Genomic DNA, 57,671 nt, shown 5'->3' with positions numbered 1-57,671 from the left:
ATGATCTCCGCCCTCGAAGACTCCGGCTATATCGCTCGTATGGCATACATGCTGGACAAGATTTTCAAGATCTTTGGACTTCACGGTACATCCGTACTTCCCTTCATTGTTTCCGGCGGTATCGCTGGCGGTTGCGCAGTTCCCGGCGTCATGGCTACGAGGACACTCCGTAGCCAAAAAGAAAAGCTGGCCACTATTTTTGTCGCCCCTTACATGACCTGCGGCGCTAAAGTACCTGTCTTCCTGATGCTGACTGCCGCATTCTTCCCGACCAATGCAGCATCCGTGATGCTCATGATCACGCTGGGCGCCTGGGCCATGGCCCTTATCGTTGCCCGCATGCTGCGTTCAACAGTTATTAAAGGCGAGTCGACTCCCTTTGTCATGGAATTGCCTCCCTATCGCCTGCCAACATTGCGCGGCGTGCTGATTCACACCTGGGAACGCTCCTGGGAATACATCAAGAAAGCCGGAACCATCATTGTTGGTATCTCCATCCTCATCTGGGCCATGATGACGTTCCCCCAGATGCCTGAAGAGCGTGTGGCCGCGTATGAAGCGAAACGCGCTGCTGTAGAGGCTCAGATTGAAATTCTGGGAGAAAACGGTTCCGCAGAAGCCATCAGCCAACTTGAAGATGAGATCGCTACCATTGATAACGCTGAAGCTGAAGAAAGCATCCGTGGAACTGTCGCAGGTTCAATCGGCACAGCCTTGGAACCCATCTCACAGCTAGCCGGCTTCAACTGGAAAACAAACATTGCCCTGACAGGTGGATTTGCGGCCAAGGAAGTCATCGTATCCACTCTTGGCACTGCCTACTCAATGGGCGAGGTTGATCCTGAAGAAGTGGAACCTCTTTCCGAGCGCCTCATTGCCGACCCGGAATTCACAGTCGCATCTGCTGTCGCATTGATCTTGTTCACCATGCTTTATGCGCCCTGCTTTGTCACAGTCGTGGCAATGGCTCGCGAATCCAGTTGGAAGTGGGCAGCTTACTCCGTCACCGGCTCTACAGCCCTGGCATTCTTCATGGCAGTACTTGGTTACAACGTCACCAAACTGTTCATGTAACCCCATCAATCCTATCACTACAAAGAGGGAGGCCTATCAGGTCTCCCTCTTTCTTTTTCCCTGCTAATCCCCTATGTTCTGCCGTAGGAGAAATAGAATTTCATGAAACGATTAATCAAACTTGCCAGCGAAATACTCCGCGATGCCTTCTCTGCTTCCTTTGAACTTTTCAAGGTCATGATTCCAATCATCATCCTGGTAAAGGCATTACAGGAATTCGGATTGATTCAGTATCTGGCATGGCCTCTTGAGCCTATTATGAGCCTTGTCGGCCTCCCTGCTGAAATGGGGCTGGTCTGGGCCACAGCGCTCATCAATAATATCTACACCGGCATCATTGTCCTTTTATCCCTTAGCGGCGACATTCCACTGACCACAGCTCAAGCCACCGTCCTCGGCGTACTCATGCTGGTCGGACATGGCCTTCCTGTTGAATGTGCCATAGCGAGCAAGTCGGGCGCACGCTTTCTGTTTCAGGCCGCCCTACGCATGTTTGGTGCGTTTGTTTTTGCCGGCATTTTGAACCTCATCTACACGAAAACGGGCACGCTTCAGGAACCGGCCACCATGTTGTTCGATCCTGACACAGCAGTAACGAGTGACGGCTCGCTGATAGACTGGGCGCTTCACCAAGGTGAAAACCTTATCTCCATCTTTTTCATCATACTCGCGCTGCTCGTCCTCATGCGAATTCTGCATGCGATAAAAGTGATCGATTTAATAAATCGCATGCTTCGCCCCATACTTGATACAATTGGCATTGGCCCCAAAGCTTCGGCTATCACTGTCATAGGTCTGACAATGGGACTATCTTACGGAGGCGGCCTGATCATCAATGAAGCGAAAAACGGCAATGTCGACAAAAAGGATATTTTCTACTCCCTTTCTTTAATGGGACTCTCCCACTCACTCATCGAAGACACGCTGCTAATAATGCTGATAGGCGGACATTTGTCCGGCATATTCTGGGGGCGCCTCATCCTTTCCATCATCGCCATGATGGGAATAGTTCAGATTGTTCGGAGACTGCCCAAATCCACCCAGCAAAAATACTTATGGGTATAACCCGCCATCGAGGAGGAACATATGGCTATTGCAACTATTCACACTGACAAGGCTCCGGCAGCCGTCGGCCCGTATTCCCAGGCAGTCCAAAGCGGTAATATGATCTTTGTTTCTGGCCAGTTGGGACTTATCCCGGAAAAAGGAGCCTTGGCACCTGGATTCAAGGAGCAAACCCGACAAGCGCTGCAAAACATGCAGGCCATACTTGAGGCAGGAAACTCCTCTCTCAGTCAGGTCTTGTCGGTGGATGTCTTTGTGACGGACATGAGCCGTTTTGCGGACCTCAATGCAATCTATGAAGAATTCTTCTCTGACCACGCCCCAGCAAGGGCTGCCATAGAGGTGAAAGGACTTCCGTTAGGTGGATTGGTCGAATTTAAATGCATTGCTCTTGTTGATTAGTATTTACGAAGTAAACGTATTGTAACTTGACTTTTCGAGCAGCTCTCGGATAATTTAAAACAATGACACAGCAAGAATCCGCACGCTTCTTTTTCTTTTTTGGTTTCTTTTTTAGGGACGCCTGCGGTCTTGGTGTGCGATAGTCTTTAGCAAACAAGCAACAACCAAGAGGCCGCGGGCATAGTCCGCGGCCTCTTTTTATTTTCGGGACCAAGGACGCACGAGGTCAAAAACAAGGAGAGACATCATGCATTTGGGAAAAGCAATTCGGATGGAACGCATCATGAACAGGAACAACGGGCGAACCATTGTCGTTCCCCTGGACCACGGGACAACGGTTGGTCCCATTTACGGCTTGGTTGACCTGCGTGAAACGGTCAATCAGGTAGCGGAAGGAGGAGCCAACGCAACGCTCATGCATAAAGGGATTCCCCGCTGTTCACATAGAGCAGGCGGAAAAGATATCGGTCTCATTATTCATCTCTCGGCATCAACCTCCCTCTCGCCTTTTCCCAATGCCAAAACACTGGTCGGCACTGTTACCGATGCCCTGAAATTGGGAGCAGACGCAGTATCTATCCATGTAAATCTTGGTGACGAAACCGAACCACACATGTTGGCGGACCTCGGCGCACTGTGCTCCGAAGCCAATGAATGGGGAATGCCCGTCCTTGCAATGATGTATGCCCGCGGCCCCAAAATCACCGACGAATACGCCCCTGAAATCGTTGCCCACTGTGCTCGTGTCGGAGTTGAACTCGGTGCTGATATTGTCAAAGTGAACTACACCGGCGATCCGGATTCATTCTCCAAGGTGGTTGATGGATGCTGCGTCCCGGTTGTCATTGCAGGCGGTCCTCGGTTGGAGTCGGAAAGAGATCTGGTGCAAATGGTTTACGACTCCATTCAGGCCGGAGGTTCAGGACTTTCGGTTGGGCGCAACATATTCCAGCATCCAAACCCGAAAAAAATTGTCAGTGCACTTAATAAGGTTGTTCACGAAGACTGGGATGTCGAGGCAGCTATGGAAATGCTGAAGTCCTGAGGGGTTGGCAGAAGATTCCGAAACCCCTTCACTCTCGAAAGACGATGATGTATAATGTATTTACCTGGAAGACTCGTGGAAAGGAACGCGATCGGGAACGAACATATACAGAAGGTTGAAAGGGCTAGGCCCAATAAAACATGCGTTCTGGTCCACCGGACCACGGTCAACCGGCAGAAGAAACAAACAGCGGGTGGGGACTCAGTCTCCATCCGCTTATTTTTAAAAGCTACTCGTTTACAAACTCAACATGGACGTTTGCCAGATACCACTCAATTTTATTAATCAGCTGTTGGCATGACTTCTGATCTGCGTCCTTGGCCGCTTTTTCAAGCTTGCTACCAAGGTCTCCCAAGCCCCTGAAGCCATAGCCATACCCTGTTCCCTTGACTGTATGCCCCAGCCTTGAAAGATTTTCGTAGTCACGAGTTTCAAGGACAACCTGCATCTTCACTAAATCTTTGGCAAAATTAGAAAAAAAGCGATCCATCAATTCTGCAAGAGAGCTATCTATCTGCTCAACAACAGCCTCGCTCATTAAAGATACCCCTTCATACACTATGTGCCATTTACTTCATGCACTTGAATTTCCGGACAAAGCCCAATATCGTGTAAAACAAATACTGACGTATGCACATTTGTCAAGATGTGTGCGGTGTTGAATATTATGAAACACTTACTACTCCTCTGTCTCATTCCTATGATCTTTTCCTCCTGCTCGCGTTACGATGCAGTGAGTATCGTACGCGCTGCTGCCACTGGAAATCCCGCGGCAGCAGCAGAAGCGCTAGCCCGCGACAAAGCATGGGGTTATGCGGCCAATCCGCAAGCACTTGAAGGAGATATCAAACAATTCTCAGCTCTTGTGGAAGATTTCATTCAGACCATTTCGCAAGTATGGGGCGATGACAACATTCTGGTTCCAAAGCCAAAGAAATACGTCAAATACACCGAGAACTACCTCTCGCGCGCCAGTGTGGACTTCGACAACGGCATCATAACAGTGGAAACCGTTGACACGGATAACCCAAAAACAACCTTGGCCAACGCCATTGTCACCACCCTTCTCACCCCGGCTGATCCCCGATCCGTTGATCTGTACTCAGCACAGCCGGTTGCCATCGGAGATACACCATTTCTTATGGGAGAAGTTAAGGATCACGAAAATAAGGATATCCGGTGGGAGTGGCGTGCGCAGCGCTTTGCCAACCACCTTGTAGACACGCAATTGAAAAGCCGAAAGACGGGCAAAACCGTTGAGCACTATGTAACCATCCCCATGGTCCGTGACCATTTAGATGTACGAGCGCGAAAATACGCCGACCATGTTGTTGAGATGTCAAACAGATTCAACATCAGTCGCAACTTGATATACGCCATCATGAAAGTGGAGTCTGACTTCAACCCGTTCGCCGTCAGTTCAGCCAAGGCGATCGGACTCATGCAGGTTGTCCCCTCCACTGCGGGAAGCGATACATACGAGTATCTTAACAACCGCAAAGGTACACCATCCACCAAGAAGCTTTTCGTCCCCAGAACAAATATTCTATATGGGACCACGTACCTGCACTTGCTGGAGACACGGTATCTCTCCGCAATTTCCGATCCCCTATCCCGCGAGTACTGCATCATAGCTGCATACAATGGTGGGGCCGGAACGGTATTGCGCACTTTTGACAGCAATCGACAACAAGCGGCCTACGAGATCAACCAATTGCCACCCGGAGAAGTGTACAAGATTCTCCGCACTAAGGTCCCCTACAAGGAAACCAGACGGTATCTGGGCAAAGTTCTTGAAGCGAAAAAACACTTCGTCAACTTCTAATACGGACACTCCCTCGCATGACCGATTTTATAAACGCAATCAGCAACGGCCTGAAAGAATGGGTGCAAGCGCTTGCCCCGGATGTACCTGGGCAGCTTCTTGGGTATGGAGGGGCTGTCATACTCGGCGGACTGGCTCTCATACTTGTCATCATTGCACTCCGCCTGTTCCGCTCCAAGGGAGGTCGCACGTCCGCCAAGCGTGTGAACATTCCAAAAATCATTCAACAGGAAGGAAGTGTGGTTGATGTATCCACCAGTCAGGATACTGATGACATAAGTACGCGATGCGTTTTTACCAGTGTATCTTCCGGTAAAATCAAATGTGAGATTATTGACCGGCTAAAACCACTGGATGCAAAGAAAGGTGACCTGATCACTTGTATTTTTGCACCGAAAAAGACCGTATCCGACAAGGTAAATGCATTTGTTTCAACGGTTATCGAATCCGAAACTGATGGGAGAAAACCGGATAGAATCGTCCTGTCGGTCCCTCAAAAGTTTACCATGATGCCCCGGCGCAAACACGCCCGCAAGCGCGTGGCCGACCAACAGTTCATCCGAGTAAAGCTCTGGATCGATGATCCATTTTCATCGGATATTCCCTTCCAGGATGCGACACCTCATATCAGCGTCAACTCATTCAACTCCGAGAATTCCGTAAGCAATGCCAATGCTGTACTGAACATTTCCCACGGCGGCATCGGACTTTCCGTGCACAACACCAACCTCAACGAGAACTGTGCCGTAGGCGTGCCGGTTGCCATCAACCTGTTCATGTTCAACTTCAGGGAAAAGACCTTCAAACCGTATTGGTATGCAGGCGAGATTCGTACCATGCACGAGGGGCGCCCCGGCACGACTCGATTAGGGGTGAAGTTCACAGGCTACGGCGAACCCGAAGGCTCTTTGGTACGCTGGGAATTATTTGATTGATACCAGACCAAAATTAAATAAGAAAAGCCGCTCCGGATAATCCGGGGCGGCTTTGATTTCATTCACTGCTTTGAGATCAACTTTTCTTATTGATAAATCGCTGGCGGGCAAGACGCGGCATATTTCCGGCACCGAAACTGTATCCGGCAATTCGCTTGTTTTGCTTCCGCATGCTGAGCAGATCCTGCTTGAGAGAACTGTGCAGCTTCCGAGCTTCGTCTGTTATGTCATTTTGCAATGACCGCATTTCCACCAGCTTGTCAGAGAGTTGCTCCAAGTGAGCACGGTCCAGATCGTTTATCGCTTCATCAAGAATGCGCTCACGATCCTTGGCCAACTTTTCCGCTTCAAACACATCACCATCAGCAAGAAAACCGAGTTCCCTGCGACCAATGGACAATGCCTGATCGAGCATCTCACGACGGGCAGCCATGTCTACCTCTTCTTTGCTTCGCGAATGTCGTCGCGAATCTGCTTGATAACGCGCTTCCACTTTTCCACCGCCGGAAGGAATTCGTACTCGAGCAAGTCGGCCAGAAGAATCCAGTCCTCGTTCTCAAGTACGGTGGACATCTCAGTGAACATATCGTTCAACTCTTCCGCATTGCGCTCATACTCTTTGTGATCCTTGAGCGAATACTCGTCACGGAGCACACCGACCATGCGCAGGAAGTTTCTAATGACTTCAAGAAGGTCCTGATAGGTTTCAAGGGCCTCGGCGTCATCTGCTTGACGGAAGAGTTCGGCAACATGCTTGCCGCCTTCAGCCATGATGTTGACAACCTTGTAGAGCTCAAGAGTGATCTCGACAGCCATGTCGTCGGTTGCCATGGTCACGATTTCAACGGATTCAACTTCCGACATTTCGATATCTTCAGCCTGATGCGGATAAATTTCCGTGAACGGCTCTTCATTCACTTTCACGTCAGTAACAATACGATTTTCAAGATGGCCATCCTGGACCACCTGATCGAAAACCTGCTCAAGGTTCTCAAAATTTTGACCTGAGATGTCATACTGCTTTCCATCAATAAGGATCATGATGATCTCCTCCTCAATAGTGAGATGAATTTTTTCCGTTTAACTCGGTTTTGCTCTGCACATTCAATAATCGTGCCTACTGCTCAAATTCTGAACAGAGAGAGCCAACAAGTGCACGGTAACGCTCGATCATCTCCAGAAGCGAAGCCATATCATCACCACATTGCTGGGTTTGAAACATCCACAATGATCCAAGTATATTAAGCTCTTTAGTGTCACTCAGCACATTTTGCAGCCCCTGCCATGTGGCCAGAAACTTGGCCTTGGCCTGTGGTCTCGGATTTTTGAGCAACAGCATGCCCTGACGGGAAAGGAGGAACAACATATCGCGAGCACTCGTCAAAGTTTTGGACAGCTCTGCCGCTTTTTCCGAGGTCAGATTCTCGGCCAGTCCGGTGCTCCCTTCTAAAGCATTTCCATCGAGAAACGGAAGATAATGCGCACGCTGTAAGGCGATCCATAATGCCCGGTCACTCTGGTCGTGGCCGGAGAGCGATTCCAACCCCATGAAACCATCGTCCTCAAGGCGGGTAAGCCATACTCTGGCCCCGCTATGCTCACTAATGGAATCACCGTTCAACATAGCACCCAACGTCTGGTAGACAGTGGTCGGATCAACCGACTGCCGACAGGCATTATCAGTGGGACACTGCTTCCCGAATTCACAGGGGTGACACGGCAGGTCGGGTTCGAGGCATATATTGCCCGGACGATAAGGTCCCGTATCCCATGGTTGGGCTGTGGCGAGAAAAACAGCAGAGACAGGCACTCCCAGTCCGGCCGCAAGGTGCATTGTACCAGTGTCATTCGTCACTAACGCCTTGGACCTTAATAGCACAGCAGACAACTCCTGCAGACTTGTCTGTCCCATCAAATCCACGACCGGGAAATCATAGCCTTCCTTAAACCGTTTACCGAGCGGCTGCTCCTCTTTGGTTCCGAGCAGTACAGGAACATATCCATCCTGCTGCCAAACCATTTCGGCGACTCGACGAAAGTGATCCACGGGCCAGCGGCGTTTATCTTCACTGGCTCCCATCTGGAGCGCAACAATCCCTTTGCAGTCATATCCTTTTATAGGAGACAAGAGCGCATCGGCTCGTTCCAGTTGATCTGGGCCTGGATGGGAAAGCTCCAGAGAATTGCCCTCATTATTTAACCCTGCCGTTCGACGAAATATATCACATATATTAAATGGGCTGGCGGCTCGATTGCCTCCGGCCAGCTGCAAATAGGCAGCCCAGGCCGATGTGTCGGCATTGAATCCGAAATCATCAATACTGAATCCAGCCACAGAGCTGTCCTGGGGAGTCATGGCACGCGTTAGTAACCGAGAAGACACTGACGGGGTCAGATTAATCACAACATCCGGCTTGAAGGAGTCGAACACCGCAGCCTTGTATTCATCGACCCGTTTGACAGCCAATCGCCAGTCAGTATCCAGTCGCGAAAGAAGGTCAGCCCCGGGGAATGAAAAGACATGATCAACCCCATTCAACAGGGACGAGGCCGAAGCAAAATTCTGGAGGCATGCCAAAGCAACCTTGGCTCCTCTTTGTCTGTACCCCGAAATGACAGGTTGGGTTTGAATCAAGTCGCCGAAGCGAGTCAGATTGATTATGAGAACGTTCACAGGATTACCCCTCGGGAATGGTCACCGTCAAAAAACACTTCGAATTCAATATGATTTGCAAGAACGGAACCACTACAAACCAGCTCCTGCCTGCACAAGCCGAACAAGCTTCTCAACCGTTTGCACCGCTGACTTAAGCTGCATCTTTTCTTCTTTACTCAAACCAACTGGTTTAATGTAGTTATGTGGAGGGAGACCTTCCTTCAAACAATCCAAACCAATGGTCAGCCGTTTTCTCTGCAAATACTCCCAGGCCTGGAGCAACTGCTCACCATGTCGTGCAGTTATGTGTCCTTGAGCTATCAACAGACGCAACCTGTCACAGGTGTTCGCCGGGTGTAAATCATATTTAAGAGCCAGAATTCGCACACAATTCGTCAGGTGAGACAACACGGAATTCTTGATATTCAGAAAGCCGTGCCACGGTCCTTCCTTCTCTGTAATGAAAGCACCATAAAACGTAAGAGGCAGCCGATAATCTGTTAACTCCCGAACAAGGAGCGATAATGCGATAGGCTTGTTTCGGACATACTCCCACAGCCGCTGGCGCAACAATAGGACATCGCGCCCAGGACCGAATACTGAGCGAAAATCCAAAATGAGACCGGACTGCCAATGTCCTTTCTCCACCGGATTGGAGAGCCAGTTCATCAGCCGGTCAATCCATGTCTCGAAATCGCCCCGCCAATCGGCATTACTGACCATTACGCCGCCTTCACACAAAGGAAGGCCAGCTCCATCAAGGGCGATAACTATGGATTGAGTGACGTCTTCAAGTTCATCGGCATCCGGATCAACTTTAAGCAGCAGACCGTTGTCCTGATCAGACCCAAGAACCTGTTCCTCGCGCCCCCCTGATCCAAACTCCATGAACGAGCATTGCCGCAACCACGGGTGGACCTCGGCGTGGAATTCCAGCACCGCCAGTATGACGGCCTGATTAAAGGCAGAGAGGTGCTTACAAATGGATTCTGCGGAAAGCCCTAGATCTAACCAGTCCTCTACGAGGTCCATCCGGGTTCGCCGTATGCCGGCAAGTTTACCGTCACGAGCCATCTCCAACAACTCATGATTAATAGCTGTCGGCTGAGCATACTCCTCTTCATTTTGAGCCCCGGGAGAAGAAAAAACCGTTGATCGCTCGCTCAAAGTGCTCTCCCTGAAACAGGTTGCCACCGCTCACCGCACAAAATGCCCCGTTAACCGAAGCTGCCAACAAGCACCAACCCGCAATCTGTCGAGTTTGACCGTTGGCCGGAAATGCCATGCTTTCTCTTATTTCTTTACTGTAAAAGGACATCAACGGCAATGAAAGCAACCACAAACAAGGGGAGAGACCATGGAACGAATCGACGCAATACGTAAACGCCAACTCAAATTCGCGTTGGGAATAGGTATTCCCTACTTCGCCTTTGTTATTTCCATTTTTCTGGTCGTATACATGGCCAGCCAGTCCATCACTGATGTGGCAATCATGGGGTTTCCCCTCCACTACTGGCTTGTAGCCGTGGCCGTTTACCCTATCACCTGGGCACTGTTCATTTGGTACGTCGGCAAAGCCAATAGAATGGAAGATGAAATCGAAGCCGACATGGGAGGTAAATAATATGGAAGCTGGTTACCAAATACCAATCATGGCCCTCATCCTCATCGGGTGCATGCTGGCCTTCACCATCGTAACGACTTTCATGTTCCGCAGCCAGAAAACGTCTGCCGACTATTATCTGGCCGGACGCAAGGTCAATTCATTCATTAATGCTTCAGCAATTTCGTCGGACTACCTGTCTGCAGCATCGTTCCTGGGTGTTGCTGGTGTCGCCTTTCTTTTCGGGTTTGACGGCATCATTTACGCGCTCGGGTTCTTTGTAGGATACATCGCACTGCTGCTTTTCCTTGCCAGCCCGTTACGTAAATTTGGTCGATACACGGTCCCCGACTTCGTGTCAGAGCGATTCCACTCCAAATGGGCTCGTATTCTTGGCGTAATCGGCGTTCTCTTCATTTCACTTTTTTACATGGCGCCGCAGATGCTGGGAGCCGGAAAAGTCATGGGATTGCTCCTGAATCTTGACTACAAAACCTCCATCATCATCATTGCCTGTATCATCACCTTCTACGTGACTGTCGGTGGCATGAAAGCAACAACGGTCAACCAGCTCGTTCAGTTCTGGATTTTGTTCGGCGCAATGTTCTTGCTCGCTTTCATCCCCTTCATGCTCAAAGGATACACCTACACCGACGTCGTCAACTTCCTTGCCACATTCAAAGGACCGGACCCGATGACCGGCAAAATGTTCGACGGCGCAGCATACACCAGTCCGGCTTACTGGCTGACGAACTTCAAGGACACGATGTCTTTGTTGCTGGCACTGATGTTCGGTACAGCCGGGCTTCCGCACATTCTGGTTCGTTTCTATACGGCTCCAGATGGAAAGGCTGCCCGCAAAACGGTTATCTACGTCCTCCTGCTTATCGGCATGTTCTACATCCTGAGCCCATATGTCGGTCACGTTGTTCGATATACCTACCTGCAAGGAGAGGCGCTTGGTGTATCCCCGCATTTGATGAAATGGTTGGCTGCCAACGGTAAAAACCTTGCCGTACCCGTTGCCGGTTCACACTTCGGCGGACAAGTCCTTCTCGGTATCGTTGTGGCCGGAGCTTTTGCAGCCATTCTGTCCACAGTCGCAGGATTGATCATAGCTTGCTCCGGTGCCATCGGCCATGACCTCGTCGTCAATGTTTTCAAGCCGGACATGCCTGAACACTCTCGTGTCATGGTCGCCCGTTTCTCTTCGGTTCTCGTCGGGCTTCTTGGTATCCCTCTGGGATTCTGGGCTGAATCCATGCAGATCGCCGTCTTGGTCGGGCTTGCATTCGCCATTGCCGCATCCACCTTCTTCCCGGTACTGGTCATGGGAGTCTGGTGGCCGAGGATGACAAAAAATGGAGCCATTGCCGGCCTGGCGACAGGCATTATCGGATCATTCTTCATGATCCTCGGCAAAGACCTGCTTCCCACTTTCCTTCAGTTCAAAAACCCCGGCGGATTTGTCATGATCTTCTCCTTCATCGCCATCTATGCAGCATCAAAGATGGAGTTCAACCAAAAAGGTGAGGCGGCTATCCCCGCAGACACCAATGAAGTCATGGCCGTCCTTCACGGACCGGAAAAGGCATAACAGCACCCGATTCCCCCCACACTATATAGGGCGGGCCTGTTACCTACAGGTCCGCCCTTAACTTTGCTAACAACCACCGATGCACTTATTGTGTCCTGTAATAACAACGCACCTTGACAGCGCGCGTCACCATACCTACTTAATCACCCAACACAAATTTTAAGGAGACAAACCATGAGTCATGATATCAGACTGGTCAAACTCGTTTCCGGCGATATGGTCGTCGGCAAATTCAACGAAGAGGCAAAAGTAATCGAGGAGCCTGCATCCATTCAGGCAATGCCGACTCAGTCCGGCACACAGATGGTTCTGCTGCCCTTCGGCTACCCCTTTGACCAGGAAATGCATGGAGAAATCTCCATGGATAACGTCTTGTTTGAATACAAGACATGCCCTGAAGAATTGAAAACCAAATATATCGAAGCTGCCACCAATATCTCCATGACCAGTGGCGGTCTTGATCTTTCCGGCGGTGGCGAAAGCTCCGGCGGTGGCGGGCTGAACCTCGTCTAACCACCCGTTCAGAAAAACAAAGGGCCGGTTCGCGATGAACCGGCCCTTTTTCATTGATCATCCTGAGCTTCTTTGACTTGCTTTTTCACGCCTCCAACCAATCGTAACGTCACATAGTTGAGCAGACTCAACACAATGGCAATCTCATATTGGTTGAAGGCTACGGCTATACCGATTGCTCCAGTGTTCCATATGCTTGCTGCCGTTGCGGTTCCAATGACCGAGCCACCATCCTTGAGGATTGCGCCTCCGCCGAGAAAACCGATCCCGGTAACAATACCCTGAAACACTTTCGATTCAGCTTCGGTGGAATCCAGCACGGATATTCCTACCAGCATGAACCCACACGTAACAACCGCCACAAGTGGGAATGTTCGCATACCAAAACGCGTGTCACTCTGTTCTCGATTAAACCCAATTGGTAAGGCGAGAACATAGGCTACCAGCAAATGCCGCAAATGCCAGCCGACTCGTGTCCAGTCTATTTCAAACACTTGCAGGAAATCCATGCCGAAACTCCCTAAGCCCCGTCCATCAGGTAGACTGATTAATTGTCCAGTTTATCCTCGATCTTGTCACCAGCATCTTCTATGCTGTCACCAACATCTTCGACGGTCTGGTCAATGGTTTTCCCGGCTTTCTCGGCTGGACCTTCCTGCTCGCATCCCAAGCTGAATCCCAGCATAAGCGTCAAGCAGACTGCAACCAATACATATTTGAGCCAATTCATAATAAACTCCTTTTTTAAACCTACTATTGCTTCAACATACTATAACTTTGGACGACGTCGCCCAAATATTAACGATACGACAAAAGCAATTAAAAAGATAACGAACAGCACCTTTGCTGCACCTGTAGCTGCTGCTGATATACCGCCAAAGCCGAAGATACCTGCAACTATGGCTACGATAAAGAATACTACAGACCAATATAGCATATACACTCCTCTTTTGAGAAAAAAACTATATCTTTTGGCTAATTGTATTACACAATATGCATCCCAAGACAAGTAATAGTTCTCACTGTCGATTCTTTACAGTATGGTTTGGACCACGCAGCAGTAACCACCTACAACTACGCATCATTTATATGATTGTTTTTTTTGTAGACCAAACAGCATTTCCTTTTTAGATTCCCCGCATGAAAGAACTTCTGCCCATTCTCCCCCGTCCCTCCCGCTACCTCGGCAGCGAAAGGGGAACGACAACAAAGTCCCTGTCCGACGTGACAGTTCGATGCGCACTTGCATTCCCCGACATGTACGAAGTCGGCATGTCCTACCTCGGACAGAAAATCCTGTCTGAAGCAGTCAACGCTCATCCAAATTTCTGGGCTGAACGGGTGTTCACTCCATGTGCTGAAACGGCTGAGATCATTCGTGATCACAACCTCCCCTTGGCGACGCTTGAATCCGACACTCCGCTGGGAGATATGGATGCCATCGCATTCAGCATCACTCATGAGCTTTGTTATACAAACATTCTCTACATGCTTGATCTGGCACATATTCCCTTTCGAAGTGCCGACCGCAATGAAGACCACCCGCTGATCATTGGGGGTGGTGGTGCTGCATTCAATGCCGAACCTATGGCTCCTTTCTTTGATGCCTTGGTTCTTGGCGATGGAGAAGATGCGCTCCCGGCTGTCCTTGGGTGTATCGAAAAAGCCAAAGAGGAAGGGTTGGATCGCAAAGCGTTGCTCAAACGACTCATAGAAATACCTGGGATTTACATTCCGGAATTCTTTGAAGGTCAGGGGCCGGGCAAAGCCCTCAAACCTCTGGTTTCCGGATATGAAACAATTGAAAAGGCAGTCATCGATGACTTGAACAAGGCATGCTTCCCCAAGGGACAAGTCATAGCCTTTGACGCAGTACATGATCGCCTGACCATGGAGATAGCCAGGGGATGCACCCGTGGGTGTCGTTTCTGTCAGGCTGGCATGATCTACCGCCCTGTTCGCGAGCGTTCTCTTGAAACAATCGACGAGATACTGACGGATGGGCTGGATCAGACCGGCTACGAAGAGACATCCATGCTCTCGCTTTCCACAGGCGACTTCTCTGCGTTGGATTCCCTGTTCACACGCAGCTTTGATAAATGTGCTGCGGAACAGATTTCCATCTCCCTCCCCTCTCTCAGGGTTGGGTCGCTTTCATCACCGATAATGGAGCGTATTTCGTCCATTCGTCGTACAGGAGCAACTATTGCTCCCGAAGCCGGAAGCCAGCGCCTGCGGGACGTAATCAATAAAGGCGTGGATGAAGAAGGACTGATCGAACATGTCAGGATGCTCTTTGACAACGGCTGGCAGGGAGTAAAACTGTACTTCATGATCGGCCTCCCCACCGAGACAGACGAAGATCTGGACGCCATAGTCAACCTCTGCCTCAAGGTTCGTGATGCTGCGGGGCGTCATATCAAACGCCTGCAGGTTACAGCTGCCGTATCACCATTCGTTCCAAAGCCGCACACCCCGTTCCAGTGGGAACCACAGATTTCTTTTGATGAGATATATCGTCGAATCGGCTACCTGCGTGACCAATTCAAGCGCCACAAGCGAATCAACATGCGTTTCCATGAGCCGGAAATGACCTCACTTGAAGGTGTATTCTCTCGCGGCGACAGACGGCTCGCCGAAGTCGTTGAGCGCGCTTACTCCAAAGGAGCGTTGTTCTCCAGTTGGAAAGATCATCTCAAGCTTGAGCCATACAAAGAAGCAATGGACGAAGCCGGCTTGTCCTGGGATGAGTTTGTCGGACCAAGGGACCCCGAAGGCCCCTTGCCTTGGGACCACTTGTCATGTGGCCTCACGAAGCAGTTCCTCTTGAAGGAGCGTGACCGCGCCCTGTCCGGGAAAATAACCAGCGATTGCCGGTATGCGGCATGCCGCAATTGTGGCGTATGCGAATTCGATGGGCATACTTCCACCCTGGAGAAGCAAGCCAAAGAAAAAGAGATTCGCCCGAGAATGATATTCTCTGAACGGGATCAGGAATCGGAGCAGCCTCCCTACTCTGTTGAGAAGCCGGACCTGACGGTACGAGGTTCCCATTTCAGAATCTGGTACGAAAAGAATGGTCCGGCAGCGTACTTGAGTCAGCTTGAACTCCAAGCGGTATTCGAACGTGCATTTCGACGCGCCCGTTTACCATTGTCCTTTTCCGCTGGTTTTCACCCCATGCCCAAGCTCTCTTTCGGCAAGGCGCTTCCCGTGGGAGTGTCCAGTACTGCCGAATGGATCAACGTCTTCTTCAGAGAAGATTTTGATGCCAGTGACATCGTCAAACGCTTGATTCCGCAAATGCCCAAAGGACTTGCGCCTTTGAAAGCAGATCGACTCTCCATGGGCAAGAAGCAGCCGCAGTCAGTTGAAGAAGTCTTTGAGCTGACCTTTACTGCTGACAATCAAACCCATCAGAAAGAATGGGAACAATTCATGGAGTCCAACGAGTTCATCATTGAGAAACGCACCAAAAAAGGACTCAAGGAAGTGGATATTCGTCCGATCGTCAAGAGCATCGAGCTTCTAGACAACGGCGTAGAAATCGTCATGGATTGGCGGAAGCAATATATGAGTCCGCTGGCACTGGTAAAACATGTCATGAATGACGCTTCGCCTCTTGACTTCGAGCTTACCAAAACAGCCCAACGATTTGATTAATACATCCCCTCACCATTACTTACGGTAATGGTCACCTATCTGATTATTTGGACAGCCCCGGTTTCAACCGGGGCTGTTTTCATTTTTACAATCTTGAACTATTTTAACTGCATCGATTTTCCGCAGCCGCTCCAAACTCAAGAAGAAAGCGAAGTTCGATTCGACATTTCAAATATGTTGAGACCTCTGCGCATCCCCTTTTCGCGTCCGTGCCTTGCGCTCCGCACCCAATTTGATGTTCTGACCGCACCCCAGCTTGGGCTCATTCCCGGCCTTTTCCTGCCATTTCTGGCCGAAATGCCGGATTTTGGACGCACCTCTCCCTTCAGGCTCGCGCCAGTCGAACAGCTTTTTTCAAATTGAACGCCATGGCGAGGATGTGGAACTCTCCCTCCACCTTCTCACGACCCACGTATCGGGACCGAAAGAATGCGTAGCCACGTTTGAGTGTGCCGAAGGCCCGCTCGACTATTTGCCGAATGCTGCTGATGTCACGGTTGCGGGTCTTTTCGAAGTCTGTCAGCCTGCCGCCACGAGGCGTCTTGTCCATGGTTCCGTCCTCCAAATCGCGATCAAACAGAATGTCCCGGTTCTTCCCGCTGCAATAGCCCTTGTCCGCATAAACCCGTGCGCCGGGATCAAGGCCGACGCCATTCACGAGCCGCTCGAATTCGCCCGTGTCCGAATGGTTCGCGGGAGTGATGTGACCACAGAGCAGAAACCCGTCTCGACTGTCCGTCGCGGCATGGAGCTTGTAGCCGTAATAGGCCCGATTTCTCTTGCGGAGCCAGGCCGCCTCCTCGTCATCCGAATAGCTGACCCGGCAGTCCACCGGCCCATCCTGTTCTTCGGCGTCCTCGGAACGGTCCTCAGGCATCACGTCGATAACCTTGCGCGGCCGCCGCTGCGACTCGACTACCGAGGCGTCCACCACGGCTCCCTCACGGACAAGAAGCCCTTGTCCTTCAAGCTGGCGGTTAAGCATGTCGAGCAAGGAGTCCAGCACCTTCAGGCGGATCAAACCGTTACGGAAACGGCATATGGTGGTCTCGTCCGGCACGTCGTCCTCGATGGAAAAACCGGTAAATCTGACAAAGGAGAGCCGGTCGAGCAGCGCCTGCTCCACGCCCGGATCACTCAGGTTGTACCAACGCTGCAAGAGCAGAATCTTGAACATCGCCAGAGGCGGATAGGCGGGATTGCCCACGGCGTTGGCCTTGCGCCTGATCTTCTTGCACAGAAAGGCGTTGATGGGCTGCCAGTCGATGAGTTCGTTGATCTCATCCAGAAATGTGGTCTTGGTTCTGCGGTGCCCCAGGAAGTAATCACCCAACCGAGGTCCTTTCTGCCGAATAGCCATGCCTTCCTCCTTTGGATGGAGAAAGAATAGCATAATAAATCAAATAGTTAAAGAGTAAAAGTGTGGGATTTGCCGTGCAGAGGTCTCATGTTGTGAAAAATTTTCCAAAATGGAAAATCGGCCGGGACCACCTATGTCATCGAATTCACTGGATACCCAGCACATAAAAAGCAAAAAAACAAACAATAACAAACATATGTTTACAATTTGAAAGGTGGTCCACATATGCTTTCGCTAGGTCATTCTTAATAGCACGTGTCTATTGTTAAAATTGAGCGAAAGGTGTATGTAAGGTCAGTTTTGATCTACTCTTTTTTTGCATGGGGTTTCACTATGAATCAACCATGTTTGAAGTACTGGAATAGAGCAAGACACTGGCCCGCAAGGGCTCAAGGAGAGGTATGGAATACACCTGTATCGAGACCTCTGCGCATCCCCTTTTCGCGTCCGTGCCTTGCGCTCCGCACCCAATTTGATGTTCTGACCGCACCCCAGCTTGGGCTCATTCCCGGCCTTTTCCTGCCATTTCTGGCCGAAATGCCGGATTTTGGACGCACCTCTCCCTTCAGGCTCGCGCCAGTCGAACAGCTTTTTTCAAATTGAACGCCATGGCGAGGATGTGGAACTCTCCCTCCACCTTCTCACGACCCACGTATCGGGACCGAAAGAATGCGTAGCCACGTTTGAGTGTGCCGAAGGCCCGCTCGACTATTTGCCGAATGCTGCTGATGTCACGGTTGCGGGTCTTTTCGAAGTCTGTCAGCCTGCCGCCACGAGGCGTCTTGTCCATGGTTCCGTCCTCCAAATCGCGATCAAACAGAATGTCCCGGTTCTTCCCGCTGCAATAGCCCTTGTCCGCATAAACCCGTGCGCCGGGATCAAGGCCGACGCCATTCACGAGCCGCTCGAATTCGCCCGTGTCCGAATGGTTCGCGGGAGTGATGTGACCACAGAGCAGAAACCCGTCTCGACTGTCCGTCGCGGCATGGAGCTTGTAGCCGTAATAGGCCCGATTTCTCTTGCGGAGCCAGGCCGCCTCCTCGTCATCCGAATAGCTGACCCGGCAGTCCACCGGCCCATCCTGTTCTTCGGCGTCCTCGGAACGGTCCTCAGGCATCACGTCGATAACCTTGCGCGGCCGCCGCTGCGACTCGACTACCGAGGCGTCCACCACGGCTCCCTCACGGACAAGAAGCCCTTGTCCTTCAAGCTGGCGGTTAAGCATGTCGAGCAAGGAGTCCAGCACCTTCAGGCGGATCAAACCGTTACGGAAACGGCATATGGTGGTCTCGTCCGGCACGTCGTCCTCGATGGAAAAACCGGTAAATCTGACAAAGGAGAGCCGGTCGAGCAGCGCCTGCTCCACGCCCGGATCACTCAGGTTGTACCAACGCTGCAAGAGCAGAATCTTGAACATCGCCAGAGGCGGATAGGCGGGATTGCCCACGGCGTTGGCCTTGCGCCTGATCTTCTTGCACAGAAAGGCGTTGATGGGCTGCCAGTCGATGAGTTCGTTGATCTCATCCAGAAATGTGGTCTTGGTTCTGCGGTGCCCCAGGAAGTAATCACCCAACCGAGGTCCTTTCTGCCGAATAGCCATGCCTTCCTCCTTTGGATGGAGAAATAATAGCATAATAAATCAAATAGTTAAAGAGTAAAAGTGTGGGATTTGCCGTGCAGAGGTCTCGTATCAGGTGTACAGGACAACTTTATGGAGGAATCCCTTTATGAAAAAATTCACTAGCGTGGTGCTGACACTCGTTGTTACCGCAATGATGTTGGCCACCCCTGCAATGGCAGCTAAAACTCTGAAACTGGCAATGGATGCCGACCCGGTATCCCTTGACCCGCATGTCCAGCTTTCCGGCGGCATGCTGCAGTACTCTCACATGGTTTTCGATCCTCTGGTTCGTTGGACCAAAGATGGCGGCTTCGAGCCTCGTCTGGCCGAGAAATGGGAAGTCGTAGCCGACACCAAGACCCGCTTCTACCTCCGCAAGGGCGTGAAGTTCCACTCCGGTAACGAATTCACTGCCGAAGATGTTGCCTTCACCCTCGATCGCCTGAAAAAGTCCGACGACTTCAAAGGCCTGTTCACTGCCTTTACTGGTGCAGAAGTTGTCGACAAATACACCGTCGATCTAGTTACCAAGGAGCCGTATGGTCTGGTCATGGCAATGGCTACCTACATTTTCCCCATGGACAAAGCTTTCTACAGCGGCATGGATGAAAAGAACAACAAGCCCAAGGACGAAATCATCAAAACTGATTACTCCTTTGCCAACTACAATGAGTCCGGCACCGGTCCTTTCCTTGTTGAATCCCGTGAACAGGGCGTGAAGACTGTATTCAAGCGCTTCACCCAGTACTGGGACAAGAACACCGGCAACATTGATGAGATCATCCTGACCCCGATCAGCGAAGCACCTACCCGCGTAGCTGCCCTGTTGTCCGGCGATGTCGATTTCATCATGCCTGTTCCGCCGAACGACCTGGACCGCATTGAGGAAACCAAAGGTCTGAAGCTGGTCACCATGTCCGGTACCCGCATCATCACCTTCCAACTGAACCAGGAACGCCGCCCCGAATTTGCCAACGTCAAAGTTCGTCAGGCAATGGCTTACGCTTACAACAGCCTCGGCGTTGCCCAGAAAATCATGAAGGGCTTCGCTACTCCTGCTGCCCAGAACTCTCCGAAGGGCTACCAGGGCCACAATCCTGAGCTGAAGCTTCGCTACGACCTGGCCAAGGCCAAAGAGTTGATGAAAGAAGCTGGTTATGCTGACGGTTTCTCCGCCACCATGATCGCTCCCAACAACCGTTACGTAAACGACGAGAAGATCGCCCAGGCTTTCGTGGCCATGATGTCCAAGATCGGCATCAAGATCTCTCTGAAGACCATGCCCAAGGCTCAGTACTGGGATCAGTTCGACGCTCAGGTTGCTGACATCCAAATGATCGGTTGGCACTCTGACACCGAAGACTCCGCCAACTTCTTCGAGTACCTGTACATGTGTCGCGACAAAGAATCCGGCATCGGTCAGTATAACTCCGGTAACTACTGTAATGAAAAAGTGGATAAGCTGACCGTCGCCTCCAACTCCGAGATTGACATGGAAAAGCGTAAAGCCATGCTTCAGGAGATTGAACAGATCCTTTACGATGACGCAGCCTTCATTCCCCTGCACTGGCAGAACCTTTCCTGGGCTTCCAAGGAAAACATGAACACCGAAGACATCGTGAACGTCATGAACTTCCCGTACTTTGGCAATCTCGTCATCAAGTAGAGCTTATTTCTACTAGACAAAAACGTTAAACAAATCTAAAGGGGAACCCCGTATAAATCGGGGTTCCCCTTTAGACCTTATACTTTATAGAAACATGTTTGCATTTACAGTTAAACGAATAGCCCAAGCTCTTTTGGTCATGCTGATCATTTCCATGATCGGATTCTCCATCAAGAATGCCTTTGGTGATCCTGTGCGAGAATTGGTCGGCGAGCGCGTGACCCCCGAGGAACGCGCCGAGATACGAGAGAAGCTAGGACTAAACGATCCGTTTATGGTTCAGTACGGGCGATTTCTCAAAAACGCCGTACAAGGAGACCTAGGCCGCTCCTTCTTCTTCAAAAAACCTGTTACAGAAGTCATCATCTCCAAAGCACCGGCCACGCTTGAGTTGGTTTTCTGTGCTTCCCTCATCGTCATCTGTTTATCCATACCACTAGGCATATACGCCGCAATTCACCCCAAACGACTATTCAGCCGTTTTGTTATGGGAAGTTCCATTGTGGGTGTTTCAATGCCGGTATTTCTGACCGCCATCCTGCTGATCTATATTTTTTCGGTAGAATTGAAATGGCTCCCCTCGTTCGGTAGAGGGGAAACCGTAACCCTGTTTGGGTGGTGGGAAAGTGGATTGCTCACATGGGATGGAATCAAGCATCTCGTCATGCCGTCCATCGCCTTATCTTCCATTATGCTCCCTTTATTCATACGGCTTATCCGTTCAGAAATGATGGAAGTTCTGGAAACCGAGTACGTGAAATTCGCCTGGGCAAAAGGCATCAAGCCTCGCAGAGTCTGGCTGGTTCACGCCTTCAAGAATACCCTCCTGCCCGTCATTACCGTTGGCGGTGTCCAGCTTGGTATCATGGTGGCATTCACCATTCTCACCGAGACCGTTTTCCAGTGGCAGGGAATGGGCTCAATGTTTATTGAATCAGTTGAACGTGCCGACACCGCCCTCATGGTGTCCTACATCGTCGTCGTCGGCTTCATCTTCGTAGTGGTCAACACCATTGTTGACCTGATTTACGGACTGGTCAATCCAACCGTCCGCGTAGCGGGGAGGAAGTAATGCGATCACGTTGGCAACGTTTTAGAGAATCATTCTTCCTGTACTCGTTTCTGCGGGACCCGATGGCATACGTCAGTTTTGCCATTCTGGTCGTTCTTGTCGTCGGCGCTTTTGGTGCACCCATCATAGCCCCTCACGATCCGTACGACCCCACTACAATTGACATCATGGATTCCGAACTGCCGCCCGCATGGTCTGATGAAGGAGACTCTCGATTCCTTCTCGGCACAGACGACATGGGACGCGACATGCTTTCGACAATGCTCTATGGCATGCGTATTTCCATCGTCATCGGTATAGGAGCCGTAGCTCTTCAGGCTTTCCTCGGAATCGTAATCGGATTGCTTTCCGGTTATATCAAACGGTTAGACAACATAATGATGCGCATAGCCGATGTTCAGCTATCATTCTCGACATATATGATAGCCATCTTCATCGGTGCCATTTTCCAAACAGTGTTTGGCGTAGAGAACTATGGGAAGATTGCAGCTCCCCTGCTCATTCTGATCATTGGTCTTGCCGAATGGCCCCAGTATGCGCGTACAGTTCGTGCCTCCGTTCTTGCCGAACGAAAAAAAGAATATGTAGAAGCTGCCCGCATCATCGGTCTTTCAAAAGTTCGTATTATGTGGCGCCACATACTCCCCAACACCCTTTCGCCGGTTCTGGTTATCTCCACTGTCCAGGTGGCAAACGCCATCATGAGTGAGGCTGCACTGTCCTTTATCGGACTCGGCATGCCAATGAACAAACCATCCCTTGGGTCACTTATTACCGCTGGTTTTGAATACATCTTTTCCGGCGCATGGTGGATCACCATCCTGCCAGGCATATTACTTGTCCTGCTGGTTCTCGTGATCAACCTCCTTGGAGACTGGATCCGCGACTTCCTCAACCCAAAACTGTACAAGGGGTAAGCCATGAAAGAAAGACTCCTTGACATCAAAGACCTCAATGTCGATTTCGACCTGCGAGAAAAGAAGCTTCGTGCTGTGCGCGGTGTTTCACTCTCCATCGACAAAGGCGAACGTCTTGGTATTGTGGGCGAATCCGGAGCAGGTAAATCCGTTCTTGGGTTCTCCATCATCAATCTGATTTCCAAACCCGGTAAAATTTCCGGCGGTGAAATAATCTTCAATGGGGACGACATTGCGAAGTACTCCTATGAAGATATGCGAAAGATTCGCGGAAATCATATTTCCATGATCTTTCAGGATCCGATGATGACGCTCAACCCCGTCCTGACTATCGGCACACAGATGAAAGAAACCGTGCTGGCGCATATGGACGTGTCGGAGCAGGAAGCCGAAGCTATCTGTCTCGACAAACTCAAAAAAGTATATATCCCCTCCCCTGAAAAACGACTCAAGCAGTACCCGCATGAGTTCTCCGGGGGCATGAGACAACGTATTGTCATCGCCATATCGCTGCTGACGAACCCGCAGTTGATCATTGCTGATGAACCCACAACAGCCCTGGATGTCACCATTCAGGCAGAGATCATGGAACTGCTCCTTGAGCTCTGTGAAACGGATAACATGGGGCTGCTTCTCATCACCCATGATCTGGCCGTTGTCTCGGAAGTAACGCAACGTATTGCTGTTCTTTATGCAGGAAAGGTCGTGGAAATCGGCCCGACTTCCGAAATCATCAGCAATCCGCAGCACCCTTACACACAGGGATTGCTCCAGGCCCTGCCGCAAATGGCAGGCAACAGCAATCGACTGAACCAGATTCCCGGCATGATGCCGTCCTTGTTCGCCATGCCTTCGGGCTGTCCGTTCGAGCCTCGCTGCCTTGCCAAGTTGGAAAAGTGTAAACACGATATCCCGACGCTCAGGGAATTAGAAAATGGTGCTGAAGTTGCTTGCTTCGCTCGTGAAGGAGACAAGTAATATGAGCAGCAGTATTCTCGAAATAAAAGGCATCAATAAGCACTTTGACATCTCTGGCAGCTTTCTTGATCAGCTCAGCCTGGAAGGTGGGAAAATCACTCGCAAGCAGTCCATTGTCAAAGCGGTTAACAATGTCACTTTTAATGTGGAGCCTGGTGAAACACTCAGTGTTGTCGGTGAGTCCGGCTGTGGTAAATCCACCCTTGCCCGTACGGTGATGGGTCTGTATCCGCCGAACAAAGGCGAGATTCTCTACCGCGGCAAACGGATTGACAACCTCTCTTCCAGCCAGATGAAACCGTACCGTACCAAGATGCAGATGGTCTTTCAGGACCCGTATGCATCCCTGAACCCACGAATGGCTGTTCGTGAGATTCTTGAAGAGCCGGTCAAGTTCCACAATCCCAAAATGACAAGAGCAGAAGTCAAGGACCGGGTTGCCGAGGTCATGTTGCAAGTTGGTGTCGATCCTCGATGGGCGTCAAACTTCCCGCATGAGTTCTCCGGTGGACAGCGTCAGCGCATCTCCATTGCCCGCGCTCTCGTCCTTGATCCAGAGTTCATCGCAGCCGACGAGCCAATCGCAGCGCTTGATGTTTCCATTCAGGCGCAGATTCTCAACCTGTTGATGGATGCTCAGGAACAACGGGGACTGACCTACCTCTTTATCAGCCATGATCTGAGTGTTGTGGAACACATATCAAGCCGTGTCGCAGTTATGTACCTCGGCTGTGTTTGTGAGCTGGCAACGGCCAAGGAGCTGTTCACCAGCCCCAAACACCCCTACACTCAGGCGCTGATGTCTGCGATCCCCCGACTGGGAGGACAAGCTGGAGGCCACACCAAGCTCTCCGGCGATGTACCGACCCCTATCAACCTTCCCAGTGGATGCGTCTTTAACGGACGCTGCCCTCATGCCAATGAGCGATGCACTCAGGAAGTTCCAGCCCAGCGCACGCTGGACAATGGGACAATTGTCGCATGCCATGGCGTTGAGGAAGGACGAGTTTAATACTCAGATCGAATACAGAAAAAAAGGGCAACCATATGGTTGCCCTTTTTTATATTCATTTCAAAGTATCCGCTCATCAAAGAATCAGATTGCGCTTGAGTTCATCCAGAACAATATCCTTTTCAAGCGGCTTGACAATGTAGCAGGAGGCATCGGAATCAAAAAAAGCTTTGGATACATTGGTATCATCTACCAATGACGTGATCATTACGAGCTTGAACAGCTCATGCTTCTTCAATCCCTTCTGAACTTCCTTTTCTCGCATGACACCAGCGGCCTGATGCCCATCAATTCCAGGCATCAGAATATCCATCATCACCACATCATAGGGTACACCGTCCTGATGCGCTTCATCAAAAGCAGCTATGGCCTCTTCTCCCGTAAACATGCAGTGGCATTGCCCGTGTTCATGTAAAACGGTTTGCAGAAAAAGGTGAACGCTCTCGTCGTCGTCGACAATCAGAAAACGCACAACAACCTCGCTTATCCCTTGATATCCAAGATGAAGCAGTGAAGCCTCTTACAGTTTGACGCCGTACTTGTTTATTGCAGCCATTCCGCCATGAATGTTGATGATGTTCTCATACCCCTTATCCTGAAGCATGATCTGGGCTTCGTATGAGCGCGCCCCGGTATTGCAAACCAACACGACGGACTTGTCTTTGGGGATTTCGTCCAGGCGGTTATAAATTTCGCCCTGCGGTACGTTATGCCAGTCAGGATTGCGCTTCATCAACTCCTCGGCATCAGCCTTTTCACGGCAATCAACAAAGTAACAGTCGCCACTTTCACGCTGATTCCACAGTTCCTGGAAGCCATCGGGGCCAACTCCCTGATTGATTCCGAGGATGGCATTGTCTGCAAGGTTTCCGAGGGTATTAAGGATATCCATGGCAGCAGAAAACGGCGGGGAGTACGCCAACTCCATGTTCGAAATTTCATCGATAGTCGGGTTCATCTTCAGCAATGCGGCCACAGCGTTGATTCGACCGACCAGCGCATCACCGGAGCTACCAAAGCCTTGTACGCCAAGGACTCGGCGTGATTCTTTTTCAAAAACCATCTCCAGTGTCATCAACTCTTTAGTCGGATAGAAATGCGCCCTATCAAGCTGAATCAGCAACACGCTCAGCGCATCATACCCAGCGGCTTTGGCTGCTTCAAGGCTAAGACCGGTTCCGGCCAGAGATGTCTCGAAGAGTTTCACAACAAAGGAACCAACCACGCCGTCAAAACGAGTTTCCCGACCGGCAAGATTGTTGCCGATCACACGCCCCTGACGATTGGCCATAGATCCCAGTGGGAGAAAAGCTCCCTCTCCGGTCAGCAAATGTTTGACAATAGCGCAGTCGCCACCAGCATAAATATTCGGATCATTGGTACGCATGAACTCATCAACGATGACACCGCCGCGCTCATGGCAAGCCAATCCGGCCTCTTCAGCAAGTTTGGAGTTGGGGATAACACCAGCGGCAATGATCACCACATCAGCCTCAAGAGTACGCTTGCTGGTTATAACCCGAGCAACTTTACCGTCCTCTCCCTCAATGGCGGTCACGCTTTCACCAAAATAGAAATCAACACCGCCCTCTTCCATGTGCTGCTGAGCCATGGTTGCCAATGCAGGGCTCACGAGCCGCGGCATTACCTGATCGGTAATTTCAACTACGCTGGTTTCGATCCCCCACATATCAGCAAAGGCCTCCGCCATCTCCAACCCGATGAATCCGGCTCCGACGATGACGGCCTTATTAACTACGCCACTGGAAATCCCTTCGCGAATTCGAGTCGCATCCTCGGGGTTGCACACATAACTCACGCCCTTCAAATCTTCGCCGGGCAAGTTGAGTTTGCGCGGAGAAGCGCCTGTGGCGTAAACGAGCTTGTCGTATGGCAAGGCAGCGCACTCACCTGTTGTGACATTTTCCACTTCCACGACTTTCTTCTCGCGATCGATCCGCGTCGCTTTGGTCAGGATCTGTACATCAACCCCTTTGACTTCCTTGAAGAACTTGGGATCACGCAACATATGAAAGCTGGTTTCGCACAACTCCTTGGCATCAGAGACATCGCCGGAAACGTAGTATGGGATGCCGCATCCACCATAGGAGATCAGCGAACTCTGATCGATCATGGTAACTGTGGACCCCGGCTCAAGACGCTTGAAACGACAAGCAGCTTTGGGTCCAAGAGCAACTCCACCGATAACAACTATATTTTGTGCCATAATACTCACCTTGTGTTCAATTCCCGCTTCATTTCCGGGCAATATTAGTCCAATAGGGTTGAGATACTCGATCCCAGACGCTTAATGCCTTCTTCGATCTTTTGCTCATCAGAATTGGAAAAATTCAAACGAAATGTATTCTCACCGGTTCCATCAACATAAAATGGCCTTCCCGGTACAAAAGCGACCTTGTCCTTGATCGCAATATCAAAAAGATCCATGGAGGATACGCCTTCAGGTAAAGCCGCCCAAAGGAACATGCCCCCTTCCGGTTCGGTTATATTGACCACCGACGGAAAGTGCTGCTGGATCATGTCGACCATGTGCTGACGCTGCCTGCCATATCGTTCCTTGATCAGGCCCACATGTGATTCGATATCATTGGTTTCCAGATAACGACGCATGATGGCTTGAGCCACGGTCGATGTATGTAAATCAGATGCCTGTTTGGCAATGACCAGTTTCTCATAGAAGGGAGACTCGGCTACTACCCAGCCGATGCGAAATCCCGGTGCTGCGATTTTGGAAAAAGAACCACACAGAATTCCGGGTTTCTCGCGAAATGAATAAACGCTGGGCAAATCCTCACCCATGAAGCGGAGCTCTCCATATGGATCATCTTCGATGAACAGAGCATCATAGGTGTCCATGAGCTTGGCAACGGCCTTCCGCTTTTCCAGCGAATAGCTCACACCGGACGGATTCTGAAAATTGGGAACAGCGTAAAAGCACTTGGCTCCCTGCTGAAGTGCCTGCTCCAACTCAGCAAGATCAGGGCCGTCACTTTCCAAGGAGATTGCCACAAATTCCGGTTCAAATATGGAGAAAGCCTGAATAGCGCCAAGATACCCCGGACGCTCGATAACGACCTTGTCCCCCTTATCCAGAAAGACTTTGGCAACGATATCAAGAATCTGCTGCGAACCAGTAGTGATGAGAATTGAATCAGGCGAAACAGACAATCCACGTTTGGCATACCGTTCTGCGATTATTGTACGCAACCCTGCGTCGCCTTCCGTTGTGGAGTATTGAAGTGCGGAAGCCCCGATATTGGCAAACACTTCTCTGGATGCACGATCCATTGATTCCAACGGGAACAGATCAGGATTTGGCAAACCGCCTGCAAACGAGATTATCTCTGGATCAGCGGTGACTTTCAATATTTCACGGATAAACGAACGGTGAACAGTACCCATTCGACGAGCAAATAATTCTGACATACTATCTCCTTGCGCACATGTCAGATACTCCTAAAAACACTGATTCGCAAGGCACTGCTGCCATTAACACGAAGAAAATTGCAAAAATGATATCGCTTACCAACAACAAGGTGTCACCGGTCAGCAAAACGAAAAGATATGGCTCGGAGGAAAAGACAGCACCCCACCACCGCTCTATCAATACAGCCAGAAATGAGATGTGAGGAAGGATGAAGACGGAGGATGCTCTGAGGCAAAAAAAGACCGAGGAGTAGCGACAGAAGTCCGATCAAGAAAGGATCAGACTCGGTGCAACGAGCACGCCTCCCCCATTAGAAACCGATATACGAAGAAAGGGACCTTGCGGCCCCTTTCCAAAATAGTATTACTCTTTGTCTGGTGACCAGTTGGGGTCGCGATATTTGTCGGGATTGTAAAGACGCCAATCAGAACCATCGTCATACTTCTCATCCGCACCGGGATAAGGCGTGTACGTCTTCTCGTTTTTCTTATCGTCTTTGCGAAGATCAACATCTTCAAAGTAGCAATTTTCCATGACAAACCTCTACATTGTCGAATTGTGACCCCATCGGAAGGTACCGCCACGGGGCCGGACAACGACGTCGTCCTGCCCCCTCAGTGAATCAAATCATCGATCCTGTCAAGCGCCTTATGATGCAGCTTCCAAATCAGGTTTGACGTAGAGTTCACCCCCATGACAGTCATTGATCACCAACAAAGGAAAATCTTTGACTTTCATTGCGCGGATGGCTTCAGGGCCCAATTCATCAAATGCTATGACCTCTGATTCAACTATGGAATTGGACAACAATGCCCCTGCTCCACCTGTTGCGCCAAAGTAAACGCCCTTGTGTTCCTGCATGGCGGCTTTCACCTCGTCGGAACGTTTGCCTTTACCGATGGTGGCCTTCATACCCAGGCTGTGCAGTCGTGGCGCATAAGTATCCATGCGATAGCTTGTGGTGGGACCGGCAGCACCGATGGGTCTGCCCGGAGGCGCAGGAGATGGCCCAACGTAGTAGATTGCCGAACCATTGAGGTCGAAAGGTAACTCTTTACCTGCATCCAGCAACTCGAAAAGCTTTTTGTGTGCAGCGTCGCGAGCAGAGTGAATCGTGCCTGTGAGGAAAACCACATCACCAGCTTTGAGCTGCTCAATGTCTTCATCTGTCAACGGTGTATTCAATTTGTATTCAGCCATTACAGAATGACCTCCTCATGACGCTGGGAGTGACACTGAACATTCACAGCCAGAGGAAGACTGGCCAGATGGCATGGCTCCATGGCGATTTTAACACCAAGGACTGTTGTCTTGCCGCCCAATCCCATGGGACCTATGCCCAGTTTGTTGAGGGCTTCTTCCAGTTCCTTTTCCTTGGCGGCAAGTTCCGGGTCAGGATGCGTATCATCCAGATCGCGCATGAGCGCCTTTTTGGCGATCTTTGCCGAATGATCGAACGTACCGCCTATGCCGATGCCAATGATAGTCGGCGGACAGGGATTCGGTCCGGCTTCAGCCACACGATTGATGACGAACTGCTTGACGCCTTCCCACCCTTGCGCTGGGGCAAGCATGGTGACGCGAGACATGTTTTCAGAACCACCACCTTTGGCCATGAAGAAAATCTTGAGCTTGTCACCGGGAACAACATCAAAATGAATGACCGCAGGGGTGCCGTCGCCCGTGTTGGCACGAGTTAACGGATCACATGCTGACTTGCGCAGGAAACCTTCATCGTATCCTTTACGAACCCCTTCATTGATCAGTTCTCGCAGATTACCGCCAACCACACGACAGTCATCGCCGATTTCGACAAAGAACACTGCCAAACCACAATCCTGACACAGTGGCAATTTGGTCTCATTGGCCAGATCGGCATTTTCCAGCAGTTGACGCAAAACTTCCTTGGCTGATGGAGAAGTCTCCTCGGCCATTGCCTGTTCAAATTTATTGCGAACATCCTGCGGAAGCTCTGTATTGGCCTTCACACACATCTTGGCCACAGCTTCCACAATATCCGCTGCCTGTATTTCTCTCATTTATCGCCTCCACCGGCTCGAAAAAGGGCGGCCTCCGAAGCAGCCCACTACCTTTTTCATCTAATACGACGCACAATCCCTTGAGCGGTTCAAGGGACGCGGCCTTGTTATTCCTCAAAGAGGCGAACGACCTTGTTCAAGCCGTTCGCCTCCAAGTATTGTACGGGGTCGATTACTTCCTGAAGAGTCTCTTCAAAGAGGTAATACCCATCTTGCGCCGCAAAAAGCCGAGTTGGTTTTGCAACGGAAGATGTTTGGGACACACGTCTTCACAAGCCAGCAGGCCCATACATCCGAATATGCCCATATCATTACCTATTATTTCATAATAGTCACTATCGGAGCGCTGGTCCCTCGGATCGATCAGGAATCGGGCGACACGGTTCAGCCCTGCAGCACCGATGAAGTCCTCGCGCAATCGGGCCGTGGCACAGGCCGAAACACAACAGCCACATTCGATACACCGTTCCAGCTCATAGATGGCAACAGCTTCCTTGTTGTCCATGCGCTCTTCCAGTGCTTCCGGGTCGAACTCCTTGTCCGTGTGAATCCAGGACTCGGTTTTTGTATACATTTCCCGGAACCACGAACCGGTATCGACCGAGAGGTCACCAACGAGCTTGAAGACCGGTAACGGCAACAGCGTAATCTCTCCAGGGAGATCACGCGTTTTGGTATGACACGCCAACCCCGGACGACCATTGATAACCATGCCGCAGGCACCGCATATTCCCGCACGACAACAAAAGTCGAACTGCAGGGACGGGTCCTGCTCTTCACGAAGACGGTTAAGCGCAATGAAGAGCGTCATGGAGTCGGTCTCTTCAAGTACGAACTCCTGCATATGAGGCTCAGACTGTTCGTCCTGAGGATTATAGCGGAAGATGTTGAATTTCAATAATCTGGACATTCTCTATTCCTTCTTGTCGTCGGCGCTGATGATTTCGGACTTGCCGTAACCACGATCACCCGGAGGAATCTCGACCACTTCTGTTGCCGGTTCATATTCCAGGGTAGGCAATGTATCGTCTGCATTCTTCCAGTAGGCCAGTGTACGGTTGAGCCAGTCTCGGTCGTTTCGTGCGGGGAAATCCTCACGGTTATGCGACCCACGTGACTCTGTACGCTGCAAGGCGCCATAAGCAACCATAAGCGCCATCCTGACCTGCCCTTCCAGCTTCAGCGCAACGGCCAACTCGGGGTTAACCCCTCTGCCATTTGAACGGAGTCCAACATTCTTCGCGCGAATAAGCGTTTCCTGCAGAGAGCTGACGCACTCTTCCAGGCCGTCTTTTGTGCGGAAGATGTTTGCGCCTTTGTTCAGCGCATCCTGCATGGACTTCCGAACCTTGTAGACATTTTCGGAGCCATTGGCGGAAGTAACGAGATCATCTATGCGCTGCTTCTGCAGCTTGACCACATCGTTAATAAGAGCGGTCTTGAACTCGGTTTCACAGCCTTCAAGGTATTCGGCGATTTTCTTACCGACAATACCGCCTGCCACAACGGTCTCTGCCAGTGAATTGCCGCCCAATCTGTTGAAGCCGTGCATATCCCAACATGCAGCTTCGCCTGCCGCAAAGAGCCCCTTGACCCCATAGGCTGCGCCATCCCTATTGGTTCGGACCCCGCCCATGGAATAGTGCTGCGTCGGGCGGACCGGGATGAGTTCGTGGATGGGATTCACGCCAAGGAAGTACGTGCATATTTCATATACTTCACGGAGCTTGCCCGTAATATGCTCTTCCCCAAGATGGCGTATATCCAGCCAGAGGTGTTCACCGTAAGGCGATTTGACTCCATGCCCTTCTCGCATGTGGTGCGTCATCCATCTGGAAACGACATCTCGTGAAGCCAGTTCGGCCTTATCCGGCTCGTATTCATGCATGAAGCGTTTTTCATTGACGTCGAGGAGTGTTCCTCCGTCACCGCGACACCCCTCTGTGACAAGGATATCCGTAGGAACAATACCGGTGGGGTGGAACTGTACCGCCTCCATATTGCCCATGGGAACAACACCGGTATCGACACACATGGTATGTGCGCCGCCGTCACAGATTACGGCATTGGTTGTGTTGGGATAGATACGACCGAAACCACCGGCAGCGATCATCGTTGCCTTGGACAAATAGACGCGCAGGTCTCCTGTACGCAGGCAGCGTGCAACGACGCCGTAACAGGTGTCGCCATCCTGAATCAGTGCAATGGCTTCGGTTTTGTCATGGACCTCGACACCCGCCTGCGCACACCGGTTATCCATGGTGCACATGACGGCGTGTCCGGTACCGTCGGAAGTATAGCAGGTACGCCACTTGGCCGTCCCGCCGAAGGAACGGGCCATGATCAGCCCTTCCTTGTCTTCTTCCTCCACCTTTTCAAACTGCTTACCACCTTTGTAATAGATGGATTTGCCAGGAACAACACGGTTCCACGGCACGCCCCAGTGAGCGAGGCGGCGCATTTCTATGGGTGCGGTATCGGCAAACATTCTTGCCACTTCCTGATCACACCCCCAGTCAGATCCTTTAACGGTGTCCTCGAAGTGGACGTCAGGACCGTCCCCCTTGCCCATGACGGAGTTCCCCAAAGAGGCTTGCATGCCTCCCTGTGCTGCGGATGAATGGGAACGACGAGCTGGTACAAGGCTGAGGCAAATGGCGGAGAATCCGGCGTCGGCAGCTTCAACAGCTGCACGCTCTCCCGCAAGACCTGCGCCGACAACGAGTAAATCGGTGTAAATAGTCTGCATGGTGATACTCCGTTAATTGACGCTCAGGAACAGAAAGCGAACCAAGGTGATTAATCCGATGGCGATGAACATCATCGTCAACAGATTCTCGCCACGCTTGAACTTGGAACGCTTGGTGTCTTTCACAAATCCCCACTTCACTCCGATACGGTAAAAACCGATGCCGACATGCAACTCGGTGAGTGGCAGGAGGATCAAATAAAAAACAGCCCAGAATCCGCCTTGGATTCGAGCTGCTGACTTGGCCGCGGTAATGGGCAGATCGGTTAACACCACCCACATGTGAATGGAGCCCATTATCAGGATGATCATCGCGGATACAGCCTGGACTACCCATAGCCACGTGTCGCCATGACGCATCATCTTCGCATGCTGCATGACGGTTTTCTGGCCGTCGAACCGGAATGGAATTTTCCTGGCAGCGAGAACAAAGTGCGTAAGAAACACAAGAAAAATTAGCGGACCGCCGACTTGCGCCATGCCGGTCGCCTCAAAGAAGTGGGCGATGGCATTCATCGCATCGGGACTGATGACAACGCTTGATACCAGTAACATGTGACACCACATGAACAGTATCAGACTGGCTCCGGAAAGCATCTGAAGCCAGTCCATCACGCCATCCCACTTACCGGTTTTTCCGGCAGGTGCATAACTGATGGACATTCATTTCCTCCGTTGGGTTAAACACACAAAATCCCTCGATTAGATTCCAGAAAACTTACGCATGTCTAAAGAAAATTGTCAACGGAGGTTACTTTTTTCAACGCTCTCTTTTGAAGCTGAAACAAAAATATAACCATAAGATTTTATGTGAGAATCAATCAAAAATGTGACAGAAATAATGATTTTAATTTTTTTGACTGACCGGTCAATTAAGCTGTTAAATATCTGTTTGACTCCCGGTTGTTAACTACACTACTCGTTTACGGTTTCCATTTGCACGATGCTCAGGTACCCTTCGTCCCCGGTCAATCATGACGTTGACCCTTGCATTGTCCAAAATCCGACTTAAATTCAGATGGAGAAGTAAATCATAATGATGAAACCTTTTTCGCCCTTCACAACGGGCGATTCTTATGGAGTTACTCAATGTTTCAACGCGTATTACTGCTGGGAGGGATGCTGATGCTCCTGACCGGCTGCTTGGCACATGCCAACAAAACCAAAACCATGGACAACCCGGAACCGGTTGATCCAATGGCCAGTTTCAACCTTGGCGGGGATGAAACGCACATCGTCAAACTCAAGAACGGATTGACCGTTTTGATTAAGAATGACGATCGCTTCCCGCTGGTCAATGCAAGACTGTATGTCCATGCCGGAAGTGCATACGAGACTCCAGAAATTGCCGGGATAAGCCATCAGCTTGAGCATATGGTTTTCAAGGGTACCGAAAAGCGAGGACTGGGCGAATCAGCAAAGGCCATCGAGTCAGTCGGTGGTTCCATGAACGCAGCCACCAGCTTCGACTATACAGTATACTATGTCGAAGTTCCCGACGCGGAATGGAAACTGGGTCTTGATGTCATAACTGATATGGCCATTAATCCCACCATTGATCCCAAGGAACTGGAAAGCGAAAAGAAAGTAGTGCTTGAAGAGCTGGAACGAGGTGAGGACTCACCCAACAGCCTGCTGTTCAAGAGCCTGCAATCAATGATCTGGAAAGACACGACATACGAATGGCCGATCATCGGTTACCGCGATACCATCAAGGCCTTCAATCGTGAAAAGATCATGGATTACATTGCGACCCACTATCAGCCGCAATCCATGATGCTCGCAGTGGTCGGCAAGGTTGATCCTGATGAAGTGGTGAAAGAGGCCGAACGTCTGCTAGGCGGACTGGAGAATACCAGACCCGTTCTCCCGCCCGAGACATTCACCATCCCGGAAGTAGGCACCGGACCGGTTGTAACCAAGCTTACCGGCAAGTGGAACAAGGTCTACCTCGGAGCAGCTTTCCCCATTCCAGGCGGTTCCTCTGCCGAATACGCAGGACTGGATCTCTTGAGTCAACTGCTCGGCGGCGACAGCACTTCGCGATTCTACCGCAAGTTCAAGTATGAAATGCACATGGTGGACGACATATCTGTCTCCCCCCTGTCGCTCGAACGTGGCGGCATGCTCTATATCCACGCCACTCTGGATTCCGAGAATGTTGACGAATTCTGGATGGAATTAATGAAGGAGCTTGCCTCTTTCGATCCGGCCAACTTTACGGATCGCGAGATTGAACGCGCACGGCTCAACCTCGAAGATTCCATGTTTCTTGCCAAGGAAACCCTTTCCGGCCTTGCCAGCAAAACCGCCTTCCTTCAGTTTTTCGAAGATGGCGAGCAGGCCGAGGATAACTACCTGTATACACTCCAGCAGGTGACTCGCGACGAACTGCGTCACCTCTACGAACAGTTCATTCGTCCCGACCAACTCCACTCCGTGGTGCTGACCCCGGAAGAGAATACGGTCTCTGCAGATCAGTTCACTGAGGTAATCCATCAGGAATGGCCATTACAGAAGTCTATCCAAAAGGCTCAGCAGGAAGAAACCACCGTTGAAGAAGCCGTCATCGAGCTTCCAAGCGGCAACAAGTTGGTCTTCCTCCCAGATGACACCCTCCCTTACACGGCCATTTCCATTTACTGGACCGGCGGTGACGGGATTCTCGAAAAGGACCAGGAAGGCCTTGCAGCACTGACCGCTTCTGCGCTTTCGCGTGGGACCATGAGCATGACGGCTACGGAGGTTCAGGACTTCCTTTCCGACCATGCCGCCTCCCTTGGCGCCAAGGCTGGTCGCAACGTCTTTGCCGTTGAATCGAAGTTCCCTGTTCGATTCACAGATAAGATTCTTCCGCTTTTGCGAGAAGTAATGACTGCTCCGGCATTCAATCCAGAAGAGATTGAACGCTCCAAGCGAGACCAGATTGCAGGCATCAAACGACGCGAAGATCAGCCGCTCGGCCTTGCATTCAGACACCTGTTCCCCTTCCTGTACAAGTCCGGCCCCTACGCTCTGTTACACCAGGGGCAGCCAGAAGGCGTGGAGCAATTGGGTCAAGCCGACATCATGCGCTATTGGGCAAGACAGTCCATGCAGCCCATGACAATAGCGGTTTGCGGACAGTTTGATGCCGATGTCATTCGCGAGTTTGCCGACAACCTTTCGGCGACACTGACTGCGCCGGTCAATGAATATGCGTTTACCGAACCGGAATGGAACAGCGAACGCACCACCACCATGCAGTTGCCGGATCGTAAGCAGTCTCACGTGCTCATGGTCTTCCCGACCCCCGGGCAAATGGATAGAGACACCACTGCAAGTCTTGAACTGCTCAGAGCAGCTCTTTCCGGTCAATCCGGCTTGCTGTTCCGTGACCTTAGAGACAAGCAGGGGCTTGCATACTCAGTTACTTCTCTGCTTTGGCAGAGCCGAAACACCGGTTTCCTGGCACTGTACATCGGGACCAATCCCGACACGGTCGAGCAATCTCTGGACGGATTCCGTCAGGTAGTAGCCGACTTGGCAGCCTCCCCGTTACCGGAAGAAGAGTTGACCCGCGCAAGAAACATTCTTGTGGGCGACTACTATCAGGAACATCAGTCTCTGATTTCCCGAAGCCGTCAGGCAGCCAGCCTGATAGCTCGCGGATTTGATCGATCCTACGAGCAGGAGATCATCGAAAAGGCCAAAAGCGTTTCAGCTGAAACAATCCGGTCGGTGGTCAAAGAGTACCTTGATCCGGACAAAGCCTATCTCATGACGGTCACTCCATAATACTAATAAAAGGGGAAGCTTAAGCTTCCCCTTTTTTATGGGCAGTACAACCTACTCTGCTGCCCATAAACTTCTGAGAGTAGTTGACACGGACTAGACGACCGGTCTATTTCATCTCGCATGTCACAGACAACAAAAGAACGCATCATCGAGGTCGGCGCCGATCTGGTCCACCGCAATGGCTTCAACAATACAGGCCTCAAAGATATCCTCCAGGCGGCGGGCATTCCCAAAGGTTCGTTCTACTTTTACTTCACGAATAAAGAGACATTCGGTCTCGAAATGATTGACTACTATCGACAGGGTTTTCGCAGTCAGGCAGAGCCGATTCTCACTGATGCATCCCTCAGTCCGCTCAACAAACTCCGTACCATCTTTGACCAATACAAAAGCAGCCTTGAAAACCACGGATTTGCTCGAGGCTGTCCCATCGGCAACCTGGCATCGGAGATGAGTGATCTCAGTGAACCCTTCCGGCAAAAGCTGGATGAGGTAATGACAGGTTTGACAGCCTTGTATCAGGGGCTTCTTGATGAAGCCATCGCGGCTCACGAACTGCCACAATCAATCGACACATACTCCACCGCTGTATTCATGGTCGAATCATGGCATGGCGCCATTATACGGATGAAAGTGGCTAAAAACGCCGAACCGCTTACCATATGCTATGACATGATTTTCAATAAGATTCTTCGTTAGTCCCTGCATAGGCATCTATGCAGGTTTTCTTTTACCCACTGTGTAGACGACCGGTCTACTATAAACAAGGAGTTATTCATGTTCCTACTCAACAGCGTTCCCCCTGAATCAGCAAAAGACCTGATTGCAGATGTCTATGGCATCTTTCCCAAAAGCATGGGCGTACCTGACTCGGTTCAACTCTACAGTACAAGCCCACAGTTGCTCCGTTGCCAGGGTGAGATAGTCAAACACTTCGTCACTCAGGAAGAACTCGACTTTCACCTGCTGGCAGCAATCCGCTACCTGGCAGCAGAGCATTATTGCCATGCGTACTGTCTCAACCTGAACTCAACCCTGTTACAACGCTCAGGTATGAGTTCGGATGACATGGCCTGTTTGAAAAACTCACCAGAAGACTTCTTTGGGCCTAAAGAGGCAGCTCTGCTCCGACTGGTTCTCGATGCGCTCAGTTCACCAGATGAGGTCGATCAACCCAGGATAGACGAACTTGAGGCAATGGGCTGGTCCCATACTGCCATATTCGACGCAGTAGCACAGGCTTCACAGATGGGTGCTGCAAGTCTTCTTTTCAGGACTTTCACCAAATAATACCGGCGGGTGCCATGCCACCCGCTTCTCCCCTCTTGCCCACTTCTCACTCGTAGGCTACATATTCCCAAGCAATCACTACAAAACACCAAGAGGATGGAGACATGGCGCTCATATTCGGTTCCCCCAAAAAGCAGGGATCATCCAGAGATGATATTAAGATGGACCACCGACTTACACTTGCCAAGGATATGTATCTCGCAGGCAAAATGAAGATTATGTCGACGGAAACGATTCCCGGGCGGGAAATCCAATCGGCGTTTGGTCTTATCGTTTGCCGCAGCTACACTTTCGACAATGCATTCTATGGTCTCATGGCACAGGCTGTGGACGTCAACGCAGATGCGATCATTGGTTACCGGGAGTCGGTCGCGTTCCACCCAGAGGGAGACAAGTACTATTCCTGTTACGGGACTGCTGTTCGGATGAAAAAAGTCAAATAACCATGACTTACCGGAGCTTTAAGCAGTACTATCCACACATACTGGCAGCCTGCTTTACCGTACTTTGGTGTGTGCTTGCCATCAATCCGCTCATGCGCGATGTCTGGCTGGCGGAGAACCTGCCTATAGTTGGTGTGTTCCTCCTGCTGGTTGCCAGTTTCAAGAAATTTCGCTTTTCCAATACGGCGTACACCCTCATGAGCGTCTGGCTCATACTCCACACCATCGGAGGGCACTACACATTCGCCAAAGTTCCGTTCGATTTCTTCACCGACATGTTCGATCTGGAACGGAACCATTTTGACAGGATCGCCCATTTCTCCATCGGCTTTTACGCCTATCCCATTGCAGAGTTGGTGACGCGAAAAAAGCAAGCGACTCCTATCGTAACCTACTTGTTCAGCCTGTTCGGCATCATGTCGTTGGCTGCTGGGTACGAGATAATAGAATGGTGGTACGCCGTTCTGGAAGGTGGAGATGCCGGCATCGAGTTTCTTGGTTCACAAGGTGACATTTGGGATGCCCAAAAGGACATGCTCGCAGATACACTCGGCGCCGTCGCCTCTCTGACCCTATTCAGGTGGCATAACAACACCAACTAACGAAAAAGCCCGGTCATAAACCGGGCTTTCTTTTATTCATCCAGATCGATGGGGATAACCAGTGGAACAACCACCGGATCACGCCCGAGTACCTTTCTAAAGAATCTTCTGAGAGCTGAACGGATTCGCTCCTTGAGCTTTGTCGTCTCGCCCGGGGCGATGTTCTCATGCACATCCAGCACGATACATTTGGCATCATCCAGGACGTGACTGTATTTTTGCTCGAATACGAATCCTTTGGAAATGATGTCAGGGCCAATTGATATTTCACCGGTCGCATTATCCACGACCAGCAACACAACGACCATTCCTTCACCGGCAAGAAGCTGCCTTTCCTTCAGGACAGAGTGCCCGACATCGCCAACTCCCTTGCCGTCCACCAGAATCTTGTCGGCAGGGAACAAGGGACCGAATTCGACTGAACCATCCGCCTCAAAATGAATGGATTGTCCGTTTTCAACCACCAAAGCGCATCGTTCATTAACACCACAATCCATGGCCAGTCGCTGATGTTTCACGAGGTGCCGGTACTCGCCGTGCACCGGAATAAAATATTTTGGCCGAACAGCTTCAAGCATCAAGGTCAACTCTCCGGCATGGGCATGACCTGAGGCGTGAATACCGTGCATCTTTTCGTACAGGACCTCGGCGCCCAAGCGATACAGATTGTTGATAACCTTGGTGATCGCTTTGACATTCCCGGGGATGAACCGGGATGAAAGAATGAACAGATCATCTGGTCGCACCTGAAGTTGCCGATGCTCACCTGATGCCATTCTTGAAAGCGCGGCCAGCGGTTCCCCTTGCGAGCCGGTCACCAACAGAACCAACTCCGAATCCCCATAGTGGTGCAACTGGTCTAGATCGATGAATATTCCCTTGGGAATCTTCAGGTGCCCCAAGTCTCTGGCAAGCTCGATATTCCTATACAAACTCCGGCCAGACACAGCGACCTTTCGCCCTTGGGCATCAGCAAGATCAAAGACTTCCTGCATGCGCTGAATGTGACTCGAAAAGAGGGAAACAAGAATCCGCCCTTTGGCTTTTGAAAAGATATCCCGCAAGGAAACCTTGATCTCTCGCTCTGTGAGCGCAAAGCCTTCCTGCTCCACGTTCGTGGAATCAGACAACATGAGGTGGACGCCCGGTTCCGCGAACTTGCGGAATGCAGCGAGATCAGTTGCGTGTCCACCAAGAGGATTACGATCAATCTTGAAATCACCAGTATGGACGATGCGTCCGACCGGTGTTTCAATGCCGAGACCATACCCTTCGATTATTGAGTGACAAACAGGGAAAAAGTTGAATTTGAAATCACCGATCAAGACACGGTCATATGGCCGAACAGGACGAAGGTCGGCCCATCTGTCGAGGCCATGCTCCTTCAGTTTATTCTCGACCAATCCAAGCGTGAACTGGCTGCCGTAGACCGGGACATCCACATTTTGCAAAAGCCACGGCAGTGCACCGATGTGATCCTCATGCCCGTGAGTCAGTACAATCCCATGCAGTTTTGCCTTGTTCTGAAGAACGTAATCAAAGCAGGGAATAACGACATCAACGCCAAAATGATAATCTTCGGGGAACATCAATCCGCAATCGACAAGCGCCATGGACCTATCTGTCGTATAGGCCATGCAATTCATGCCGATCTCACCGAGACCACCAAGAGGGTATAGACTGAGAACAGGGGAAGCCATGAGGTTATCCTTGGTCAAGGAGTTCTTTGTATGCCTTGTTCATCATGGCATACAGGTCATCCTTGAATTTTTCACGATCTTTGAGCGTGTACTCTGAGGGGTCAATTACAGGCAGAGCTTTGACTCGCACAACAGGCCGGTTGTCGATGATCAGCTTCCCTTTAGGCATGATTTTACCTGTATTGGCCATCACGACGGGAACGACAGGAAGCCCGGATTTGAGAGCAATGATCATCCCTCCGATCTTAAAATCCATAAGCTCATTCAAATTGGTATTTCTGGTACCTTCCGGAAAAATAAACGGAGAAATACCACTCTTAGCCTTCTCAACAGCCTCATTGAGACTCTTCATCGCGGCACGACGGTTGTCCCGGTCGACACAAATATGTCCGGAATGGGCCAACGCTTTACCATAAATGGGAATTTGAAAAAGGCTCTTCTTTGCCACAAATCGAATACGATTCTTTTTGAAAACCTCGAACAGCACGGGTATATCAAGGTTGGACTGGTGGTTACCGATGAAGACGTAATGCCCTTCGGGATCAACATCTCCCAAATCGACATCAATCTTCAACCCGGCCAATCTGGCCGTGGTTTCTCCCCACTTCAATCCCCAGTAGTCATACTCTTCAGGAGTACAATTTTCCGGGTCAACCTTCATCATCTTGTAACTATAATAAACTGTTACAACCCACAGTATCAGTACAAAAAAAATGCGTCGAAACATGAAAAATCCTTATCGTTGAACTTGGGACTGAGTAAACCAAATCCTACCGGTAAACAAGGATTTCAGTACATTTCATTAGAATTATATATCCTTCACCAAAAGCCATAAAAAAAGGCGGCAGAAAAACTGCCGCCTTGTACTATATCAACGGTATGACCAGACTATTCTTCGTCAGCCTTTTTATTAGCCGCAATGACCTTCTGCATTTCCTGGGGCGGGCACTCCTCGTATGAGGCAAACTCCATGAAGAAGGTACCCTGTCCACCTGTCATTGAGTTAAGGTCTGGCGCGTATTTCAGCATCTCAGCCATTGGGACATGTGCCTTGACTTCAGTGATACCGGCCTGGGAGTCGGAGCCGAGCACCTTGCCTCGACGTGACGAAAGGTCACCAATCACATCACCCATGAAGGAGTCCGGCACAGCGACCGTCACCAGCATCACAGGCTCAAGGAGTGCCATCTGGGCTTTTTCCGCCGCTTTCTTGAACGCTAAGGAGCCTGCAACCTTGAACGCCATCTCGGAGGAGTCGACGTTATGATAGCTGCCGTCATACAACGTTACCTGGAAATCGATCACCGGGTAACCGGCGAGCACACCGCGGGCGGCTGTCTCCTGAATGCCTTTGTCTACGGCAGGGATAAACTGACGGGGGATGGCTCCACCGACGATCTGATCAACAAACTCATATCCCTCACCGGAATGCCTGGGGGCAACGTGAATCCAGCAATCACCAAACTGACCGCGACCACCGGACTGTTTCTTGTGTCGTCCCTGAACCTCGTTTGCACCGGACTTGAAGGTTTCACGATACGGAACCTTGGGAGTCTTCAAAAGAATGTCAGCTTTATAGCGACGCTTGGCCTTTTCGACAGATATCTCGATATGGTTCTGGCCCATGCCGGACAGCAGAATATCGCCGGACTCTTCATCTCGCGAAAGGGTCAAGGTGATATCCTCATCCAAGAGCTTTGCAACGGCAGCATACACCTTATCCTCATCACCCTTTTCAGCAGGAGCCAGGGCAAAGGTGATCAACTGAGGAGCCAGTTCCGGCTTCACGAGCTTGAACTCATCTTTCTCCACCAGCGTATCGCCAGTATGGGTATTCTTCAGCTTAGCCAGCGTTACAATAGCGCCAGGTCCAAGCGGCTCTTTGGACTGTTTTTGCTCCTTACCACTTGTCAGCAGAACCTGACCGATACGCTCTTTTTCTCCATTGGATGCATTAACCAGATGAGAATCCGGCTTCAACTCGCCAGAGAGCACTCTTGCAATGGTCAACTGCCCGGCAAACGGGTCAGCCAGTGTTTTGAAAACAAAACAGGCCAACGGCTCATCTGGCGAACTCTTGCGCTCGCCCTCTTCGCCCTGCCACGGCTCACGGTCCAACGGGCTGGGCATAAGCTTTTGTACAGTATCCAGGATCATCTGACCGCCCTGGTTGTTCAGCGCAGCAGAAAGCACGACAGGAACAAGCTCACCGGCTGCAACACCGTCCTTGAGACCCTTGGTGATGTCATCAGGTGCAAGCTCGCCTTCTTCAAAATATTTTTCCATGAGATCTTCATCGGATTCAGCGATGTTTTCAATCATGGTTTCACGAAGCGTTGCCACTTCTTCCGCGATCTCACCGGGGACTTCGCCCTCGGATACTTCACCGCCTTCGCCAAACATCAATGCCTTGCCGGACATCATGTCGACGACGCCCTTGAAGTCCTCTCTGGAACCAATCGGGTAGTACAGCAATACGGGACGAGCACCCAACGCTTCGGATATGCCATTGAAAGCTGTATCAAAATCAGCCCTGTCACGATCCATCTTGTTGATTACGATCATGGAAGGCAGCCCTTTATCCTGAACCTGAGCCCACACCTTGCGGGTCAGCGGCTTGACACCATCAACTGCATCAATAACAAGAACAGCGCCGTCCGCAGCCATCAGGCTGTAGGACAAGTCGCCTGAAAAATTTGAGTCACCGGGTGTGTCTATGAGAAAATGATCATTTTTTTGCCATTTGAAACTGGCAAAACCGGGTTGAACTGAGCCGCGACGTTTTATTTCTTCAGGTTCGTAATCAAGGACTGTATTCCCTTCTTCGACCTTACCAAGACGATTAACGACGCCAGCGTTGAAAAGAAGCATCTCAGCCACAGAGGTTTTACCGCTACCACCGTGTCCGACGAGTGCATATGTTCTCTGGTTCTTCAGATCAGGCATTCTCATACTCCAGTGTATTTATTGGTTTTCTGCAGTAACCTGGATCATCATTTTCCATATGTCATCAATGACACTTGGAATTTGACAGGTTTAGTCCTATAGGAAGAGCAAAGCGAAAATGTCAAGGGGGGTTGGCAAATAAAAGGGGTACTCTATCGTACTGATTTTACATGCACTTCAAGCCCTTTTTCGTCAAAATTTCGTCAATAAGTTAATAATATCATAAACATACATCTCGTTTTTCAGTTTTTTCACAGGAGCACAATTTGCAACTTTCCAATGAAATTATTTCCGCCTCTGCCGATGCCGTAAAAAACGGCGGCCAGCACCTATTCTGGTCTGAGAATATCAATGAATCATTAGAGATATCCATAGGTCAATTCGGCCAAACTACCCCCGTTTTGGCACAGGAGTCCGACGCCGGACTTGAATTGATATCCGGCCATGCCCGGCTTGAAGTAATGAAAAGGTTGTCAAATCCTGTGCTGGTTCGTGTTGTGACCGATGCTTCCCCACTGGATAAGGGACTTCTTTATCTGGCTGACAACACGCACAAAGAGATTGATGACGGCATGCGACTGGCTGCACTCAATTACTTTGCGCCTCTGACTGATAGTTCGTACCTGCGGCAAACGATTCTCCCGATGATAGGAATCAAATCAAAAAGCAAAAATGCCAAACTTCTCATGCGTTGGCTGGACCTCCCAAATAACTGGCAACACCACATGCAAGCCGGACGCATTCCCATGGCTGCGGGGGATGTTTTATTGAAGATGGACAAAGCTGACCGCGACGCCATCGAGCCGCTTTTCGACTCTTTTTCCTGGTCACGATCCAATGCCGTCAACATGCTCACATGGCTGTTTGAGGCCGGGAAAATGCAGGGAAAAACTGTAGCTCAAGTCATGGCCGATTCGGGTATCACCGCGACGTTGGGGCAAGGCTTGTCACCAAAGGACGCCATTGCCCGATTGACCGCCGTAGCCAAAGAAACCCGGTACCCTCATCTCAATTCATTACAGGCGTCTTTTGATAAAGCAGCTCGCGACATCACCACGGGTACATCCTGGCGAATGGTTCAGCCCAACAACTTCGAGACAGGTGGTACGGAGCTAACTGTATCCGTGAAGAATGTGGAGCAACTGGAAAAGGCAACCCGGGAGCTTGAAACCATTGGCTCTTCGCCTCAGTGGAAAACCATATGGTCATTGGGAGAACAAAATGACTAACTCCAGCTCCCTCCCAAACCATTTAAGAAACATCCGACATGTTTTTGTGGATGAAACGATGCAGGACTCCCCCATCACGCAACGAGTTCGGGAACGCCTTGCTTCGACCAGCCACGCAGATATTCCTTGGACCACCCTCCCCAGCGGGAGCGACAGAGTTGAATTTGACCAAGGCAAAGATCAGGCACTGTATCTCAAGGAATACAAAGGGAAATTTCTTCGATTCTGCCCTGGCACACGTGCCTATCACTGCTGCGGCTATCGAATCATTCACTTTGGCGAGAACTGCCCCATGCGCTGTTCATACTGCATTCTTCAAGCCTACTTTCAGGACAGAATTCTCAAGATATGGGCAAACCAACAGGATTTGTTCAGCGAACTGGGGGACGCCTTCGGTGCCGACCGGAACAAGCGATACCGTGTCGGAACCGGTGAATTCACCGACTCACTCGCCCTTGAACACCTCACGGGGTACGCTGGCGACATGATCGAGTTCCTTGGCGATTATGACAACGTGGCCCTCGAGCTCAAATCGAAGATCGTGGACCTGTCATGGATGGACAGTGTCAAACGCCCGGATCGAATCCTTCCGGCGTGGTCGCTCAATGCTCCCTTTGTTAACGAACACGAGGAGTTTGATGTTTCCACTCTGAAAGAGCGCCTAAACGCCGCAAAAGTATGCGCTGATGCAGGATTTCGTGTCTGTCTGCACTTTGACCCGATAATCCACTATCCGGGATGGAAAGAAGGATACGCAGAGATAATTGATACGATTTTTGACTACCTGTCCCCCGCTGACATTGCCTACATGTCACTGGGATCATTTCGCTGCATGCCGCAACTGACACCGATCATTGCTGACAATTTCCCTGATACAACGTACATATACAATGAGTTTGTCTCAGGCTTGGACGGCAAGGCCCGCCTGCTCAGACCTCTGCGAGTGGAACAATTCCAATTCATGGTGAATCGACTTCGCTCACACGGAATGGACAAACAGCTCTACTTTTGCATGGAATCAACAGAGGTATGGAAAGAAGTGTTCGGCTACGCCCCCAGCGATTTTGGCGGGCTTGGGAAACATCTCATGGCACAAGCATTCGGCGAATAGAGTATACCTATTTCCCGTTACCTTGCGCACAAACAGCATGAATCAGGACCAAGCATCATAATGCCCACCCCCTACATTCATACCGATCGCTTTGAAGAGTTGGATCACATTGACTTGAACACGGTTTTTGGTGTTCTCAAAATCCATTGCGCCAATTTTCAACCGGACATCGAATCATGTCTCGTGTTCCTTTTGCGGATATTGCGGGACAAAGATGCTGCCAACCACCCGGATACACGGGACTGGGTAACGCACCTCATCCGTAAAATTCGAGACCATGGCCCCTTTAATCGGCGAGGCCTTGAGCTGGCTTTCAAGCTAACCAACGATCAGGATATTGATGCCCGCCTGGAACGGTTACGCTATTTCGACCTCCCCCCCGAGATGCTGGATTTTCGTTCTGTCATGTCGTCCCAACGCGCCATGCGCAGGAAGCGGGAGCTACTTCAGGAAACACTTGACCGTATGCCAGGTCACGTGCTGGCAGCCTCTCAACTCCTTCAACTGGACGCCTACGAAGGACACAAGGAAAGTCCATGGTTGGAAAAGGTGACGATTCCCAAATTCTTTGAAGCTGAATGGAATCAACGCCTGTTTCAGCATCACGCGAGCGTCGGCAACACTGACCGCGCCATGGAATTGCTCCCGAGAATAGCGCAATCCCCACTCAGTGAAATACAGTTGAACCTTGCTGCCGAGTTATACGTAGCCAGTGGCTCAACAGAACAGGCGCTCCATTGCTACCGGGAATCCCTGAAACTCGATCCACACCAGTTGCCTGTTCGTCACCGGTTAGCTGAGTTGGAATCCCCGTTTGTCCCAGACAATGAGCGAATCAACATCGATCGCGTCTGTATCTGTGTGTACACATGGAACAAAGCGGAAGATCTTGAAAGAACACTTGCCAGCCTCGCTCAAACCTACATCGGCTCAGCGCGCATTCGAATCCTGCTGAATGGCTGCACGGATAACAGCCTTCAGATTGTCAAGGAAGCACAGACACTGTTCCCGGATAATGATTTCAAGTGGATTGAAATACCGGTCAATATTGGCGCTCCTGCAGCACGCAACTGGCTGGCCTCTCTTTCCGATGTGCGTGAGTCAGATTTTGTCGCGTATATAGATGATGATGTGGAGTTGCCACGAGACTGGTTGGCCCACTTCCTGACAGTCATGTATCAATACCCGGATACGTCCGTGGTTGGGTGCAAGGTTGTATATGGTAATAATACGAACATGCTGCAGTACTTGCACAGGACGTTCTCATTGGCGCAAAACGGACTTATCAAGCTGTCGAACCCGAATCAGATAGCCGAGTCTGATCGCGGTCAATACAATTTCATCCGCACGACTGATCATGTCATGGGGTGTTGTCACTTGTTACGAATGGACCATTTCCCTCAGGGAATCAATTTCGACATACGTTATTCGCCCAGCCAGATTGACGACATCGCCCACGACATCAAGACACGCGTGAACAATGGTGTAATCAGGTACTGCGGACTGGTGACCTGTGTGCACCACCAAAATACCGGTGGTGGTTTTAAACGACGCATGACAGATGCACAGGTAGGACAAGTCATGGGTAATGACATGAAGCTCTACCACCAGTTTGAAGGAGAGATGGACAAAATCAACTCTCTGATGAGCGAAAGCGCCTCATAACAAATATGAAAAAAAAGGGATGTCCAACTTGCCATCCCCGAAAGAATACGATAAGTACCCCCGACTTCAAATTCACACATTCCGCCCATAACTCCGGGTGGTCCGTGATGGCACGGACTCCTAAATGAACGCGGAATGGACGAAAAACCCAGGAGATTATCATGGCTTACGTAACTATGAAGCAGATGCTGGAAACCGGCGTCCACTTCGGCCACCAGACCCGCCGTTGGAACCCCAAAATGCGCCCCTACATCTTCGGCGCCCGCAACGGTATCCACATCATGGACCTGCAGCAGACTGTCAAAATGTTTGCTACTGCCCACGACTTCATCGTGGACACTGTCGCTCAGGGCGGCAAGGTCCTGTTCATCGGCACCAAGCGCCAGGCGCAGGAAGCCGTATCCCAGGAAGCAGAACGTGCTGGCATGTTCTACGTCACCCACCGCTGGATGGGCGGCACCCTGACCAACTTTCAGACCATCAAGCGTTCCATTGACCGCCTGAAGCACCTCGAGCAGATGTTCGAAGATGGCTCCATCTCCCGCTACACCAAGAAGGAAGCAGTGGGAATGAACCGCGAGATCAAGAAGCTGAACCTCGCTCTTGGTGGTATCAAGGACCTGACCGAAGCTCCCAAGGCAGCTTTCGTCATCGATCCCAAGCGTGAACACATCGCCATCCAGGAATGCCGCAAGCTCGGTATCCCCGTAGTTGCTGTCGTTGACTCCAACTGCGACCCGGATGTTGTCGACTACATCATCCCCGGTAACGACGATGCAATCCGCGCAATCAAGCTGTTTGCCACTCACATGGCCGACGCCTGCATCGAAGGTGCTGCCATGCAGAAAGACTACGCTGCAAAAGCTGCTGAAGAAGCAAAAGCTGCCAAGGCAGACAAGGCTGAAGAAGCCCCTAAAACCGAAGAAAAGGCAGAAGCGTAAGCTTCCGGCCACTGAGGAGAAATTATAATGGGTATCACCGCATCTCAAGTTAAAGAACTGCGCGAGAAGACCGGCGTTGGCATGATGGATTGCAAGAAAGCCCTGGTAGAGTCCGGTGGCGACGAAGAAAAAGCAATCATGTACCTTCGCGAAAAAGGTCTGTCCAAAGCCGCCAAAAAGGCCGGACGCGCCACTTCTGAAGGACTTATTACTCCTTACATCTCTGAAGATGGCAAGACTGCTGTCATCGCTGAACTGCTCTGCGAGACCGACTTCGTAGCCAAAGGCGACGACTTCCAGGCTTTCTCTGCCGCTCTGTCCGAGAAGATTGCCGGTCTGGATGTTACCGCTGGCACCGCTGAAGACCTGCCCGAAGAGATCACCGACGTCACCGACCTCATCGCCAAACTCGGTGAGAACATGGGTGTCGGCCGCTTCGCCAAGGTAACCACCGATGGCGTTCTCGGCGTATACGTACACTCCAACAACAAGCTTGCTTCCATTGTTGAGCTTGATGGCGGAGATGAAGACCTGGCAAAAGACATCGCAATGCATGTTGCTGCCATGAACCCGACCTGCCTCACTTCCGATGAACTTCCTGCCGAGGTTCTGGAAAAGGAAAAAGCTCTGTACCTGAAGCAGGCCATGGACGAAGGCAAGCCCGAGAACATTGCTGAGAAGATCGTCATGGGACGCCTCAACAAGTTCTACTCCGAAGTCTGCCTCGTGAACCAAGCATTCATCAAAGAAGACAAAAAGTCTATTAAGGACGTGCTCAACGGCGCCAACGTCGTCAGCATGGCCCGACTCGCCCTAGGCGAAGGGGCCGCCGCTGAAGAGAGCGAAGACTAAATATAAGGAAAACGGGCCTCACGGCCCGTTTTTTTTGAGCTATTTATACAGGCTGTTGATACGAGCGGTGACACGCGACCCATATTTCTGGTAATCGCGGATCAAGCTACTGTTCATGTTTTTCTTGCATGACCAGTCACTCCGCTCTTTATCGACAGCCTGAAACATGCTATCGCCTTTTGGCGAGTTCGTATTACTTTAATAAGAACCATACGAGGTGACAATGAGCAAAGCACGGTACAACCGGGTCTTACTCAAGCTCAGCGGCGAAGCACTCGCCGGAGAACAAACCTTTGGAATTGAACCCGAAGCAATCGGTCAATTTGCCAAAGAAATCGCAGATGTCGCATCAACGGGCCTTCAAATTGCGCTCGTAATTGGTGGCGGCAACATATTCCGCGGAATGGCTGCCAGCGCCAAAGGCATGGATCGCGCACAAGGCGATTACATGGGAATGCTGGCAACCATCATGAACGCCCTTGCCGTGCAGGACGCATTGGAAAAATGCGGCTGTGACACTCGAGTCCTTACCGCCATATCTATGGCTGAAGTCGCGGAGCCGTACATTCGTCGCCGCGCTCTGCGCCACATGGACAAAGGACGCGTTGTCATTTGTGCAGCAGGCACCGGAAACCCCTACTTTACGACCGATTCTGGTGCAGCACTCAGAGCTTTGGAGTTGAAATGCGATGCCATTTTCAAAGCGACCAAAGTCGATGGCGTTTATGACAAAGATCCCAAAAAATATGCCGACGCTGTAAAGTATGAAACCGTCACCTACATGGAAACACTGGAAAAACGCCTTGGCGTTATGGATTCCACAGCAATTTCCATGGCCCGCGACAACGATCTGCCTATAGTTGTGTTCAATCTGTATGAAGAAGGTAATATTCGCAAGGCAGCCAACGGAGAACCTATAGGAACGATTGTTCAAGGAGGAGACTAAAATGCAATCCCTGCTTAATGATGGAAAGAAACGAATGGACGGTGCCATCAGTGCACTGAAGAAAGAGTTCGACAAACTCCGCACCGGTCGTGCGACCACTGCGCTTGTCGATAATATCATAGTTGATTATTACGGAACGCCCACCCCGCTTAACCAGCTGGCTTCCGTTTCCGTCCCTGATCCCAAAACCATCACCATTCAACCTTGGGACAAGGGTGCGTTTGCTTCTACAGAAAAAGCAATCATGTCCTCCGACCTCGGCCTGACTCCGGTAAACGACGGCAAGATCATTCGCATCTCGATTCCCCCGCTCACAGAAGAGCGCCGCAAAGACCTTGTCAAAGTCGCGAAAAAGTACACCGAAGACTGCAAGATTGCTATTCGCAACGTTCGCCGTGATCTGAACGATTCTCTGAAGACCATGGAGAAAGACAAGGAAATCAGCGAAGACGAAAAGAAAAAAGGTGAAGCTGACGTTCAGAAGCTCACTGATGATTTCGTAAAACTCAGCGAATCCACCCTTGAAGCCAAGGAAAAAGAAATCCTTGAAATCTAAGGCTTTACTCTTGGAAAAATCCACTATTCCAGCTCATATCGCCATCATCATGGATGGCAATGGACGGTGGGCGAAACAGCGCGGGCTGCCTCGGACAGAAGGCCATAAGGCCGGAACAGAGACAGCCCGCGCCGTCGTCACACGTTGCCGTGAATTAGGGGTCAAACACCTCACGCTTTACACGTTTTCCAAAGAAAACTGGTCACGCCCGAAAGATGAAGTGAAGACGCTTTTCGACCTGCTGACCACTTTTCTGAAGCGGGAAGAGAAAAGCCTCAAGCAGCAAGGAATCCGTTTGTCTGTTCTCGGAGAAATCGACGACATGCCCCTGGCTGTTCGTCAAGTGCTCAAGCACGTTATGCGGCAAACCAAAGACTGCGATGGCATGACACTCAACCTGGCTCTGAATTATTCCGGGCGCGATGAAATATTGCGTGCGACTCGCTCCCTGGTAGAGCAAGGTGTCTCACCAGAAGAAATCACTGAAGAATCATTTGCTGCGGAACTCTGGACCAATGGTCAACCGGACCCGGATCTGATCATCAGGACAAGCGGCGAGTTGCGGCTATCAAACTACCTCTTGTTCCAATGTGCATATTCCGAATTCTACTTTACAGACATACTGTGGCCGGACTTCAGCCCGAACGAACTGGAAAAAGCGATTTCAGAGCTTGGCAACAGGGAGCGTCGATTTGGAAAAACCGGAGACCAGGTTTCCACATAGTGCAGCACCCTGAACAAGGCGTGTTGCCCCCGGTATATAAATAGCGTAAACAAGAGCATACAAGCCTTTTAATCATAAATAAAATAACCGCTCAAAGTACTATATATGGATATCCCCGCTCACCAAAAGCGCATAGCTACCAGCATAGGCCTCGCCATAATCCCCGCACTTGCTCTCATTTTTCAAGGATGGGTGCTCTTCACAGCCTTAGCAGTCCTGTGCTCCTTCGCATTATGGGAGTACTATGACCTCTTTCGTTCACATCAGGGTATCAAGACCGTAAAATCCCTTGGCACCGCTTTCGCCTTCCTTCTTTTGGGTGCCTTTACCACCGGAGACCTCATCTACCCTGCCGTGGTTATTGTTTTCGCCTTCTGGGTAGCTGCATTCATTTTTCTATTTCGCTATTCAACGGACATGACAGCTTCGTTCGTACAGGCCATGATATTCCTGTCCGGACTTATTTATATCCCAGTCAACCTGCACTTTTTCCTGAATTTTTCACCTGCTGAATGCATCCTTGTCATTGGTGCTGCCGCTGTATCCGATACTGCCGCCTTTTACGCTGGCTCCATGTGGGGCAAGAAAAAGATATGGCCTAAGGTAAGCCCCAAAAAATCCTGGGCAGGCAGCCTTGGGGGACTCACGGCCTGTGTTATCGGCACTACCATTTTTGGATCCTTCTTGGGAACCGCAGCCATTTGGCAGTGGATTCTGCTCGGAGCAGCACTGAACATTGCAGCACAAATGGGTGATTTCTTTGAATCAGCACTCAAACGCTCTTTGGAAATCAAGGATTCCGGGCGTTTTCTTCCTGGTCATGGTGGATTGCTTGATCGGGTGGACTCTCTGCTTCTGGTCGTTCCAGTATATGGGCTGCTCAGTGCCATGCATCCTTTCTTCCAGTAATTCGGATTTATCGTGAAATCATATATATCGACCTGGCCTGACAACGCGGAGCTCCCGGCCTTTCCCCGTTCACTCTGCATATTAGGCGCAACCGGATCAATTGGCACAAGCGCACTGAAGGTCATCAAAAAGCACCCTGACCTCTTTCAGGTCACGGCTCTGGCTGGTGGTACCAATGCCAAACGGTTGGCCCAGCTTTGCACCGTCTTTCGTCCACCATATGTTGGCGTCCTCAATGATGAAGTAAGAAAAGCTTTCATCGCCTACCTCCCGTGTGGCTACAAGCCCGAGATTGTGGTTGGCCCCGAAGGATACGCTGAATTGGCAAGCATGGAAGAGGTAGACTATGTTCTTTCTTCCATAGTGGGAGCTGCCGGATTCATTCCTACCCTCGCAGCGGCAAAAGCTGGCAAGATGATCGGCCTTGCAAACAAAGAGTCACTCGTACTTGGTGGCCATATCATCAGGGATGCGTGTCATGCTTCCGGCGCGACAATCCTGCCTGTTGACTCTGAACACAACGCGCTTTTCCAGGGACTGACAGGTCACAACGGAAACGACGAGCTCAAACGTCTTATTCTGACTGCTTCCGGTGGTCCGTTTCGAGGCAAAGATCGAGAATTTCTCAAGACTGTCACACGAGACCAGGCACTGGCCCACCCCAACTGGGACATGGGAGCCAAAATTTCCATCGACTCGGCCACACTCATGAACAAGGGACTTGAGGTCATCGAAGCATGTCATCTCTATGGCTTGCCTGTTGACCTTGTAGACGTCGTTGTTCACCCGCAATCCATCATCCATTCTTTGGTTGAATACATAGATGGTTCACAGCTCGCTCACCTTGGTAATCCTGACATGCAGGTTCCGATTGCCCATTGCCTCTGCTTCCCGAAGCGTGTGGAAGTAGATGTACCACAACTGAACCTTGCCGAGATAGGAAACCTGACTTTTGAAGACCCAGACCTGACCGCTTTTCCGTGTCTCCGCCTTGCCAGAGAGGCATTCGAGGCAGGCCCAAGCCATCCGATAGTTCTCAATGCGGTCAACGAAATTGCTGTTTCTTCTTTCCTTGATGAAAAAATTGATTATCTTGATATTCCGGCCATGATTGAAACGGCACTTGAGCAACATGTCCCGGTGGATGTATCCACCCCTGAGGCCGTGCTTGATCTGGACAGAACAGCACGCAAGTTGGCCGGGAACCAATAACAACGGACTATTACGCAACCGTTGTTTAACGCCGCACCTCATCTGCGGCCATACGAGGAAATTATGCTGACCAGCGCTATTGCCATCATACTCGCACTCGGCGGACTTATTTTCTTTCACGAGCTCGGTCATTTTGCCGTAGCCAGAATGTTTCGTATGGGAGTCAAAGCCTTTTCACTCGGCTTTGGGCCCAAACTGTTTGGATTCACAAGAGGAAAAACTGAATACAAGCTTTCACTGATCCCCCTTGGAGGATATGTCGCCTTAGCTGGTGAAACAGGTGAAGAGGAAGAAGCGGAAGAGTTTGCCGATGATGAACTCTTTTCCAATCGCCCTGCCTGGCAGCGCATGTTTGTTGTAGCAGCAGGGCCGTTCTTCAACTTCCTTCTGGCATTTCTCATCTTCTGGTTCATCGTCTTGATGCAGGGGCAAGGAATCAGTCTTCCCACTGTCGGTGGGGTTATGGAAGATTCACCCGCAGCATCCGCCGGTATTCAACCCGGTGACAATGTTCTGGCCATCGATGGGCAATCCATTCAATCCTGGTCCGAACTGGTCAAAACGATTAGGCAGCGCGGTGAAAACGAACTTGAATTTCTCGTTGAGCGCGAAGGGACCACGCAAAAATTCTACATCACTCCTGAAGTGAATACCGTTAAAAACCTCTTTGGGGAGGAAGTTACCGCCCCGCTTGTGGGAATAACCCAAGGCGGAAATGTTGCCTATGTTCCTGTAGAAGGAACCGGCTTTACCGTAGCGCTCCAGCATACCTGGAACATGTCGAGAGTGGTCGTCAAAGGATTTGTTTCCATCATTGAACGCCTCATTCCCGTAGAGACCATTGGCGGGCCAATCATGTTGGCCCAGATGGTACACACCAGTGCTCAGTCAGGATTCTTTGACCTTCTCGGAATGGTCGCAATCATTTCCATCAATCTCGCAATTATCAACCTGCTTCCCATCCCTGTACTCGATGGCGGACACATTTTGTTCTTTGCGATTGAAACCGTTATCAGGCGTCCATTAAACGAGCGGTGGAAAGCCTTTTCGATGCGTATTGGCATCATGCTCTTACTCATGCTCATGGCGTTGGCTATATTCAATGACTTCCGTAGAATCCTCTCGTAAAGCTACCCTGCTGCTCGCCATGAGCGGCACGGAAGAACGGCTCCAGTTTGTTTTAGGACGCCCGGCAGACACTGGTTATACAGTACTCGCATCGCGGGAGTGGACGGTCCCGGGAGAGTCTATTCGATTTCTGACTCCCGGCATTCAGGAAACACTGCAAAGCATGGACCTGGATGTCGCTGATATCGACCGAATTGCGTGCACCCGTGGTCCGGGAAGTTTTACCGGCCTTCGTCTGGTGCTCGCTGCGGCCGAAGGCATGGCGGCAGGTTCCGGTGCTCAGCTTGCCGGGATGGACTACCTCTCACTCCTGGCCTCGGGACCGGGCCCGTTGCTCGACGGAGTCCTGCATGTACTGACATACGCTCGACGCGGTCTTGTCTACATTCAAAGCTATAGTGCGCCAGCCATGACCGAGCTTGAACCGCTTGCTTCGGTTACGCTCGATCAGGCAGCTACACGAATCACTGAATGTGGAACTCCGTGCTATTTAGTTGGGACTGGGATTCGCAAGAACAGTGAATTCTTCAAGGAATTTGAAAAAAATACCACCCACTGCACTCTGCTTCCCTCGCGCTGGGACAATCCATCCCCAGAGCTTCTTCTCGAAGCAGCTGCTACCGCCGATTATTCCCAATCATCCATTGATCCCATCTATGTCCGGGCAACCGATGCCGAGGACAACCTTCCCAACATTGCCAAAAAACGTGGAATTGATCCTGAAAAAGCAAAACGGCGACTAACTGAACTTCAGAACAGTTAAATCGCCGATCTCTGTTTTTCAAAAAAGCACCCCCGGATTATCTGCATCATACGAATGATACCGAAAACTCCGGGGGAACTGTGGGGGGCATTTTTACGGAGTAAGACGTTCCGCAGTTTGCTCTAATTGACGCCCCAGCGGGGTCTGAAGCGAGATTTCACGCTCAACCTTGGTGATACCCTTCAGTACGGTCGAATGGCGGCGTCCAAGCTTTTCCCCGATGGCCTTCAAGGACAACTCCGTGTGCTTGCGGACAAGGTAGAAAGCTGTGTTGCGAGCAAGAACGATCTGCCGCTTCCTGCTTTTGGATTTGAGCTCGTCTTCTGAAAGGGAATAGCTTTTACAAACGAAATCGATGATGTGCGCATAGTCGGGAGAGGGATTCTGAACAGCATAGTTGTCCAGCACTTCCCACGCCAGATTCATTGTGACTGCACGATTCAACAGACGCGCTTTCAGCACCATGTTGTTGAGGCAGCTTTCAAGCTGGCGGATATCAGTCGTAATGCGTTCAGCCAAAAGCTCGGTCACTTCGACAGGCACATTTACCTGCAGCTTGCGTGCTTTTTCCTGCACAATACGACGCCGGGTCTCCAGGTCTGGGCGATCGATATGCGCCAAGAAGCCAGAACAGAATCGAGACACCAGTCGATTATCAATCCCGGAAAAATCTTTGGGCATGAAAGAACTGGTCAGCACGACCTTGCACCCTCTTTCCCGCAAAGCACCCAGTGTACAAAGAAGCTCTTCCTGCATCTTTTCCTTGCCCTGGAAAAAGTGCACGTCCTCCAACAGGAGTACGTCTATGTTCTCACGGAACTGGGCTTTGAACTGATCGACCTGACGCCCCTTGATGGCAAGCACCATGCGTGTTGCGAAGTCTTCAGAAGAAAGACATGCCACCCGAACATTTTTTCTGTTGGATGTTGCACAAAGGTGATGCCCAACGGAATGCAGGAGATGCGTTTTACCAAGTCCCGGTTCCGAACTGAGGAACAGGTGATCAGAGTTAAACGCTGAATGCGAAATAGATTTACTTGCCGCGCACGCCAATTCGTTGGAAGGCCCGATGACAAAATCATCAAAGCTGAATCGCCAGTTGTTTGCAGCGATCGGGCGGGGCGCATCGGCAATAGGAAGACCAAGGTGCTCCTGCCGAGGTTGCGGAACATGCACTTTGGGCTTGGGAGAAGACTTGAGCACAGGAGCCACAGTTTTTTCTGTGTTGGCTACGATGGTAATCTTCGGTTCACCGCCCATAACCTGGGCAGCAGTTTCAGAAAGGACAGGCAACAAGCGATCACGCACCCAATTGGCTACGAAATCATTTGGTGCAGTCAATACCAATCGATTGCCATCTACCTTACCGGACAATGGCTTGATCCAAACAGAATATACACCTGGATTAAGGCTTTTTTCGAGAGATCGGAGTATTTGCTTCCACGCAGTCTTCATCATGTAGGTGGAGATAGTTGATTGTCTCAAGAGACACAATTCTTGAAAATCAATCGTACGAGGAAAAACAGGTTCAGGTTATCTACACCCCCTAACCAATTTAACGACCTAAAAACACTGTATTTTTGCGATAGACCACATAGTTTGGCGTTTCCCGGCAGGTCTACCATGAAACAGCGGAG

57 protein-coding genes (1 of these 57 running past the window's edge) are annotated in these 57,671 nt (G+C 50.7%); 33 read left to right on the top strand and 24 right to left on the bottom strand.

What is annotated here, in order from left to right; genetic code table 11:
* The 4 genes from feoB to DPRO_RS00260 all read left to right on the top strand — a co-directional run.
* Nucleotides 1-1,074, top strand: partial view of a ferrous iron transport protein B gene (gene feoB / locus DPRO_RS00275; RefSeq protein WP_097010272.1) — the final stretch only. Its footprint begins 1,113 nt before the window's first position; 1,074 of the gene's 2,187 nt are visible here — the last part of the coding sequence; its start codon lies beyond the left edge, outside the window; the stop codon is at nt 1,072-1,074.
* A 102-nt stretch (nt 1,075-1,176) separates the two neighbouring features.
* Nucleotides 1,177-2,139 carry a hypothetical protein gene (locus tag DPRO_RS00270; RefSeq protein WP_097010271.1) on the top strand — a complete coding sequence of 321 codons (963 nt, stop codon included), beginning with the start codon at nt 1,177-1,179 and terminating at the stop codon, nt 2,137-2,139.
* Nucleotides 2,140-2,160: 21 nt separating this feature from the next.
* The gene (locus DPRO_RS00265) at nt 2,161-2,541 is read left to right on the top strand and encodes a Rid family detoxifying hydrolase (RefSeq protein ID WP_097010270.1); all 381 of its coding nucleotides are present in this window, start codon (nt 2,161-2,163) and stop codon (nt 2,539-2,541) included.
* Nucleotides 2,542-2,788: 247 nt separating this feature from the next.
* Entirely contained in the window at nt 2,789-3,586 is a 798-nt protein-coding gene (locus tag DPRO_RS00260) for a 2-amino-3,7-dideoxy-D-threo-hept-6-ulosonate synthase (RefSeq protein WP_097010269.1), read from the top strand.
* A gap of 229 nt (nt 3,587-3,815) precedes the next feature.
* Here DPRO_RS00260 and DPRO_RS00255 read toward each other — a convergent pair whose 3' ends face one another.
* Nucleotides 3,816-4,124, bottom strand: a complete 309-nt coding sequence (locus DPRO_RS00255; RefSeq protein WP_097010268.1) for an Hpt domain-containing protein — start codon at nt 4,122-4,124, stop codon at nt 3,816-3,818.
* 129 nt (nt 4,125-4,253) lie between these two features.
* Between DPRO_RS00255 and mltC the strand changes: the two genes are divergently transcribed.
* Together mltC and DPRO_RS00245 are read left to right on the top strand one after the other, a co-directional pair.
* Nucleotides 4,254-5,411 carry a membrane-bound lytic murein transglycosylase MltC gene (gene mltC, locus DPRO_RS00250; RefSeq protein WP_097010267.1) on the top strand — a complete coding sequence of 386 codons (1,158 nt, stop codon included), beginning with the start codon at nt 4,254-4,256 and terminating at the stop codon, nt 5,409-5,411.
* Nucleotides 5,412-5,428: 17 nt separating this feature from the next.
* Nucleotides 5,429-6,346 carry a PilZ domain-containing protein gene (locus DPRO_RS00245; protein ID WP_097010266.1) on the top strand — a complete coding sequence of 306 codons (918 nt, stop codon included), beginning with the start codon at nt 5,429-5,431 and terminating at the stop codon, nt 6,344-6,346.
* 76 nt (nt 6,347-6,422) lie between these two features.
* On the opposite strand, the gene DPRO_RS00240 is transcribed toward DPRO_RS00245, so the two are convergent.
* From DPRO_RS00240 to DPRO_RS00225, 4 genes are all read right to left on the bottom strand, one after another.
* Nucleotides 6,423-6,779: a hypothetical protein gene (locus DPRO_RS00240; protein WP_097010265.1), complete on the bottom strand. Its 357-nt coding sequence runs from the start codon at nt 6,777-6,779 to the stop codon at nt 6,423-6,425.
* A 2-nt stretch (nt 6,780-6,781) separates the two neighbouring features.
* Nucleotides 6,782-7,387 (bottom strand): hypothetical protein, encoded by a 606-nt coding sequence (locus DPRO_RS00235; protein ID WP_097010264.1) that lies wholly within the window; start codon nt 7,385-7,387, stop codon nt 6,782-6,784.
* 76 nt (nt 7,388-7,463) lie between these two features.
* Nucleotides 7,464-9,020 (bottom strand): glycosyltransferase family 9 protein, encoded by a 1,557-nt coding sequence (locus tag DPRO_RS00230; RefSeq protein WP_097010263.1) that lies wholly within the window; start codon nt 9,018-9,020, stop codon nt 7,464-7,466.
* Between the two features lie 72 nt (nt 9,021-9,092).
* Nucleotides 9,093-10,169: a putative nucleotidyltransferase substrate binding domain-containing protein gene (locus tag DPRO_RS00225; protein ID WP_232005655.1), complete on the bottom strand. Its 1,077-nt coding sequence runs from the start codon at nt 10,167-10,169 to the stop codon at nt 9,093-9,095.
* A gap of 190 nt (nt 10,170-10,359) precedes the next feature.
* On the opposite strand from DPRO_RS00225, the gene DPRO_RS00220 reads away from it, so the two are divergent.
* The 3 genes from DPRO_RS00220 (at nt 10,360) to DPRO_RS00210 (ending at nt 12,715) form a co-directional block, all read left to right on the top strand.
* Entirely contained in the window at nt 10,360-10,626 is a 267-nt protein-coding gene (locus DPRO_RS00220; protein ID WP_097010262.1) for a sodium/substrate symporter small subunit, read from the top strand.
* 1 nt (nt 10,627) lies between these two features.
* Entirely contained in the window at nt 10,628-12,202 is a 1,575-nt protein-coding gene (locus tag DPRO_RS00215) for a sodium/solute symporter (RefSeq protein ID WP_097010261.1), read from the top strand.
* A 174-nt stretch (nt 12,203-12,376) separates the two neighbouring features.
* A complete protein-coding gene (locus DPRO_RS00210; RefSeq protein ID WP_097010260.1) occupies nt 12,377-12,715 on the top strand; it encodes a hypothetical protein in 339 nt (112 codons plus the stop codon).
* A gap of 50 nt (nt 12,716-12,765) precedes the next feature.
* Here DPRO_RS00210 and DPRO_RS00205 read toward each other — a convergent pair whose 3' ends face one another.
* From DPRO_RS00205 to DPRO_RS00195, 3 genes are read right to left on the bottom strand one after another with little or no spacing between them, the layout of a single operon-like run.
* Nucleotides 12,766-13,224 (bottom strand): MgtC/SapB family protein, encoded by a 459-nt coding sequence (locus DPRO_RS00205; RefSeq protein WP_097010259.1) that lies wholly within the window; start codon nt 13,222-13,224, stop codon nt 12,766-12,768.
* A gap of 38 nt (nt 13,225-13,262) precedes the next feature.
* Entirely contained in the window at nt 13,263-13,445 is a 183-nt protein-coding gene (locus DPRO_RS00200; protein ID WP_097010258.1) for a hypothetical protein, read from the bottom strand.
* Nucleotides 13,446-13,484: 39 nt separating this feature from the next.
* Nucleotides 13,485-13,652: a DUF1328 domain-containing protein gene (locus DPRO_RS00195; RefSeq protein WP_097010257.1), complete on the bottom strand. Its 168-nt coding sequence runs from the start codon at nt 13,650-13,652 to the stop codon at nt 13,485-13,487.
* A gap of 203 nt (nt 13,653-13,855) precedes the next feature.
* Between DPRO_RS00195 and DPRO_RS00190 the strand changes: the two genes are divergently transcribed.
* Both DPRO_RS00190 and DPRO_RS00185 read left to right on the top strand, forming a co-directional pair.
* On the top strand, nt 13,856-16,378 hold the full coding sequence (locus DPRO_RS00190; RefSeq protein ID WP_097010256.1) for a TIGR03960 family B12-binding radical SAM protein: 2,523 nt from the start codon (nt 13,856-13,858) through the stop codon (nt 16,376-16,378).
* A 27-nt stretch (nt 16,379-16,405) separates the two neighbouring features.
* Nucleotides 16,406-16,741, top strand: a complete 336-nt coding sequence (locus DPRO_RS00185) for a hypothetical protein (protein ID WP_097010255.1) — start codon at nt 16,406-16,408, stop codon at nt 16,739-16,741.
* On the opposite strand, the gene DPRO_RS00180 is transcribed toward DPRO_RS00185, so the two are convergent.
* The gene (locus tag DPRO_RS00180) at nt 16,704-17,771 is read right to left on the bottom strand and encodes an IS5 family transposase (RefSeq protein WP_097010254.1); all 1,068 of its coding nucleotides are present in this window, start codon (nt 17,769-17,771) and stop codon (nt 16,704-16,706) included. The genes DPRO_RS00185 and DPRO_RS00180 overlap by 38 nt on opposite strands.
* Before the next feature lie 532 nt (nt 17,772-18,303).
* Entirely contained in the window at nt 18,304-19,371 is a 1,068-nt protein-coding gene (locus DPRO_RS00175; protein WP_097010253.1) for an IS5 family transposase, read from the bottom strand.
* Between the two features lie 94 nt (nt 19,372-19,465).
* On the opposite strand from DPRO_RS00175, the gene DPRO_RS00170 reads away from it, so the two are divergent.
* From DPRO_RS00170 to DPRO_RS00150, 5 genes are all read left to right on the top strand, one after another.
* A complete protein-coding gene (locus DPRO_RS00170; protein WP_097010252.1) occupies nt 19,466-21,025 on the top strand; it encodes an ABC transporter substrate-binding protein in 1,560 nt (519 codons plus the stop codon).
* A 94-nt stretch (nt 21,026-21,119) separates the two neighbouring features.
* Nucleotides 21,120-22,097 carry an ABC transporter permease gene (locus DPRO_RS00165; RefSeq protein WP_097010251.1) on the top strand — a complete coding sequence of 326 codons (978 nt, stop codon included), beginning with the start codon at nt 21,120-21,122 and terminating at the stop codon, nt 22,095-22,097.
* Entirely contained in the window at nt 22,097-23,014 is a 918-nt protein-coding gene (locus DPRO_RS00160; protein WP_097010250.1) for an ABC transporter permease, read from the top strand. Before DPRO_RS00165 ends, DPRO_RS00160 begins: the two co-directional genes overlap by 1 nt.
* 3 nt (nt 23,015-23,017) lie before the next feature.
* Entirely contained in the window at nt 23,018-23,992 is a 975-nt protein-coding gene (locus DPRO_RS00155; protein ID WP_097010249.1) for an ABC transporter ATP-binding protein, read from the top strand.
* Nucleotide 23,993: 1 nt separating this feature from the next.
* On the top strand, nt 23,994-25,004 hold the full coding sequence (locus tag DPRO_RS00150) for an ABC transporter ATP-binding protein (RefSeq protein ID WP_097010248.1): 1,011 nt from the start codon (nt 23,994-23,996) through the stop codon (nt 25,002-25,004).
* Nucleotides 25,005-25,080: 76 nt separating this feature from the next.
* On the opposite strand, the gene DPRO_RS00145 is transcribed toward DPRO_RS00150, so the two are convergent.
* The 9 genes from DPRO_RS00145 to DPRO_RS00110 form a co-directional block, all read right to left on the bottom strand.
* On the bottom strand, nt 25,081-25,476 hold the full coding sequence (locus DPRO_RS00145) for a response regulator (RefSeq protein ID WP_097010247.1): 396 nt from the start codon (nt 25,474-25,476) through the stop codon (nt 25,081-25,083).
* 48 nt (nt 25,477-25,524) lie between these two features.
* Nucleotides 25,525-27,231: an FAD-dependent oxidoreductase gene (locus tag DPRO_RS00140; protein ID WP_097010246.1), complete on the bottom strand. Its 1,707-nt coding sequence runs from the start codon at nt 27,229-27,231 to the stop codon at nt 25,525-25,527.
* Nucleotides 27,232-27,275: 44 nt separating this feature from the next.
* Nucleotides 27,276-28,451 carry an aminotransferase-like domain-containing protein gene (locus tag DPRO_RS00135; protein ID WP_097010245.1) on the bottom strand — a complete coding sequence of 392 codons (1,176 nt, stop codon included), beginning with the start codon at nt 28,449-28,451 and terminating at the stop codon, nt 27,276-27,278.
* 364 nt (nt 28,452-28,815) lie between these two features.
* Complete coding sequence (locus DPRO_RS20285) at nt 28,816-28,986, bottom strand: hypothetical protein (protein WP_173806717.1); 171 nt, start codon at nt 28,984-28,986, stop codon at nt 28,816-28,818.
* 114 nt (nt 28,987-29,100) lie between these two features.
* A complete protein-coding gene (locus DPRO_RS00130; RefSeq protein WP_097010244.1) occupies nt 29,101-29,652 on the bottom strand; it encodes a Fe-S-containing hydro-lyase in 552 nt (183 codons plus the stop codon).
* Entirely contained in the window at nt 29,652-30,491 is an 840-nt protein-coding gene (locus DPRO_RS00125) for a fumarate hydratase (protein WP_097010243.1), read from the bottom strand. The genes DPRO_RS00130 and DPRO_RS00125 overlap by 1 nt, the downstream gene beginning before the upstream one ends.
* A gap of 172 nt (nt 30,492-30,663) precedes the next feature.
* On the bottom strand, nt 30,664-31,401 hold the full coding sequence (locus DPRO_RS00120) for a fumarate reductase iron-sulfur subunit (RefSeq protein WP_097010242.1): 738 nt from the start codon (nt 31,399-31,401) through the stop codon (nt 30,664-30,666).
* A 3-nt stretch (nt 31,402-31,404) separates the two neighbouring features.
* The gene (locus DPRO_RS00115; RefSeq protein ID WP_097010241.1) at nt 31,405-33,240 is read right to left on the bottom strand and encodes a fumarate reductase flavoprotein subunit; all 1,836 of its coding nucleotides are present in this window, start codon (nt 33,238-33,240) and stop codon (nt 31,405-31,407) included.
* A gap of 12 nt (nt 33,241-33,252) precedes the next feature.
* Nucleotides 33,253-33,903, bottom strand: a complete 651-nt coding sequence (locus DPRO_RS00110; RefSeq protein ID WP_097010240.1) for a succinate dehydrogenase/fumarate reductase cytochrome b subunit — start codon at nt 33,901-33,903, stop codon at nt 33,253-33,255.
* Nucleotides 33,904-34,329: 426 nt separating this feature from the next.
* Here DPRO_RS00110 and DPRO_RS00105 point away from each other — a divergent pair, with 426 nt between their 5' ends.
* The 5 genes from DPRO_RS00105 (at nt 34,330) to DPRO_RS00085 (ending at nt 39,352) form a co-directional block, all read left to right on the top strand.
* Entirely contained in the window at nt 34,330-37,017 is a 2,688-nt protein-coding gene (locus DPRO_RS00105) for a M16 family metallopeptidase (protein ID WP_097010239.1), read from the top strand.
* A 120-nt stretch (nt 37,018-37,137) separates the two neighbouring features.
* The gene (locus DPRO_RS00100) at nt 37,138-37,716 is read left to right on the top strand and encodes a TetR/AcrR family transcriptional regulator (protein WP_097010238.1); all 579 of its coding nucleotides are present in this window, start codon (nt 37,138-37,140) and stop codon (nt 37,714-37,716) included.
* A 78-nt stretch (nt 37,717-37,794) separates the two neighbouring features.
* Nucleotides 37,795-38,307: a carboxymuconolactone decarboxylase family protein gene (locus DPRO_RS00095; RefSeq protein WP_097010237.1), complete on the top strand. Its 513-nt coding sequence runs from the start codon at nt 37,795-37,797 to the stop codon at nt 38,305-38,307.
* A 104-nt stretch (nt 38,308-38,411) separates the two neighbouring features.
* Complete coding sequence (locus DPRO_RS00090; protein WP_097010236.1) at nt 38,412-38,750, top strand: hypothetical protein; 339 nt, start codon at nt 38,412-38,414, stop codon at nt 38,748-38,750.
* A gap of 2 nt (nt 38,751-38,752) precedes the next feature.
* Nucleotides 38,753-39,352 carry a DUF2238 domain-containing protein gene (locus tag DPRO_RS00085; RefSeq protein WP_097010235.1) on the top strand — a complete coding sequence of 200 codons (600 nt, stop codon included), beginning with the start codon at nt 38,753-38,755 and terminating at the stop codon, nt 39,350-39,352.
* A gap of 32 nt (nt 39,353-39,384) precedes the next feature.
* Here DPRO_RS00085 and DPRO_RS00080 read toward each other — a convergent pair whose 3' ends face one another.
* From DPRO_RS00080 to fusA, 3 genes are all read right to left on the bottom strand, one after another.
* On the bottom strand, nt 39,385-41,052 hold the full coding sequence (locus DPRO_RS00080) for a ribonuclease J (protein ID WP_097010234.1): 1,668 nt from the start codon (nt 41,050-41,052) through the stop codon (nt 39,385-39,387).
* Nucleotides 41,053-41,056: 4 nt separating this feature from the next.
* Entirely contained in the window at nt 41,057-41,716 is a 660-nt protein-coding gene (locus DPRO_RS00075; protein ID WP_232005654.1) for a lysophospholipid acyltransferase family protein, read from the bottom strand.
* Nucleotides 41,717-41,940: 224 nt separating this feature from the next.
* Complete coding sequence (gene fusA / locus DPRO_RS00070; protein ID WP_097010232.1) at nt 41,941-43,998, bottom strand: elongation factor G; 2,058 nt, start codon at nt 43,996-43,998, stop codon at nt 41,941-41,943.
* 266 nt (nt 43,999-44,264) lie between these two features.
* On the opposite strand from fusA, the gene DPRO_RS00065 reads away from it, so the two are divergent.
* The 5 genes from DPRO_RS00065 to tsf all read left to right on the top strand — a co-directional run bounded on the left by DPRO_RS00065 (nt 44,265) and on the right by tsf (nt 49,796).
* Nucleotides 44,265-45,227, top strand: a complete 963-nt coding sequence (locus DPRO_RS00065) for a ParB N-terminal domain-containing protein (RefSeq protein ID WP_097010231.1) — start codon at nt 44,265-44,267, stop codon at nt 45,225-45,227.
* Nucleotides 45,220-46,338, top strand: coding sequence for an SPL family radical SAM protein (locus DPRO_RS00060; protein WP_097010230.1), 1,119 nt, complete (start codon nt 45,220-45,222; stop codon nt 46,336-46,338). Before DPRO_RS00065 ends, DPRO_RS00060 begins: the two co-directional genes overlap by 8 nt.
* A gap of 60 nt (nt 46,339-46,398) precedes the next feature.
* Nucleotides 46,399-48,003 (top strand): glycosyltransferase, encoded by a 1,605-nt coding sequence (locus tag DPRO_RS00055; protein ID WP_097010229.1) that lies wholly within the window; start codon nt 46,399-46,401, stop codon nt 48,001-48,003.
* Nucleotides 48,004-48,164: 161 nt separating this feature from the next.
* Nucleotides 48,165-48,944 (top strand): 30S ribosomal protein S2, encoded by a 780-nt coding sequence (gene rpsB / locus DPRO_RS00050; RefSeq protein ID WP_097010228.1) that lies wholly within the window; start codon nt 48,165-48,167, stop codon nt 48,942-48,944.
* A gap of 27 nt (nt 48,945-48,971) precedes the next feature.
* The gene (tsf, locus tag DPRO_RS00045) at nt 48,972-49,796 is read left to right on the top strand and encodes a translation elongation factor Ts (RefSeq protein ID WP_097010227.1); all 825 of its coding nucleotides are present in this window, start codon (nt 48,972-48,974) and stop codon (nt 49,794-49,796) included.
* Between the two features lie 39 nt (nt 49,797-49,835).
* On the opposite strand, the gene DPRO_RS20585 is transcribed toward tsf, so the two are convergent.
* Complete coding sequence (locus DPRO_RS20585; RefSeq protein ID WP_269459704.1) at nt 49,836-49,964, bottom strand: hypothetical protein; 129 nt, start codon at nt 49,962-49,964, stop codon at nt 49,836-49,838.
* Between the two features lie 55 nt (nt 49,965-50,019).
* Here DPRO_RS20585 and pyrH point away from each other — a divergent pair, with 55 nt between their 5' ends.
* The 7 genes from pyrH (at nt 50,020) to tsaB (ending at nt 56,034) form a co-directional block, all read left to right on the top strand.
* On the top strand, nt 50,020-50,742 hold the full coding sequence (gene pyrH, locus DPRO_RS00040) for a UMP kinase (protein ID WP_097010226.1): 723 nt from the start codon (nt 50,020-50,022) through the stop codon (nt 50,740-50,742).
* A gap of 1 nt (nt 50,743) precedes the next feature.
* A complete protein-coding gene (frr, locus tag DPRO_RS00035; RefSeq protein WP_097010225.1) occupies nt 50,744-51,298 on the top strand; it encodes a ribosome recycling factor in 555 nt (184 codons plus the stop codon).
* Between the two features lie 10 nt (nt 51,299-51,308).
* A complete protein-coding gene (locus DPRO_RS00030) occupies nt 51,309-52,022 on the top strand; it encodes an isoprenyl transferase (protein ID WP_232005653.1) in 714 nt (237 codons plus the stop codon).
* A gap of 105 nt (nt 52,023-52,127) precedes the next feature.
* Nucleotides 52,128-52,931, top strand: a complete 804-nt coding sequence (locus DPRO_RS00025) for a phosphatidate cytidylyltransferase (protein WP_097010223.1) — start codon at nt 52,128-52,130, stop codon at nt 52,929-52,931.
* A 12-nt stretch (nt 52,932-52,943) separates the two neighbouring features.
* Nucleotides 52,944-54,143 (top strand): 1-deoxy-D-xylulose-5-phosphate reductoisomerase, encoded by a 1,200-nt coding sequence (gene dxr / locus DPRO_RS00020; RefSeq protein WP_097010222.1) that lies wholly within the window; start codon nt 52,944-52,946, stop codon nt 54,141-54,143.
* Between the two features lie 63 nt (nt 54,144-54,206).
* The gene (rseP, locus tag DPRO_RS00015; protein WP_097010221.1) at nt 54,207-55,271 is read left to right on the top strand and encodes an RIP metalloprotease RseP; all 1,065 of its coding nucleotides are present in this window, start codon (nt 54,207-54,209) and stop codon (nt 55,269-55,271) included.
* The gene (tsaB, locus tag DPRO_RS00010) at nt 55,246-56,034 is read left to right on the top strand and encodes a tRNA (adenosine(37)-N6)-threonylcarbamoyltransferase complex dimerization subunit type 1 TsaB (protein ID WP_097010220.1); all 789 of its coding nucleotides are present in this window, start codon (nt 55,246-55,248) and stop codon (nt 56,032-56,034) included. The genes rseP and tsaB overlap by 26 nt, the downstream gene beginning before the upstream one ends.
* 93 nt (nt 56,035-56,127) lie before the next feature.
* Here tsaB and dnaA read toward each other — a convergent pair whose 3' ends face one another.
* Nucleotides 56,128-57,492, bottom strand: coding sequence for a chromosomal replication initiator protein DnaA (dnaA, locus tag DPRO_RS00005; protein WP_097010219.1), 1,365 nt, complete (start codon nt 57,490-57,492; stop codon nt 56,128-56,130).
* Nucleotides 57,493-57,671: the final 179 nt, after the last annotated feature.

Source organism: Pseudodesulfovibrio profundus, assembly GCF_900217235.1.
GTDB lineage: Bacteria > Desulfobacterota > Desulfovibrionia > Desulfovibrionales > Desulfovibrionaceae > Pseudodesulfovibrio > Pseudodesulfovibrio profundus.
This window is presented reverse-complemented; position numbering and strand designations above follow the sequence as displayed.

Excerpts from the sequence above, each read along its gene's own strand:
- DPRO_RS20585 (WP_269459704.1), bottom strand. The coding sequence starts at position 49,964 with ATGTTTCAGGCTGTCGATAAAGAGCGGAGTGACTGGTCATGCAAGAAA.
- DPRO_RS00210 (WP_097010260.1), top strand. The coding sequence starts at position 12,377 with ATGAGTCATGATATCAGACTGGTCAAACTCGTTTCCGGCGATATGGTC.
- DPRO_RS00160 (WP_097010250.1), top strand. The coding sequence starts at position 22,097 with ATGCGATCACGTTGGCAACGTTTTAGAGAATCATTCTTCCTGTACTCG.
- DPRO_RS00100 (WP_097010238.1), top strand. The coding sequence starts at position 37,138 with ATGTCACAGACAACAAAAGAACGCATCATCGAGGTCGGCGCCGATCTG.
- DPRO_RS00195 (WP_097010257.1), bottom strand. The coding sequence starts at position 13,652 with ATGCTATATTGGTCTGTAGTATTCTTTATCGTAGCCATAGTTGCAGGT.
- DPRO_RS00200 (WP_097010258.1), bottom strand. The coding sequence starts at position 13,445 with ATGAATTGGCTCAAATATGTATTGGTTGCAGTCTGCTTGACGCTTATG.
- DPRO_RS00190 (WP_097010256.1), top strand. The coding sequence starts at position 13,856 with ATGAAAGAACTTCTGCCCATTCTCCCCCGTCCCTCCCGCTACCTCGGC.
- DPRO_RS00025 (WP_097010223.1), top strand. The coding sequence starts at position 52,128 with ATGGATATCCCCGCTCACCAAAAGCGCATAGCTACCAGCATAGGCCTC.
- DPRO_RS00265 (WP_097010270.1), top strand. The coding sequence starts at position 2,161 with ATGGCTATTGCAACTATTCACACTGACAAGGCTCCGGCAGCCGTCGGC.
- DPRO_RS00215 (WP_097010261.1), top strand. The coding sequence starts at position 10,628 with ATGGAAGCTGGTTACCAAATACCAATCATGGCCCTCATCCTCATCGGG.
- DPRO_RS00120 (WP_097010242.1), bottom strand. The coding sequence starts at position 31,401 with ATGTCCAGATTATTGAAATTCAACATCTTCCGCTATAATCCTCAGGAC.
- dnaA (WP_097010219.1), bottom strand. The coding sequence starts at position 57,492 with ATGATGAAGACTGCGTGGAAGCAAATACTCCGATCTCTCGAAAAAAGC.
- DPRO_RS00085 (WP_097010235.1), top strand. The coding sequence starts at position 38,753 with ATGACTTACCGGAGCTTTAAGCAGTACTATCCACACATACTGGCAGCC.
- DPRO_RS00115 (WP_097010241.1), bottom strand. The coding sequence starts at position 33,240 with ATGCAGACTATTTACACCGATTTACTCGTTGTCGGCGCAGGTCTTGCG.
- pyrH (WP_097010226.1), top strand. The coding sequence starts at position 50,020 with ATGAGCAAAGCACGGTACAACCGGGTCTTACTCAAGCTCAGCGGCGAA.
- rpsB (WP_097010228.1), top strand. The coding sequence starts at position 48,165 with ATGGCTTACGTAACTATGAAGCAGATGCTGGAAACCGGCGTCCACTTC.
- DPRO_RS00110 (WP_097010240.1), bottom strand. The coding sequence starts at position 33,903 with ATGTCCATCAGTTATGCACCTGCCGGAAAAACCGGTAAGTGGGATGGC.
- mltC (WP_097010267.1), top strand. The coding sequence starts at position 4,254 with ATGAAACACTTACTACTCCTCTGTCTCATTCCTATGATCTTTTCCTCC.
- DPRO_RS00175 (WP_097010253.1), bottom strand. The coding sequence starts at position 19,371 with ATGCTATTATTTCTCCATCCAAAGGAGGAAGGCATGGCTATTCGGCAG.
- DPRO_RS00245 (WP_097010266.1), top strand. The coding sequence starts at position 5,429 with ATGACCGATTTTATAAACGCAATCAGCAACGGCCTGAAAGAATGGGTG.
- DPRO_RS00150 (WP_097010248.1), top strand. The coding sequence starts at position 23,994 with ATGAGCAGCAGTATTCTCGAAATAAAAGGCATCAATAAGCACTTTGAC.
- DPRO_RS00240 (WP_097010265.1), bottom strand. The coding sequence starts at position 6,779 with ATGGCTGCCCGTCGTGAGATGCTCGATCAGGCATTGTCCATTGGTCGC.
- DPRO_RS00060 (WP_097010230.1), top strand. The coding sequence starts at position 45,220 with ATGACTAACTCCAGCTCCCTCCCAAACCATTTAAGAAACATCCGACAT.
- DPRO_RS00185 (WP_097010255.1), top strand. The coding sequence starts at position 16,406 with ATGGTCACCTATCTGATTATTTGGACAGCCCCGGTTTCAACCGGGGCT.
- DPRO_RS00220 (WP_097010262.1), top strand. The coding sequence starts at position 10,360 with ATGGAACGAATCGACGCAATACGTAAACGCCAACTCAAATTCGCGTTG.
- rseP (WP_097010221.1), top strand. The coding sequence starts at position 54,207 with ATGCTGACCAGCGCTATTGCCATCATACTCGCACTCGGCGGACTTATT.
- DPRO_RS00235 (WP_097010264.1), bottom strand. The coding sequence starts at position 7,387 with ATGATCCTTATTGATGGAAAGCAGTATGACATCTCAGGTCAAAATTTT.
- DPRO_RS00090 (WP_097010236.1), top strand. The coding sequence starts at position 38,412 with ATGGCGCTCATATTCGGTTCCCCCAAAAAGCAGGGATCATCCAGAGAT.
- DPRO_RS00270 (WP_097010271.1), top strand. The coding sequence starts at position 1,177 with ATGAAACGATTAATCAAACTTGCCAGCGAAATACTCCGCGATGCCTTC.
- DPRO_RS00130 (WP_097010244.1), bottom strand. The coding sequence starts at position 29,652 with ATGGCTGAATACAAATTGAATACACCGTTGACAGATGAAGACATTGAG.
- DPRO_RS20285 (WP_173806717.1), bottom strand. The coding sequence starts at position 28,986 with ATGGAAAATTGCTACTTTGAAGATGTTGATCTTCGCAAAGACGATAAG.
- DPRO_RS00205 (WP_097010259.1), bottom strand. The coding sequence starts at position 13,224 with ATGGATTTCCTGCAAGTGTTTGAAATAGACTGGACACGAGTCGGCTGG.
- DPRO_RS00105 (WP_097010239.1), top strand. The coding sequence starts at position 34,330 with ATGTTTCAACGCGTATTACTGCTGGGAGGGATGCTGATGCTCCTGACC.
- DPRO_RS00155 (WP_097010249.1), top strand. The coding sequence starts at position 23,018 with ATGAAAGAAAGACTCCTTGACATCAAAGACCTCAATGTCGATTTCGAC.
- fusA (WP_097010232.1), bottom strand. The coding sequence starts at position 43,998 with ATGCCTGATCTGAAGAACCAGAGAACATATGCACTCGTCGGACACGGT.
- DPRO_RS00260 (WP_097010269.1), top strand. The coding sequence starts at position 2,789 with ATGCATTTGGGAAAAGCAATTCGGATGGAACGCATCATGAACAGGAAC.
- DPRO_RS00135 (WP_097010245.1), bottom strand. The coding sequence starts at position 28,451 with ATGTCAGAATTATTTGCTCGTCGAATGGGTACTGTTCACCGTTCGTTT.
- DPRO_RS00255 (WP_097010268.1), bottom strand. The coding sequence starts at position 4,124 with ATGAGCGAGGCTGTTGTTGAGCAGATAGATAGCTCTCTTGCAGAATTG.
- DPRO_RS00095 (WP_097010237.1), top strand. The coding sequence starts at position 37,795 with ATGTTCCTACTCAACAGCGTTCCCCCTGAATCAGCAAAAGACCTGATT.
- frr (WP_097010225.1), top strand. The coding sequence starts at position 50,744 with ATGCAATCCCTGCTTAATGATGGAAAGAAACGAATGGACGGTGCCATC.
- DPRO_RS00125 (WP_097010243.1), bottom strand. The coding sequence starts at position 30,491 with ATGAGAGAAATACAGGCAGCGGATATTGTGGAAGCTGTGGCCAAGATG.
- DPRO_RS00080 (WP_097010234.1), bottom strand. The coding sequence starts at position 41,052 with ATGGCTTCCCCTGTTCTCAGTCTATACCCTCTTGGTGGTCTCGGTGAG.
- DPRO_RS00055 (WP_097010229.1), top strand. The coding sequence starts at position 46,399 with ATGCCCACCCCCTACATTCATACCGATCGCTTTGAAGAGTTGGATCAC.
- tsf (WP_097010227.1), top strand. The coding sequence starts at position 48,972 with ATGGGTATCACCGCATCTCAAGTTAAAGAACTGCGCGAGAAGACCGGC.
- tsaB (WP_097010220.1), top strand. The coding sequence starts at position 55,246 with ATGACTTCCGTAGAATCCTCTCGTAAAGCTACCCTGCTGCTCGCCATG.
- DPRO_RS00165 (WP_097010251.1), top strand. The coding sequence starts at position 21,120 with ATGTTTGCATTTACAGTTAAACGAATAGCCCAAGCTCTTTTGGTCATG.
- DPRO_RS00180 (WP_097010254.1), bottom strand. The coding sequence starts at position 17,771 with ATGCTATTCTTTCTCCATCCAAAGGAGGAAGGCATGGCTATTCGGCAG.
- DPRO_RS00170 (WP_097010252.1), top strand. The coding sequence starts at position 19,466 with ATGAAAAAATTCACTAGCGTGGTGCTGACACTCGTTGTTACCGCAATG.
- DPRO_RS00140 (WP_097010246.1), bottom strand. The coding sequence starts at position 27,231 with ATGGCACAAAATATAGTTGTTATCGGTGGAGTTGCTCTTGGACCCAAA.
- DPRO_RS00075 (WP_232005654.1), bottom strand. The coding sequence starts at position 41,716 with ATGATGAAGGTTGACCCGGAAAATTGTACTCCTGAAGAGTATGACTAC.